Genomic DNA, 55,870 nt, shown 5'->3' on the forward strand with positions numbered 1-55,870 from the left:
ACCGGGCGGTCCGAGCCCGTGGGTGGTCGGCGTCCCCAAGCGGCGACCGGGCGGTCCGAGCCCGTGGGTGGTCGGCGTCCCCAAGCGGCGACCGGGCGGTCCGAGCCCGTGGGTGGTCGGCGTCCCCGCTTCGGCCTCCGCCGGGGCCGTACGACCTCGCTGACCGGTGCGGATGCGCGGGTGGCACCGTCGGCTGGTGAGCCGTTCGGTTAGTCTGGCCCTTTCCCGGATTTAGTGGGAGAGGACGCGTCATGTCCGTTCTCCAGCCGCACAAGAGTCCACGCGCCGCCGCGCTGAGCGCCGCCGCGCTCACCGTCCTGACCTTCTCGGCGTGCTCCAGTGAGCCGAACGGCGCGGCCCCGCCCAGAGCCGCGGGCACCCCCGCACCCGCGGTCACGCCGGCCCCGTCGCCGTCGGCTCAGCCGGTCCACCCCTTCACCGGCCGCCCGGGCGCGCGGAACGGCCCCGTCCTGGCCGTCAAGATCGACAACACCCGGTCGGCGAAGCCCCAGCGCGGCCTGCGCTCGGCGGACATCGTCTACGTCGAACAGGTCGAAGGCGGCCTGTCCCGCATCATGGCGGTCTACTCCTCGACGCTCCCGCCGCAGGTCGGACCGGTCCGCAGCGCCCGAATCTCGGACCTGCACATCCTGCCGCAGTTCGGCCGGCCCGCTTTCGCCTACTCCGGCGTGCAGAGCAAGATGAAGCCCTACCTCGCGCAGGCCCCGCTGATCGACGTCTCCCCGGACAAGGCGGCCGGCGCCTACACCCGCGGCGGGCCCCACCCGGCCCCGTACAACCTGTACGCGTCGCCGCAGGAACTGCTCGCCAAGGCGCCCGGCGCGACGACGGCCCGGGACATCGGCTTCCGGTTCGGCGCCGCGCCGCCCGGTGGCACGGCGACGACGTCCTACACCGCGCGTTACCCGTCGTCGACGCTCGTCTTCCACTGGTCGGCCGGGGAACACCGCTGGCTCGTGTCCCAGGACGGCCGTCCGGACCAGGCCGCCGAAGGCGGGCGGCTCGGCGGGCAGACGGTCGTGGTCCAGCGGGTACGGACGACCCGGTCGCAGTTCCACGACTTCCTCGGCAACTACACGCCGCTGATGCAGACGGTGGGCACCGGGACGGCGACGGTGCTGCGCGACGGCAAGGCGTACGACGCCCGCTGGTCCCGCGCGTCCGAGGACCAGGGCACGACCTACACCACCCCGTCGGGACGGCCGATGACCTTCGCGCCCGGCCAGGTCTGGATCGTCCTCGTCAACGCGGGCCGTCCCGTCACCCCGTGAACACCGCCGCGACCGGGCGTCGCCGGAGCCGGGCGCCGACCCCTCCCACCTCGAACTACCATGGAGAGCGACAAGCGTGATCGATTTCTCCTAAGAGGTAGCCCGTGTCCACTGCCACCCCCGCCCAGCCCACCGCCACTCCGGAGACCGGCACCGCCCGAGTCAAGCGGGGGATGGCGGAGATGCTCAAGGGCGGCGTGATCATGGATGTCGTCACCCCGGAACAGGCCAAGATCGCCGAAGACGCCGGCGCCGTCGCGGTCATGGCGCTCGAGCGCGTGCCCGCCGACATCCGGGCCGAGGGCGGCGTCTCCCGGATGAGCGACCCGGACATGATCGAGGGCATCATCAACGCGGTGTCGATTCCGGTCATGGCCAAGGCGCGCATCGGGCACTTCGTCGAGGCTCAGGTCCTGCAGGCGCTCGGTGTCGACTACATCGACGAGTCCGAGGTCCTGACCCCGGCCGACTACGAGAACCACATCGACAAGTGGGCCTTCACCGTGCCCTTCGTCTGCGGCGCCACCAACCTCGGCGAGGCGCTCCGCCGCATCACCGAGGGCGCGGCCATGATCCGCTCCAAGGGCGAGGCCGGCACCGGCGACGTCTCCAACGCCACGACGCACATGCGCCGCCTGCGCCAGGACATCCGGCGCCTCACCGCCCTGCCCGAGGACGAGCTGTTCGTCGCGGCCAAGGAGCTGCAGGCCCCGTACGAGCTGGTCAAGGAGGTCGCCACGGCCGGCAAGCTCCCCGTCGTGCTGTTCACCGCGGGCGGCATCGCCACCCCGGCGGACGCCGCGATGATGATGCAGCTGGGCGCCGAGGGCGTGTTCGTGGGCTCGGGCATCTTCAAGTCCGGCGACCCGGCCAAGCGCGCCGAGGCGATCGTGAAGGCCACCACCTTCTACGACGACCCCGACGTCATCGCGAAGGTCTCCCGCGGGCTCGGCGAGGCGATGGTCGGCATCAACGTCTCGACGCTGCAGGACTCCGACCGGCTCGCCGGACGCGGTTGGTAAGGGACCGTCCTCGTCGTCCCGGCCCGATGATCGAGCACACCGGAGAGGGGCCCCCGGCCAGGGGGCCCGGCGGGCTCGCCGGCCGAGGCACGGAGATCATCGAGCGAGGCATGGAGATCGCCGGGCGACCGGGCCCTCCCCAGCACGGCGCGGGCGGGCTAACCTGTCCTGGGCCCGGCGGCGGGACGCTTCCGCGGGACCGGTGCAGTGGCCGCAGGAGGGACGAGACCCATGGCGTGGTCCATCGCGCTGGCGTGCGCGAGCGTTGACGATCCGGTCCGGGCGTTCCGGCAGGGCCTGATCCCGGACCCGGACGCCGCCGCCGATCTGGCGCGGCGCCTCTACCCGGATTCGGCGATCGTCGAGAGCGGCGACACGGTCCTGGACTTCGCGTTGTGGCCGTACGAGGACGAACTGTTCGTCGGCGCGTACGGCGACGCGCTGGTCGTCTGTGACCGGCGGCTCTACGACGTCGACGACCGGGCCCGTACGCTCGCCGACCACATCGCGGCGGCCCTGCCGGGGTCCACCTGCGGGGTGCTCGTCCTGCACAGCATGGTGTCGGGGTGCTGGTTCCGGTGGTACGCCGGCGACCGTCCGCGACGGGACGTGTTCGTCACGGCCGAGGACGGCGTCGTCGTCGACCTGGGGGAGCGGCTCCCGGTGGAGGCGCCCTTCTGGAGGGCGATCGACGAGGGCGCGCCCGACGTGCCCCTGCCGTTCGACTATGAGGAGTTCGGCCTGGCGCTGGCCCGCGAGCACCTGTTCGGCCGTGGCCTCACGGAGCGCGGCGACGACGGCTTCCTGCCCCTGGAGCTCTCGCTCCGCCGGTTCAAGATCCGTTCGCCGGCCAAGCTGGGCCGCGTCTCGCGCTGACCGGCGGGTGCCTCCGTCTACCGAGCGGCGGGTGCCTCCGTCTACCGAGCGGCGGGTGCCTCCGTCTACCGACCGGCGGGCCCTTCGTCTCGGCCTCTCCGATAACCCCCTTTTCGGGCTGGCCGCTGGGGATGAATCGGTCGTAGCCTGAATGCAGCGCCTTGAGCGCAGTGCTTGGAGCGCAGGCGGCACCAGGGGGTGCAGAACAGTGTCCGAGCCCGACAACATCGGTGACCGGCTCAGATCGCTCCGCGACGAGCGCTCCATGACCCGGCGGGAACTGGCGGACGACTCCGGTGTGGACGTCGCCCTGATCGAGAAGCTCGAGCACGGCCGGCGGGGGACGGCGCGCCTCACCTGGCTCACCAGGCTCGCGGACGCGCTGAACGTCGAGGTCTCGCGGCTGCTCGGCGGGCGCCGGTCCGAGGAACGCGGCGCGGAACGCGCTCCGGGCCCGCCCGGTGACGTCCAGGACCTCGGCGACGTCGTGGCGTCGGTGGACTCGATGCCCGGGATGGACACCGACGACGCCGGGGAGGCCCCCGACCTCGCCGAGCTGAACGCCGCGGTCGACGCCGCCTGGCACGCCTACCGGATGGGGAACATGACACGCCTCGCCGGACTGCTGCCGGGCCTGATCGGCGAGGCCCGCCTCGCGTCGAGCGAGCTCGGGGCGAGCGCGGCCGGGCCGCTCGCCGAGGCGCACCAGCTCGCCGCGCGCCTGTTCGTGCACTACGGCAGGTGCGACCTCGCCGAGGTCGCCGCCGAATGCGCGATCCGGGCCGCCGAGGGCGGCGGCGACGAGCTGGAGTGGGAGACGCTCCACGGCACCTACTCCTGGACCCTGCTGTGCGAGGGCCGCCCCCGGGCGTCCGAGGAGCACGCCGTCTCGATCGCCGCGAGCACCGAGCCGTCGATGGACGAGGCCGCCCTCCGCGACCTGACGGTGTGGGGCGGCCTGCTGCTGGCCGCCATGGCCGCGGCCAGCGCCGCGGACCGCACCGCGTCGACGACGGAGTACCTGGGACTCGCCGGATCGGCCGCGCGCCGGTTCTCCCGCGACCGCCTCGACTATCACGTGGGGTTCGGCCCGGCCCGGGTGGCGACGGAGGCCACCCACGCCTACGCGATGCTCCACGAACCCGGCCTGGCGCTGCGGTCGGCCGGGGACGTGCACGCCGGCGAGCTGTCGCCGCGGTCCTACGGCCGCCATCTGATCGACGTCGCGCGAGCGCAGACGGAGATCCGTGATCTGCGGGCCGCGGAGGAGACGCTCTGCGAGGCCGAGAGCCTGTGCGCCACGTCGTTCTCACCCGCGGGGCCGGCCCACGCCGTCGTGAGCGACGTCGTCGTCGACGTCGGGCACCTGACCCCGGAGCTGCGCCGCATGGCGCGGGCCGTCCAGGTCCACGCGTAGGCACCGAACGCGGCACGCGAGCCGCGCGGTGCGCGCGGGGCGCACCGCGGCACACGGGCCGGGCGCGCTGAGCGCGGAGCCGGCGCGCGAGCGGGGAGGACCGCTCCCTGCCGTGCGAGCGGGGAAGATCACTCCCTGCTGCCGTTGTTATGACAGGCACTAGGCTCATTGTCCGTACATCTCATTTCTGAAGGGCTGATTCGTGGCTGCTGTCCCGACGATCGGCGTGCTCGCACTGCAGGGCGACGTCCGCGAGCACCGGCGCGCGCTGGAGTCCTGCGGCGCCTCGACGGAGTCCGTACGCCGTCCGGAGGAGCTCGATCGCGTCGACGCCATCGTCATCCCCGGCGGGGAGTCCACCACGATGTGGCGGCTCGCGCGCACCTTCGAGCTGCTGGAGCCGCTGCGCAAACGGATCGAGCAGGGCATGCCGGCCTACGGCTCCTGCGCCGGCATGATCATGCTGGCCGACCGGATCGCCGACGGCGCCGAGGGTCAGGAGACCATCGGCGGCATCGACATGCTCGTGCGCCGCAACGCGTTCGGCCGCCAGGTCGACTCGTTCGAGGAGGACATCCACGTGACGGGGCTCGACGCGCCGTACCACGCGGTGTTCATCCGGGCGCCGTGGGTGGAGTCGGCCGGCGACGACGCCGAGGTCCTCGGGCGTGCGGAGTCCGGCGACGCCGCCGGTAGGATCGTTGCGGTCCGGCAGGGACACTTGCTCGCGACGTCATTCCATCCGGAGCTCACCGGCGACGCGCGGATCCACCGGCTCTTCCTCGACATGGTGAAGGGAACCCAATGAGCGGCCACTCCAAGTGGGCGACGACGAAGCACAAGAAGGCCGCCCTCGACGCCAAGCGGGGCAAGCTTTTCGCCAAGCTCATCAAGAACATCGAGGTGGCCGCCCGGACCGGCGGAGGCGACCCGGACGGCAACCCGACGCTCTACGACGCCATCCAGAAGGCCCGCAAGAACTCGGTGCCCCTCGACAACATCGAGCGGGCCCGCAAGCGCGGCGCGGGCGAGGAGGCGGGCGGCGCCGACTGGCAGACGATCATGTACGAGGGTTACGCCCCCGGCGGCGTTGCCGTGCTGATCGAGTGCCTCACCGACAACCGCAACCGCGCGGCCTCCGACGTACGCACGGCGCTCACCCGCAACGGCGGCTCGCTGGCCGACCCGGGCTCCGTGTCGTACCTGTTCAACCGCAAGGGCGTCATCATCGTGCCCAAGGAGGGCACCTCCGAGGACGACGTCATGCTGGCGGTCCTCGACGCGGGCGCCGAGGAGGTCAACGACCTCGGCGAGTCGTTCGAGGTGATCTGCGAGTCCGGCGACCTCCTGGCGGTCCGCAAGGCCCTGCAGGACGCCGGTGTCGACTACGAGTCCGCCGAGGCCAACTTCCTGCCGAGCGTCAGCGTCCCCGTCGACGAGGACAACGCCAAGAAGGTCTTCCGCCTCCTGGAGGCGCTGGAGGACAGCGACGACGTGCAGAACGTCTTCGCCAACTTCGACGTCTCCGACGAGATCATGGAGAAGATCGAAGCCTGATCCGCCGGCCGCCGGAGCACCTTCCGGCGGCCGCGGGGCCGCCCCGGGCGATGCCGTAGCGTACCCACGTGGACATTCGTGCGCTCGCCCCTGAGGACCTTGCCGCCGCCTACGACGTCAATCTCCGGGCGTTCGGGCCGACCGACCAGGCGGGGTGGCTGCGCCGCACCCGCACGGCCGTACGTGAGGGCCGGGTGCTCGGGATCTATGACGGCGGCCGGCTGGTCGCCTCCGGCCGGTACCACCGCTTCGAGCAGTGGTGGCACGGCCGGCCGGTGCCGATGGGCGGCGTGGCCGGCGTCGTCGTGGCCCCCGAGGAACGCGGCCGTGGGATCGGGCGCCGCCTGGCCCGGGGCCTGCTGGATTCCATGGACGGCCTGCCGCTCACGGCGCTGTACCCGGCGACCGCGCCGGTGTACCGCTCCGTCGGATACGAGCACGCGGGCGCGCAGCACTTCGTCACCGTCCCGACCGAGGCACTGCGCACGCTGGCCGCCGGTCCGGTGAAGGTACGGCGCGCCGGGCCGGAGGACGCTCCCGAGATCGTCGGCGTGCTGCGTCGCCTGCACGCCGAGGCGCGGGACGACGGGCCGATCGACCGGGGTGAGGACTGGTTCCGCGACCGGCTGGACCGCGACGACGTCTTCGCCTACCTCGCCGAGGACGGCTTCCTCGCCTACGGCTGGAGCACGGACGCCCGGGGCCTGGTCGTGCATCGCTGCGTGGCCGGGTCCGCCGACACCGCGCGGGCCCTGTGGGCGCTGGTCGGGTCCGGCTCGTCGGTCGCCCGCAGCGTGTACGCGTGCGTCGCCCCGGACGATCCCCTGTTCTGGCTTTTGCGCGACCGTTCTCACGAGGAGGTCAAGCGGGTCTCGTGGATGCTGCGGGTGCTCGACGCTCCGGCGGCCGTCGCCGCCCGCGGCTTCCCCGGCGGGGTGTCGGCGGAGATCCCTCTGGAGATCACCGACGAGGCCCGTCCGGGCAACGCCGGCACGTGGCGGCTGACCCTCGACGGCGGCCGTGGAGCCCTGACGCCCGCCGGCGACGGCAGGGACGCCGTCCGCCTGTCCGCCCGCGGCCTGGCCGCGCTCTACGCGGGCGCCCCGATGAGCCGCCTGCGCCGCTCCGGCCTCGCGGAGGGCGACGCCTCCGCCGACGCGATCCTCGACGTCGCGTTCGGCGGGACGCCGTACATGCTGGACTACTTCTGACGATTCCGGTGCGACACGCCGGGGCCGGGGCGGCCCGGGCGTCGTATGTGGCGAGTAGCCTCGCTGCGAACACCTGTTCGGAGCGGAAGGAGCGGTCGTGCGGGTACTCGGCGTCGACCCCGGCTTGACCCGGTGCGGCGTGGGCGTGGTCGACGGCGCGCCGGGCGCGCCGCTGCGGCTCGTCACCGTCGACGTGATCCGCACCAGCCCCGACGACGACATCGGAACCCGGCTGGTCGGCCTGGAGCGCGGTCTGGAGAGGCTCCTGGACGACTTCCGCCCGGACGCGGTGGCCGTCGAGCGGGTGTTCAGCCAGCACAACGTCTCCACCGTCATGGGCACCGCTCAGGCCGGCGCCGTCGCGATCGTCTGCGGGGCGCGGCGGGGGCTGCCCGTCGCGCTGCACACCCCGAGCGAGGCCAAGGCCGCCGTCACCGGCAACGGCCGGGCGGACAAGGCCCAGGTGACCAGCATGGTGACCCGGCTGCTGCGGCTGGACACCCCGCCGCGGCCGGCCGACGCCGCCGACGCGCTGGCCCTCGCCATCTGCCACGTGTGGCGCGGCGGCGCCCAGGCGCGCATTCAGGCGGCGAGGATGAGAAGGTACGGAGTCGAGAAGTGAGCGGAGACGACCACTCGCGGGCGGTTCGGGCCGCCCGCGGTGAGCACGGAGGCCCGGCCGGTCGGCCCGCGGCACACGGAGGGACGGCGTAGTGATCGCTTTCGTCAGCGGCAAGGTCGCCGGCGCCGGACCGGACGGCGCCGTGATCGACGTCGGCGGCGTCGGCCTGGCCGTCCAGTGCACCCCCGCCACGCTGGCCGGACTGCGCGTCGGCGACGAGGCGCATGTCCCCACCTCGCTGATCGTTCGCGAGGACTCCCTCACGCTGTACGGCTTCGCGGACGACGACGAGCGCACGATCTTCGAGCTGCTGCAGACCGCGAGCGGCGTCGGCCCCCGGCTCGCGCTGGCCATGCTCGCCGTCCACCCGCCGAACGCCCTGCGCCGCGCCGTCGCCACCGAGGACGTGAACGCCCTCACCAAGGTGCCGGGGATCGGCAAGAAGGGCGCCCAGCGCATCGTCCTGGAGCTGAAGGACCGCCTCGGCATGCCCACCGACGACCTGGACGCGCCCGTCCCCGTGGCCCGTGCCGTGCCGTGGCGCGACCAGGTGCACGCCGGGCTCACGAACCTCGGCTGGTCCGGCAAGGAGGCGGACGCCGCCGTCGACGCGGTGGCCGCCGAGGTCGACGGCCAGGAGACGCCCGACCTCGCCACCCTGCTCAAGCTGGCCATGCGGAGGCTGAGCCGATGACCCCGGCGGCCGTCGTCCCGACCGAGGGCGCCGCGCGCCTCGCCGCTGAGGACGCGGGAGGGCCCGCCGTACGGGCTGAGGGAGGGCACGCCGTACGAGGTGAGGATGGGCCCGTTATAAGGGCTGAGGACGGGTCCGCTAGACGGGCCGGGGGCTGGTACGCCGTACGGGCCGGGGGCGACCCGCGCGACGGCAGGGGAGCGGGCGCATGAACGACGAGCGCTTCGTTTCGCCGATCGCCGACGGCGACGAGAAGGTCATCGAGGCGGCGCTGCGGCCCAAGCGCCTCGACGAGTTCATCGGTCAGGCGCGGGTCCGCGAGCAGCTGTCGCTCGTGCTGCACAGCGCGCTGCGGCGCGGCCGGGCGCCGGACCACCTGCTGATGTCCGGGCCGCCCGGTCTGGGCAAGACCACGCTCGCGATGATCATCGCGGGCGAGCTCGGCGTTCCGCTGCGGATCTCCTCCGGCCCGGCGATCGAGCGCGCCGGTGACCTCGCCGCGGTCCTGTCCACCCTGTCCGAGGGAGAGGTGCTCTTCCTCGACGAGATCCATCGGATGGCCCGCCCGGCCGAGGAGATGCTGTACGTCGCGATGGAGGACTTCCGGGTCGACGTCATGGTCGGCAAGGGACCGGGTGCCACCGCCATCCCGCTGGACATCCCCCCGTTCACCCTGGTGGGCGCCACGACCCGTGCCGGGCTGCTGCCGGCGCCGCTGCGCGACCGGTTCGGGTTCGTCGCGCACATGGACTTCTACGAGCCGGCCGACCTGGAAAAGATCATTCACCGGTCGGCCCGGCTCCTCGACGTGCGGATGGACGACGCGGGCGCCGCCGAGATCGCCCGGCGCGCCCGTGGCACGCCCCGGATCGCCAACCGGCTGCTGCGGCGGGTCCGCGACTACGCCGAGGTGCGCGCCGACGGCGTGATCAACGAGGAGATCGCGCGGCAGGCGCTCACGCTGTACGAGGTCGACGCCGACGGCCTGGACCGGCTCGACCGGTCGGTGCTGGAGGCGCTGCTGACCAAGTTCGGCGGCGGCCCCGTCGGCCTGTCGACGCTCGCCGTCGCCGTGGGGGAGGAGCCGGAGACCGTCGAGGTGGTGGCCGAGCCGTTCCTGGTGCGCAAGGGGCTCATCGCCCGTACCCCGCGGGGCCGGATCGCGACGCCGGCCGCCTGGCGGCATCTCGGTCTCGCCCCACCGCCCACGGCGGCGGGTACGCTTTTCGAGGTAGCGGAGGAGTGACGCGGAACTTCTCGGTGCGCGGGTTCGTCCCGTCATTGCCGGGGTTTCAGATACTCCTTTACACTCCGGAGCTTGGTCGCCGTCTGCAGATGGCACGCCTTTCGCGGCGCGAATAAGTCGACGGCGGGCTCAACACTCACATCGGAAGGATGCCCCGGTGCAGGGCAACACAACAATCACAGCGCTCACTCACGTCGTCGCAGCGAAGAGCGGCGGCAACCCGCTGATGTCGCTGCTTCCCCTGATCCTCATCGTCGTGGTCTTCTATTTCCTGCTGATCCGCCCGCAGCGCAGGCGGCAGCAGCAGCAGGCCCAGCTGCAGAACCAGCTGGTGCCCGGCCAGCGGGTCATGACGACCGCCGGCATGCTCGCCACGGTCGCGGCCGTGGAGGACGACGCGCTCGTCCTGGAGATCGCGCCGGGGGTCGAGGCCCGCTTCGTCAAGCAGGCCATCGGCCAGGTCCTGGACGACTCCTCCGATGAGGAAGAGGATGAGGAGGTCGACGAGGCCGAGGAGCCCGGTCAGGAGCACGCCGCCGACGAGGCGGCGGCCGATGACGAGCCCGAGGTCGCGCAGGACGACATCGAGCCGAAGACCGACGCGAAGACGGTCGCGGAGGACAAGGCATCAGCGGAAACGTTGAAGGACGGCGAGCAGAGGGCCGGCAAGAAGCCCTCGGCCTGACCACCTGACCGTAGACGAAGGACGAAAGACGACCGTGGCTCCGCCAAGCAGAAACACTGCAAAACCAGGGCGCGTTCTCCTCGCGCTGTTCGCGATAGTCGTAGCCCTGGTGGGCCTGATGTTCTGGCAGGGCCAGAAGAAGCCCAAACTGGCCCTAGATCTGGCGGGCGGCACCACCGTGACGCTCACCGCGGAGCCCACGAAGCCCGGTGCCAAGATCGGTGACTCCGAGATGGGCCAGGCCATCAAGATCATGCGCGAGCGCGTGAACGGCCTGGGCGTCTCCGAGGCCGAGGTGACCAAGCAGGGCAACAACGTCATCGTCGTCCAGGTGCCCGGACAGGGCCAGGAGCGGGTCGTCAAGACCATCGGGACCACGGCGAAGCTGGAGTTCCGCCAGGTCCTGGTCGCCGCGCCGGTGGGCGTTCAGCAGGCGCCGACCCCGGCTCCCAGCCCGACGAGCACGGGCAAGACCAAGGGGGCGAGCCCCTCCGCCAGCCCGAAGCCATCGGGCAGTGCGAAGCCGTCGGGCAGCGCGAAGCCGTCGGCGTCGGCGAGCGCGACGCCGAAGGGCCGCGCGCTGGCGGAGGCCCTCACCAAGGCGTCGTCCACGCCGAAGCCGTCCACGTCCGCGAAGCCCTCGGCCCGCCCCAGCGCTTCGCAGTCGCTCACCCCGCAGCAGCTCCAGCAGTTGCAGCAGCAGCTCCAGCAGCAACAGCAGCAGTCGACCGGTGAGGACTTCTCCGGCGTCGACCCGGCCGTCAAGGCGCAGTTCGACAAGCTCACCTGCACCGGCAACGACGTGGGCCAGGGCAGGACGCTCGACCCGGCCAAGCAGGCCGCGGTGTGCGCGAAGCCCGATCCCAAGACCCACAAGGTCGACTACAAGTTCATCCTGAGCCCGGCGAAGATCTCCGGTGAGCAGGTCACCAAGGCGCAGGCCATGCCGCCGGACCCGCAGAACGGCCGGGTGCAGTGGGTCGTCAGCCTCGACCTGAACGGCACCGCGACCAAGTCGTTCGCCACCTTCACCCAGCAGGCGGCCGCGCTCGGCGAGAACAACACGCGCAACCACTTCGCGATCGTCCTCGACGGCACGGTCTACTCCTGGCCGGGCGTCAAGGAGGCGATCACGTCGGGCAACGCGCAGATCGAGGGTCAGTTCAACCAGCAGGACGCCACCGACCTGGCCAACGTTCTGAAGTACGGCGCGCTGCCGCTGAAGTTCAACCAGAGCTCGATCGAGTCGGTCTCGGCCACCCTCGGCAAGGACCAGCTCACCGCGGGCCTGCTCGCCGGCGCGATCGGCCTCGGCCTGGTCGTGCTCTACTGCCTCTTCTACTACCGCGGCCTCGGCTTCGTCGCGATCTCCAGCCTGGCGGTCGCCGGGATCCTCACGTACGAGGCGGTCGTGCTGCTCGGGAAGTTCATCAACTTCCGGATGTCCCTGGCGGGCATCGCCGGTGCGATCGTGGCGATCGGCATCACCGCCGACTCCTTCGTCGTCTTCTTCGAACGGCTGCGGGACGAGGTCCGTGAGGGCCGCACGCTCCGCACCGCCGTCGAACGCGGCTGGGTCCGCGCCCGGCGCACGATCATCGTGGCGGACGCGGTGTCGTTCATCGCCGCCCTGCTGCTCTACTGGTTCGCCATCGGCGGCGTGAAGGGCTTCGCCTTCACCCTCGGGCTCACCACGCTGATCGACGTGGTCGTGGTGTTCTTCTTCACCAAGCCGATGGTCACGCTGCTCGCCCGTACGAAGTTCTTCGGCCGGGGCCACCGGTTCTCCGGCCTCGACCCGACGACGCTGGGCGTGACCAAACGCGTTCCCACCCGTCCCGTCGGCACGAAGGAGGCCTGAGCCTGATGTCACGCCTGGGCAACATCGGCGGTCGCCTGCACCGCGGCGAGATCTCGCTCGACTTCGTAGGGCGGCAGAAGACCTGGTACGCCATCTCCGGGCTGATTCTGGTCATCAGTGTCGTGTCGCTGCTCACCCTCGGCCTGAACTTCGGCGTCGAGTTCAAGGGCGGCACGGTCTTCCAGTTCCCGACGAAGCCGGGGGTGACGACCTCCGACGCCCGCGACGCGGTGAAGAGCTCCGGGGTCGTCAAAGAGGACCCCATCGTCCAGAAGACCGGCACGGGCTGGCGGGTCCAGACCGAGAGCCTGAGCTCCACGGACGTCACCAAGGTCCAGGACTCGGTGCAGCAGAGGCTGCACCTGGCCAAGCCCGATGACGTCAGCCCGCAGAGCGTCGGCGCGAGCTGGGGTAAGGACATCTCGCAGAAGGCCCTCGAGGGTCTGCTCGTCTTCCTGGTCGCGATCATCATCTACCTGTCGATCGCGTTCGAATGGCGGATGGCGGTCGCGGCGATCATCGCGCTGGCGCACGACATCCTGATCACGGTCGGCGTCTACTCGCTCGTGCAGTTCGAGGTGACGCCGTCCTCGGTGGTCGGCCTGCTGACCATCCTCGGCTACTCGCTGTACGACACGGTCGTCGTGTTCGACAAGGTCCGGGAGAACACCCGGTCGCTGACCACCTCGAACACCATGACCTACAGCCAGGCGGCGAACCTCGCGGTCAACCAGACCCTGGTCCGGTCGATCAACACGTCGATCATCGCGCTGCTGCCCGTCGCGGGCCTGCTGTTCATCGGCGCCGGCGTGCTCGGCGCCGGCACCCTGAAGGACCTGGCCCTGGTCCTGTTCGTCGGCATGCTGGCCGGCGCGTACTCCTCGATCTGCATCGCCACGCCGATCGTGGCCGACCTGCAGGAACGGCAGGAGAAGTACAAGACGCTGGCCAAGCGGGTCGCGGCCAAGGCCAACAGCGCCAAGCGCAAGGCCAAGCCCGAGGTCGAGGTCGCCGAACTGCCGCAGGAGGACGTCCCGGACGACGAGGCCGAGGCATCCTCTGTCGGGGCCGGTGTCCGGGTCGTGCAGAATGGTCCGCGGCAACAGCCGCGCCGGGGCGGCTCCAAGGGACGGCCCAGCGGCAAGAAGAAGCGCTGAGCCGACACCGGAGCCGCCGTCAACGCCCCGTCGGAGGGCCGGCGCGGCACCGGAGAACAAGCACTGAGCCCATCTCGCGGCGGATCGCCTGATCCGCCGCGAGATGGCGTCCTTGAGGAGAAACGTGACCTCGCGACCGGTCGACCTGACGAAGCTGATCAACGAGCGGATCCGCGAGGTCCCCGACTATCCCAAGCCCGGTGTGGTCTTCAAGGACATCACTCCGCTGCTGGCGGACCACACCGCGTTCGCGGCCGTCGTCGACGCCGTCGTGGCCTACTACGGCCGGGGGACGATCGACAAGGTCGTCGGGATCGAGGCCCGCGGCTTCATCCTGGCGGCTCCCGTCGCCTACCACTTCGGCGCCGGGTTCGTGCCGGTCCGCAAGAAGGGCAAGCTCCCGGCGGCGACGTACTCCGAGAGCTACGACCTGGAGTACGGCAGCGAGACCATCGAGGTGCACCAGGACGCTCTCGCGCCCGGCGAGCAGGTGCTCATCGTCGACGACGTGCTGGCCACGGGCGGCACGGCCGCCGCGGCCGCCGACCTCGTCCGCCGCTCGGGCGCCGAGGTCGCGGGCCTGTCCGTCCTCATCGAGCTCGGCTTCCTCAAAGGCCGGGACCGGCTGCCCGAGCTGGACGTCCACGCCCTCATCCAGGGCTGAGTAGCCCCCTTCCCGGGGACCCCGCCGCGAGTCCGTGCGCACAGCCCTGCGGGTGCGTACGGGCCCGTCCCGTGTCAGGCGTGTCCGCAGGGGCGTACGAGCCTGGACCGGCCCGTCCGGGTCCGCGGAGGCGTACGGGTCCTTCCGTGGCGCTGGGCGCTAGTGCACGCCCAGCGCCTGGACCATGCGGTCGACGATCGGGCCGGCGGCGTCCGCGCCGAAGCCGCTGCCCTCGGTGACCACAGCGAAGGCGATCTGCGGATTATCGGCCGGGGCGAATCCGGCGAACCACCGCTCGTTGTACGACAGGCCCGTCTCGGCGGTGCCCGTCTTCCCGGCGATATCGCTGGACACCCTGCCGGCTCCCGTGCCGCTCGCCACGACCTCCCGCATCATGTCCCGCAGCTGGCTCGCGGTCTGCGCGCTGGTGGCGTGGAAGAGCTCCTTCGGCGAGGCCGCCTCGATCTCGGACTGGTCCGGGGCGGTGATGCGCTGGATGAGGTACGGCTTCATCACCACGCCGCCATGGGCGACCGCGGCGGCGGCGAGGGCCATCTGCAGCGGCGTCGCGGAGACGCTGCCCTGGCCGATGCCGCTGCGCCCGACGTCGTCGCCGCCCATGTTCTTCGGATAGACGCTGGCGGCGCTGCGCAGGTCGCTCTCGATCGGGATGTGCTGCCCGAACCCGAATCCGGACGCCTCGGCGCCCAGGGCCTTCTGGCCCATGTCCAGTGCCAGTTTGCCGAAGGTGCTGTTGCAGGACTGCGCGAACGCCGTGATGAGCGGCAACTGCCCGCCGTTGCACGGCCCGGAGTCGGCGTCGTTGTGCAGGGGGTTCCCGGAGGGCAGGGTCAGCACCCCGGGAGTGTCGACGGGGCTGTTCTCGTTCAGCCCCTGCTTGTCCATCCCGGCGGCGGCAGTGATGATCTTGAAGGTCGATCCGGGGGCGAAGCTCTCGTCGATCGCCTTGTCGATGAGCGGGCTGCCGGACGCCTTGAGCAGCCGGTCGTACGCCTTCGTCGACGCGGTCGTGTCGTGCACCGCGATGCTGTTGGCGTCGAAGGACGGATAGGACGCCATCACCTTGATCGCGCCGGTCTTCACATCGATGGCGACGGCGGCGGCCCGGCGGGAAGTGCTCGTGCGCAGGGCGTCGTACGTCGCGCGCTGGGCGGCCGGGTCGATCGTCGTGTGCACCGTGGCGCCCTGGTTCGTACGGCCGACGATCGCGTCGAACCAGTGCTGGACGGTCAGCCTCGGGTCCGTGCCGGACAGCAGGCTGTCGGCGGCGGCCTCCACGCCCGTCACGCCGCCGCTCGGCGCGAAGTAGCCGGTGATGGGCGCGAACACCTCGGATTCGGGGTACTCGCGCTGGTACCGGAAATCCTTCTGCCCGGTGTCGCGCGACCTGGCGATCACCGTGCCGCCCGCCATGATCGGCCCGCGGTTCCGGTTGAACTGCTCGAGGAAGTGCCGGGCGTTGAGAGGGTCGTCACGCAGCTTCTGCTCCTGCGCGCCCTGGATGTAGGTGACGTTCACCATGAGCGCCAGGACCAGGAGCAGCGAAAAGATCGTCATCCTTCTGAGTGTCTTGTTCATGCGTCAAGTTCCTCCGGTGCCGTCCCAGCATCTCGCTAGATCGTCCGGACGTCCCCCCACCCCCGGCTCGGGAGATTCCCCGGTCATCCCCCCGGGCCGATGACCGGAATGGGAGATGGGCGCCGACTGGAAAACGACAACGGATAAACTGTGGTTCCGACGCATGATTTGGGAGGCTGAGTGCCCGGTGAGGTGGTCTCGTCCGACGCGGTGGCCGATGCCGCGCTGACCTCGCGGGCCCAGGCAGAGCCCCCATCGCCGGCGGCGCCTGCCGATCCCCCCGAGCCGAAGCCGGACGACGGCGACGCGACGCCATCCAGCGCGGCCGCGCCGTCCGCCGCCCGCGTACGCAGACGGCTCGCACGGCTCGGCGCCCAGCGTGGTCCAATGATGAATCCCGTACTCGAACCTTTGATCAAGACGCTCCGGAACACCCATCCGAAGGCGGATGTGCGTACCGTCGAGCGCGCCTACGACGTCGCCGCCCACCACCATCGCCACCAGAAGCGCAAGAGTGGCGATCCCTACATCACCCATCCCCTCGCCGTCGCGACGATCCTGGCCGAGCTGGGGATGAACACCGAGGTGCTGTGCGCCGCGCTGCTGCACGACACCGTCGAGGACACGCCCTACACCCTGGACCAGCTCCGGGACGACTTCGGCGACGTGATCGCCGCCCTGGTCGACGGCGTCACCAAGCTCGACAAGGTCAAGTACGGTGAGGCGGCCGAGGCCGAGACCGTCCGGAAGATGGTCGTGGCGATGTCCCGCGACATCCGGGTGCTGGTCATCAAGCTGTCGGACCGGCTGCACAACATGCGCACCCTGCGCTACCTGCCCCGGCCGAAGCAGGAGCGCAAGGCCCGCGAGACCCTGGAGATCTTCGCGCCGCTCGCGCATCGCCTGGGCATGAACACCCTGAAATGGGAGCTGGAGGACCTGGCCTTCCAGACGCTGTATCCCAAGCGGTTCGACGAGATCGCCCGGCTGGTGTCCGAGCGCGCCCCCCGGCGCGACGTCTACCTCCAGGACGTGATCGCGAACGTCTCGGCCGACCTTCGCGAGGCCAAGATCAAGGCGACCGTCAAGGGCCGGCCGAAGCACTATTACTCGATCTACCAGAAGATGATCGCCCGCGAGGTCGGCTTCGAGGAGATCTACGACCTCGTCGGCATCCGCGTGCTCGTTGACACCGTCCGCGACTGCTACGCCACACTCGGCACGATCCACGCGCGATGGAATCCGGTCCCCGGCCGGTTCAAGGACTACATCGCGATGCCGAAGTTCAACATGTACCAGTCGCTGCACACGACGGTGATCGGCCCGGAGGGCAAGCCCGTCGAGCTGCAGATCCGCACCCGTGCCATGCACAACCGCGCGGAGTACGGCATCGCGGCCCACTGGAAGTACAAGGAGGAGACGGTCGGCGGCGGGTCGCCCGCCAAGACGGGCGACATGGCCTGGCTCCGGCAGCTCCTCGACTGGCAGAAGGAGACCACCGACCCGGCGGAGTTCCTGGAGTCGCTGCGCTTCGACCTGTCGGTCTCGGAGGTCTTCGTCTTCACCCCGAAGGGGCAGGTCCTCGCCCTTCCGCAGGGCGCGACGCCGGTCGACTTCGCGTACGCCATCCACACCGAGGTCGGGCACCGTACGATCGGCGCCCGGGTCAACGGCCGGCTCGTGCCGCTGGAGTCGACCCTCGACAACGGCGACACGGTGGAGATCTTCACCTCCAAGTCGCCCGACGCCGGGCCCAGCCGCGACTGGCTCAACTTCGTCAAGAGCGCCCGCGCCCGCAACAAGATCAAGCACTGGTTCTCCAAGGAGCGCCGCGAGACCGCGATCGAGCAGGGCAAGGACGCCCTCGCCCGGGCGATGCGCAAGCAGAACCTCCCGCTGCAGCGCCTGCTGTCCGGGGAGGCGCTGGTGGCGCTGGCGCACGACCTGCGTTACTCCGACGTCTCGGCGCTGTACGCCGCGATCGGCGAGAGCCACCTGTCCGCGCAGAGCGTGGTGAGCAAGCTCGTCGACTCCCTCGGCGGGGTGGAGAGCGCCGCCGAGGACCTTGACGAGACCGTCATCCCGACCAAAAAGCGGCGGTCCAGGCCCGCGGGTGACCCGGGCGTGGTCGTCGCCGGTGACCCGGACGTGTGGGTCCGCCTGTCGCGGTGCTGCACGCCGGTTCCGGGCGATGAGATCGTCGGGTTCGTCACCCGCGGCAACGGGGTCTCGGTGCACCGGGAGGACTGCGTCAACGTCGCGAACCTCCGCACTCAGCCCGACCGCATGGTCGACGTCAAGTGGTCGCCGGGGGAGGACTCGGTCTTCCTGGTGGCCATCCAGGTCGAGGCGCTGGACCGCACCCGCCTGCTGTCCGACATCACGCGGGTGCTGTCGGACCAGCACGTGAACATCCTGTCGGCCTCCGTCGCCACCAACCGCGACCGGGTCGCGATCAGCAGGTTCAGCTTCGAGATGGGCGATCCGAAGCACCTGGGCCACGTCCTGAAGGCCGTCCGCAACGTCGACGGCGTCTACGACGTCTACCGCGTCACCAACTGAGGCGAAGGCGGTCGACCGCGCGGCGCCCGAGGCGAGAGCGACCCCGCCGAGGCGCTCGAACCGTCCGCCGCATCGTCGGTCGAGGCGAGAGCGCGCCTGCCGGGTCACCGGTCGTGGCGAGAACGACGGAAAGGGCCCGGTCTCCAGGGGAGACCGGGCCCTTTCGGCGTGATCGCGTGCTCAGGAGAACTCGGCGAGGGTGCGCTCGGCCTCCTGCAGCCAGGCGCGGCGTGCCGTCAGGGCCTCCTCGGCGTCCCTGACGTCCTTGTCGCGCCCGCCGCTGCGCGCCTTGTCCAGGCGTGCCTCCAGCTGCTCTATGGAGGACCGCAGCTGCGAGACGGTCGCCTCGGCGCGTGCCCGGGCCTCCGGGTTGGTGCGCCGCCACTCCGACTCCTCGGCGGAGCGTACGGCCTCCTCGATCCGGCGCAGCCGGCCCTCGAGCTGGTCACGGGAGTCGCGCGGCACCATCCCGATGGACTCCCAGCGCTCCTGGACCGTGCGCAGCATCTGGCGGGCGGTGCGCACGTCCCGTACGGGCAGGATGCGCTCGGCGTCCTCCAGGACCTTCTCCTTGGCCTCGGCGTTCTGCCGGAACTCGGCGTCGCGCTCGGCGAAGGCGGCGGAGCGGGCGGCGAAGAAGACGTCCTGGGCGCCCTTGAACCGCGCCCACAGCTCGTCCTCGACCTCGCGGGACGCACGGCCGGCCATCTTCCAGCGGCGCATCAGGTCGCGGTAGGCGGCGGCGGTCGGGCCCCAGTCGTTGGAGTCGCTCAGCGCCTCGGCCTCGGCGACCAGCTGCTCCTTCTCCTGGCGGGCGCTCTCCCGCTCCTCCTCCAGGTTGGAGAAGTACGCCTTGCGGCGCTTGGTGAAGGAGTTGCGCGCGGTCGACAGGCGCTTCCACAGCGCCGTCTCGGTCGGCCGGTCGACGCGCTCGGCGGCCTTCCACTCCTCGACGAGCTGGCGGAGGCGCTCACCACCGTTCTTCCAGTGCGTCTCCTCGGCGGCGATCCGCTCGGCCTCGGCGACGATGCGCTCCTTGACCTCGCGGGCGTGACCGCGGGCCTGGTCCCGGGCGACCTTGATCTCCTCGCGGCGGCGGCCGAGCAGCCCGGTGAGGCCGTCCAGCCGCCGTGCCAGGCTGTCGAGATCACCCACCGCGTGGGCCTCGGTCACCGACTCGCGGAGCCGGGCGATGCTGTGCTCGGCCTGCGCGGGCGCCAGGTCCGTCGTCTTGATCCGCTGCTCGAGCAGGTCGATCTCGGTGACCAGCGCGTCGTACTTGCGCCGGAAGTACGCGAGGGCCTCTTCGGGCGCGCCGGCCTGCCAGGAGCCGACGGTGCGCTCGCCCTCGGCGGTCTTGACGTAGACGGTGCCGTTCTCATCGACACGGCCCCAGGGATCAGCGGTCACCGTGGCCCTCCCGGTCGTGGAGCGTGCCCGCCATGAGCGGCCGGGCGGTCCGGGCGGAGCCGTCTCCGCCTCCCCGGCGCCGGATTCCCCAAGGATCGGTGGCGCTGCACACCGTTGCCTCCTGTATCAAGGCCCGGGCCGTTCGTCGGGCGCCGGACCCACCGTGACGACCTCGGGAGCCGTACTCCCGCAGGCCACCCTAACCTTCCCCATTACCCCATCTTCGCGACGGTGAGGTGTTTTATTTCAATTTTCTTCTTTGGGGCGGTCATCCCGGACTGCGGGTCGGGAGCGGTCGCTCCGGCCTTGGCGACCGAGTCGACGACGTCCAGCCCCTGCGTGATCTCTCCGAAGACGGTGTAGTCGGCGGGCAGCTGGGCGTCGCCGTACATGATGAAGAACTGGCTGCCGTTGCTGTTCGGCTGGCTGCTGTGCGCCATGGCGATCATGCCGCGCTTGTAGGTCGCCTGCCCGGACGACCCGGCCTTGGGGACGTTCTCGTTGCCGAAGCCGTACTTCGGGCCGCCGCTGCCGGTGCCGGTCGGGTCGCCGCACTGCAGCACCTTGATGCCGGTGTCCAGACGGTGGCACTTGGTGTTGTCGAAGAAGTTCTTGGACGCGAGGTACTTGAACGAGTTGACGGTGCAGGAGGCCTTGGTGCCGTCCAGCTTCGCGACGATCTTGCCCTGGTCGGTGTCGATCGTCATGTCGTACGTGCCCTTGACCGGCTTGACCGGCGGCGTGCCGACGTCCTTGGCGTTCGGGGAGTCCGTCAGCGGCTGGTAGGCGCATTCGCCGGGCTTCGCCGAGACGGTCGGCTGCGCGCTGGCCGATTTCGACGCGGACGCGGCGGCCGTCGGAGTGGTCTTCTTGTCCGACTTGTTCATCGCGAACGCGATGGCACCGCTTCCACCGGCGATCACTGCCACGGCGGCGACCGTGCCGATGATCTTTATCCTGCGTGCTCGCGCCCGCCGGGCCGCACGGCGCTGCATCTGGCGCTCGTAGCGCTGCCGGGCCAGCTGCTTCTTGCGGTCTTTACCCGCCACCGGTGTCGCACCTCATCGAATCGCGTCATGAACAGGGAAACGTGCTGCGCATCGTAGCGGTCCTGGCCGGTATTTTCCTGAGTGGCCCACAGAGGCCAGGCAAATCGGTCCAAGACCGGACACCTCGCGGCGCTCCCGCAGGTCCTTCGCGGACGCCCTTCGACGCTGCCGCGTATGTCGTTCGCGGTCGGCCGCGTGCCGCCGGTACGCTCAAGCTGCCGGAAGCAGGCGCCTTAAGAGAGGACGATCGTGCTCATCGCCGGGTTCCCCGCCGGGTCCTTCGCCACGAACTGCTATGTCGTGGCACCCGCGGCGGGGGAGGAATGCGTGATCATCGACCCTGGCCAGGACGCCGAGTCCGGGGTCGAGGACCTCCTCCGCGAGCACCGGCTCAAGCCGGTCGCCGTGATGCTCACGCACGGTCACATCGACCATATCTGGTCGGTCGCACCGGTCTGCGGCGCGCGCGACGTCCCCGCGTACATCCACCCGGACGACCGGGAGTTGCTGGCCGACCCGGCCAAGGGCTTCCCGCTCGGCGTCGGGCAGCAGCTGCTGGGCGGGCTCACGTTCAGCGAGCCCGACGACGTACGGGAGCTCGCCGACGGCGCGACGCTGACGCTGGCGGGGCTGGAGCTGATCGTCGAGCACGCCCCGGGCCATACGCCCGGGTCGGTGACCTTCCGGCTCGCGGACCAGCAGGTGATCTTCTCCGGTGACCTGCTGTTCGCGGGCTCGATCGGCCGCACCGACCTGCCGGGCGGCGACTACCCGGCGATTCTGGAGAGCCTGGCGCGCGTGTGCCTGCCGCTCCCGGACGAGACCACCGTGCTGCCCGGCCACGGCACGCAGACCACGATCGGCCACGAGCGGGCGACCAATCCGTTCCTGAAGGACATCGCCCCGATCGACGGCCCGCACAGGGGACTTTGACACCACCACCATGAGCTCGAACTTCCAGGCCCCCCGAGGGGTCAGCGAATATTTCCCGCCGCGCTCGGCGACCTTCCTCGCCGCCCGCGACGCGTTCGCCGCGGCCGCGACGCGCGCCGGCTACTCCTATCTCGAACTCCCGGTCTTCGAGGAGACCCGCCTGTTCGCGCGGGGCGTCGGCGAGTCGACCGACGTCGTCACCAAGGAGATGTACACCTTCGAGGACCGCGGCGGCCGGTCGCTCACGCTGCGCCCGGAGTTCACCGTCGGCGTGCTCCGGTCGGTGCTCCAGCACGGCCTCAACAAGGGCGAGCTGCCGGTCAAGGTCTGGGCCGTCGGCCCGGCGTTCCGCTACGAGCGGGCGCAGAAGGGCCGCTACCGCCAGTTCTACCAGGTCGACCTGGAGGCGATCGGGTCGGAGGACCCGGCCGTCGACGTCGAGACGATCGCCCTCGCCTGGGACTTCTACCGCGACCTCGGACTCACCCGCCTGTCCCTGCACCTGAACTCCCTGGGCTGCCGGGAGTGCCGCCCGGTCTACCGCGCGGCGCTGCAGGAGTTCCTGCGCGGACTCGACCTGGACGAGGACACCCGCAACCGGGTCGAGATCAACCCGCTGCGGGTGCTGGACGACAAGCGGCCGGAGGTGCGCGCCCAGCTCGAGGGCGCCCCGCTCGTCACCGATCACCTGTGCGGGGCCTGCAAGGCGCACCACGACCGGGTCCGCGAGCTGCTCGCCGACCTGTCCATCCCGTGGGTCGACGACCCGCGCCTCGTGCGCGGCCTCGACTACTACACCCGCACGACGTACGAGTTCGACCACCCGCTGCTCGGCGCGCAGTCCGGCATCGGCGGCGGCGGCCGCTACGACGGCCTGTCCGAGGACATCGGCGGCCCGCCGCTGCCCGGCATCGGCTTCGGCCTCGGCCTCGACCGTACGGTCCTGGCCATGGAGGCCGAAGAGGTCGCCGCGGTCACCGCCCCGACGGTCGACGTGTACGGCGTGCCGCTGGGCGAGGAGGCCGAGCGTAAGATCTTCGGTCTGATCGCCGAGCTGCGCCGTTCGGGTGTCGCCGCCGACATGTCCTACGACGGCAAGAAGCTCAAGGGCGCGATGCGAGGGGCCGGCCGGTCCGGGGCGGCGTACGCCGTCATCCTCGGCGAGCGAGATCTCGCCGCCGGATCCGCCCAGGTCAAGGACCTGGCCAGCGGCGACCAGGTCGCCGTGCCGCTCGCCGAGCTCGTGACGACGTTGAAAGAAAGGCTTGCTGAGAGATGATCCGCACACACGAGGCGGGCTCGCTGCGCCGGGACCACGCCGGGCAGCAGGTCGTGCTGGCCGGCTGGGTGGCGCGCCGCCGCGACCACGGAGGCGTCACCTTCATCGACCTGCGCGACGCCTCCGGCGTCGCCCAGGTCGTGTTCCGCGAGGAGGACACGGCGCACGACCTGCGCTCGGAGTTCTGCGTCAAGATCACCGGTGAGGTCCGCGTACGCCCCGAGGGCAACGAGAACCCCGACCTGCCGACCGGCGAGATCGAGGTCGTCGCCTCCGACATCGAGGTGCTCAGCGAGGCCGCGCCGCTGCCGTTCCCGATCGAGACGGACGCCAACGTCAACGAGGAGGTGCGCCTCAAGCACCGCTACCTCGACATCCGCCGCGAGGCCCTCTCGCGCTCGCTGCGCATCCGCTCCCAGGGCTCCTACATCGTCCACGACGTCATGCGGCAGCACGGGTTCGTCAACGTCGAGACGCCGACGTTCACCAGCTCCACGCCGGAGGGCGCCCGCGACTTCCTCGTCCCCGTACGCCTCAAGCCGGGCCACTGGTACGCCCTGCCGCAGTCGCCGCAGCTGTACAAGCAGCTGCTGATGGTCGCGGGCATGGAGCGCTACTACCAGCTCGCCCGCTGCTACCGCGACGAGGACTTCCGCGCCGACCGGCAGCCGGAGTTCACCCAGATCGACATCGAGATGAGCTTCGTCGAGCAGGAGGACGTCCTCCAGGTCGCCGAGGACCTCGTCGGACGGCTCTGGAAGGACATCGTCGGCTACGAGATCCCGCGCCCGATCCCGCGGATGACCTACGCCGACGCCCTCAGCAAGTACGGTTCGGACAAGCCGGACCTGCGGTTCGGCAACGAGCTCGTCGACATGACCGAGTACTTCGCCGGCACGTCGTTCCGCGTGTTCCAGGCGCCGTACGTCGGCGCGGTCGTCATGCCGGGCGGCGCCTCCCAGACCCGCAAGGAGCTGGACGGCTGGCAGGACTGGGCCAAGTCGCGCGGCGCGAAGGGCCTGGCGTACGTCCTCGTGCAGGAGGACGGCACCCTGGGCGGCCCCGTCGCCAAGAACATCTCCGAGGAGGAGCGGGCCGGCCTGGCCGCCGAGGTCGGCGCCAAGCCCGGCGACGCGGTCTTCTTCGGCGCGGGCAAGCCGCACGCCACCCGCGAGTTGCTCGGCGCGGCCCGCCTGGAGATCGGCCGCCGTTGCGGCCTGATCGACGAGTCCGCGTGGGCGTTCACGTGGGTCGTCGACGCGCCCATGTTCGAGGAGACCGACGAGGGCGGCTGGACCTCCGTCCACCACCCGTTCACCTCGCCGAAGCCCGAATGGGTCGACTCCTTCCACGACAAGCCGGGCGAGGCGCTCGCCAACGCGTACGACATCGTCTGCAACGGCAACGAGATCGGCGGCGGCTCGATCCGTATCCACCGCGGCGACGTGCAGCAGCGGGTCTTCGAGACGCTCGGCCTCGAGCGCGAGGAGGCCCAGGAGAAGTTCGGCTACCTGCTCGAGGCGTTCAAGTACGGCGCGCCGCCGCACGGCGGCATCGCCTTCGGCTGGGACCGCGTCGTCATGCTGCTGGCCGGCCGCGACACGATCCGCGACGTGATCGCCTTCCCGAAGGCCGCGTCCGGCTTCGACCCGCTGACCGGCGCGCCCACGCCGATCACCGAGGAGCAGCGCAAGGAGGCGGGCATCGACGTCCGCCCGGAGGACGAGAAGCCCGCCGAGCCGAACGAGCCCGGCCACATCGTCCGCCCCTCCACCGAGAAGTACTGAGGGCCGGGACGGCGGGGATCCCCGAATGGGATCCCCGCCGTCGTCAGTCCCACCAGAAGCTCCACCGGGGCGCGGTGACGAGCTTCTCGGCGTACGTCGCGAAGACGACGAAGAAGTCCTGCTCGATGTTGTCCGGGCAGACGAGGTAGTGCTCCAGCGCGAGCCGGTCCGCCTCCTCCGGGCACGGGGGAGCGGCGACCGACACATGGACGGTGCCCCCGTCGACGGCGATCAGCCGGGTGCCGAAGCGCTCCTCCAGGACCGGATCACCGCCCAGAGGTGATCCACGTCCACGTGGTTGTTGCATCCGCAGAAGCCGATGGTCAGCAGGACGTCCGCGCTCCGTTCCACGGGGACGAGAGCAAGACGGCGCGGCTGTCCGTCCTGCGCGAGCTCGGCCGCCATGGCGGCGGCATGGTCGCCCACGTCGCGGGTCGGTGTCGACCCGGCGGCCAGACCCGGCCAGGTAGCGAACGGCGGCCCCGGATCATCGGGCCAGGGCTCCACGTCCTCGGGGATCTCGAGCGGGGGAGCGGCATCCCACTCCGCCTTCTGCCGTACGTAGCGCTCCCACTCCTGCCGGAAGTAGGCCGTCACGTCGAACGCCGAGTCGTCCAAGGGGCCTTCGCCCGGGTACCAGATGTCCTCGTAGAACATCAGGAACACCGGAAACAGCCCGGTCTCGGCCCGCTGCGCTTCGAGACGGCGCCACCACGCGGCCGCGTGCTCCAGGGGTTCGTCACTGACCCAGAGCGCGGGTGCGTCGCTGTGCTTGTCGGACGAGTAGCAGTCGGCCGCGGAGACGAGGCGCCCCGCGGGCAGGTCGGCGGGCAGCCGGGCGAAGGCGTCCGTAGAGGATCTTTCAGTCACGCGGCCGACTGTAGGAACCGCCGCCGACAAGATCGGCCGTACCGAACGCTCGGCAAAGGCCCCACGGGCGCGGAGTTCAAAGGGCAGGCGACGTGTCCGCGCGGCGTTCACCGAGCGTTTGTCTCAGCGCAGCGGCTCCCACCCCGCGCTGATGACCAGGGCGACTTCCACGCACGCGCCATCACCGCTGCTGCGGGCGCTTTTACGCCAGAGAGTGGGGGGCAGGTCGGCAAAGTCCATGAGCCCGAGTTCCTTTCGTCTATCCGCCCTCCGCGAGCTTCGTGATCAGGCGGACCGAGTCTTCCGGACTGAGTGCGATCGCACGGAGGTACTCGAAAATCACGGTATACCGGTCGATATCGGCGGGCCCGTCCAAGAAGAGATCGCCGGCCATCGAATCGATGTAGACGACATCCGGGAGTTCCACCTGACCGAAATTGAGGACATGGAACGACCCGAGCATGCCCGGGTGGGCTCCTGCCTCGAATGGGAGAACCTGGAGAGTGATGTTGGGCTTGTTCGCCACTTCGGTCAGGCGAAGCATCTGCTCCCGCATGACCTCATTACCACCGACGCGGTGCCGGAGGGCGCCTTCGCCCACGATGGCCCAGAGACGTATCGGGGTCTCTCTGGTGAGGACCTCCTGGCGGCGCAGCCGTACCTCGACGCGGCTGTCGACCTCGGCGAGGGTCGCCTCCGGCAGGACTCCACGGATGATGGCGCGCGCGTAGCCCTCGGTCTGGAGAAGTCCCGGCACGAATGACGATTCGTAGTTCAGGACGGAGCGGGCCTCGTCTTCCAGTTCGACGTACGTCGTGAGGCGTTCGGGGAGGTCGGCGTCGATGGTCTCCAGCCAGCCGCGCTGGTCGGACTCGCGGAGCAGCGTGAGCAGGTAGGCGGCGCGCTCGCTGTTCACGCCGTAGAGATCGAGCAGGGCCCGCAGCGTCCGGACCTGGGGACGGCTGAGCGCGTTCTCCACGCGGTAGAGCGTCGCCTGGTTGATCGACGTGCGTTCGAAGACCTCGTCCTGGGTCAGTCCCGACTCTTCTCGTCTGCGCCGCATCTCGGCGGCGAGACGGCGCAACCGAAGCGTGGGGCGTCGGCGGTTATGCATCGATCGTCCTCTTTCTCCACCCAGCGAAAGTGAAATCGCTGGTCAAGGCGGACATCTGGCGCTGTACGGAATTTGCGGGGCATGCGTTCGCACGCCTTGCGCTTTAAACGGCGGCGAGCGCATCCTTGCGGAGAGTTTTCCATCAACTGCGATCTGTAGCGAGTCGATCCAGAGAAGGAGAGCCCGATGACAGAGGCCCGCACCGAGCGGCGCTCATGACCAGGCGGCTGGTGGGGCCGGCGGCGGACCGGCTCGAGGCGGCGCCCCGATGAGGCGCGCCCTCGGGCGTACGAATCTTCGCAGCGCGCCGGAATCCGTGGCCGAGGCGCGGTGCTGGCTCGCCGGCCTGCTCGGCCGCGATCACCGGGCCTTTCGTGACATCGAGCTCATGACCAGCGAGCTCGTCACCAACGCCATCAAGTACGCCGACTCGGCGGGCGTCTTCCTCATCGTGGACGAGGTCGACGAGAATCGAATCCGGGTGGAGGTCGTCGACGGCGGCCATCCGGTGAACAAGCCCCATTTCGGGGACGGAACATCGGACTTCGCCGAGGGCGGGCGCGGCCTGCACATCGTCCGGATGCTCGCCGCCGACTCCGGGACAGGCGGTGACGCATGCGGGAGGACGGTCTGGTTCGAGGTGACCTTCTGAGCGGCGGACGCCCGGCCGGCCGCTCGAAAATCGGTTGATCCTGGTTAGCGCGTTGGAGATCGTGAGATCTCATGCGCACGTATGAGATCAGGGCCGATCACGATCAGGCGTCGATCGTCGTCTACCAGGCGTACCGGCCGGAGATCGGGCGGCCGGCGGCCGAGCAGGGGCGGTTCGTGCCGCCGTTCTCGCGGACGCGCATGACCTGGATCAAGCCGTCGTTCCTGTGGATGATGGCGCGCAGTGACTGGGGGCGCAAGCCGGGCCAGGAGGTCATCCTGGCCGTCCGCATCAGCCGGAAGGGCTGGGAGGAGGCGCTGTCGCAGGCGGTGCTGACCCACGCCGACCGGCGGCTCTACCGCGACAGCGCCGAATGGCGCGCGGCGTTCAAGCACGCCCGTGTCCGCGTCCAGTGGGATCCAGAGCGGACGCTGCGCGGGCAGCAGCTCGATGTTCGCAGCATCCAGGTCGGCCTCAGCCGGCACGTGATCGACCGGTACGCGGACGAGTGGATCCGCGACATCCAGGACGTGACTCCGCTCGTGCGGAAGATCCAGCGGCTGGTCCACGATGGCGAGACGACGAAGGCCAAGGCCCTCCTCCCGGCCGAGCGCGTCTATCCCCTCGACCCGGACCTCGCCCGGCGCATCGGCGCGGATGTCTGAGACTCCCGTCTATTGCGTCGGCTCGCCGGATGAGACAACGTCTGAAGGACGGACGCTACCCAGGCAGACCGGCGATGCGAGGTTGCGATGCCCGCGAGCACGACGCCCGCCACGTACGATCCGTTCGACGAGGCGTTCCAGATCGATCCGTACCCGGCGTACCGGGAGCTGCGCGACCACGATCCGGTGCACCGGCACTCCGAGCCGCCTTTCTGGGCGCTGTCCCGCTTCGACGACATCTGGAACGCCGTACGGGACAACGAGCGCTTCTCCTCGGCGCAAGGGTTGACCTTCCACCCGGACGAGATCGGCACCCTGGGCCTGGCGCCGACGATCGTGATGCTCGACCCGCCCCGGCACGGGCGCCTGCGCGCACTGATCGGCAAAGGCTTCACACCACGTCGCGTCGCCGCGCTGGAGGACCTGATCCGGGCGTTCGCGCGGACGCGCATCGCCGAGCTGGAGCGCAAGGCGGCCGACGGTGAGCCGATCGACCTGCACCGGGACTTCTCCTCGCCGATCCCGACCTTCGTCGTGGCGCACCTGCTCGGCGTGCCGGAACGGGACCGCGCCCGCTTCGACCCGTGGGTCTCCGCGCTGACCGGGCTGCAGGACGGCGGGTTCCGGCTGGAGGAGTCCGCCGCGGTCAGTGCCGTGGCCGAGATGTTCGAGTACTTCTCCGAGGTGATCAGTGCCCGCCGCCGCGACCCCGGCGACGACCTCGTCAGCGCGCTCATCAGGGCCGAGGTGGACGAGGAGCGCCTGACCGACTGGGACATCCTCGGCTTCTGCTTCGTCATGGTCGCCGGCGGCAACGACACCACCGGCAACCTCATCTCCCACGGCGTCATGCTGCTCGACGTCCATCGCGACCAGCGCGAACGCCTGGTCGCCGACCCCGCGCTGATCCCGAACGCGCTGCTGGAGTTCCTCCGTCTGGAGGGCTCGGTGCAGGGGCTGGCGCGCACCACGCTTTGCCCGGTGACGCTGCACGGGGTGGAGATCCCGGCGGGGGAGAAGGTCATGATGCTGTACGGCGCGGCCAACCGCGACGAGCGCGAGTTCGGGCCCACCGCCGACCGGCTGGACATCACCCGCGAGATACCCCGGCACCTCGGCTTCTCCAGCGGCGTGCACTTCTGCATCGGCTCGCACCTGGCGCAGCTGCAGGCGCGGGTGGCCTTCGAGGAGCTCCTCGCCCGCCAGCCCACGGTCGGAGTCGACCTCGCCGGGGCACGCCGGTTGCGCTCGGCCTTCACCCGTGGCTGGGTGAGCCTGCCGGCCACGGGCGTACGCCCACACCGGCAGGGCCGCTGACGCGCATCTCGACCGAAAGGCCGGAGCCCCGGCCAGAGGCCGCCGCCACCGGGTCCGGCCACCCGAAGTCCCGACCGGCCGCCTGGCCGCGGGTCACGGACGTCAGGACGCCGCGCGGCCGGATTCCTCGGTGAAGCGCTCGAGCCGGTAGGGCTCCAGCTCCGGCAGCCGAACGTCCTCCAGCAGCTCCCGGCTCACGAGCTCGGCGAGGCGCGCCGCGAGGGTGACGCCGCTGTGCGTCACCACGACGTACAGGCCGGGGACGGCGCCGACCGCTCCGGCCACCGGCATGCCGTCGGCCGGCATCGGCCGCACGCACACCCGGTACTCCTGCACACGGGCCTCGCGCAGGCTCGGCACGACGAGCCGGGCCCGCTCCAGGAGCGTGTCCGCGAGGTCCCGCAGGACGGGCTCGGGAGTGTGCAGGTCCGCCGTGACGTCCCCGGCCTCCAGGTGCACCGTGTGCGGGCCGTGCGGGCGCAGGTGCACGCCGGGCGTGTGCAGGACCCGGGTCGGCGGGACGTCGACCGGGCCGACCCGCACCACGAACCCCGGCGCGGTCGAGCCCGGCGGCTCCGGATCGACGATCGGGACGCGGATCCCCGCCATCGCGGCGACCGCGGGAGTCCAGCGCCCGGCGCAGCAGACGACGACGTCGGCGGGGATGAGGTCGCCCGCGGCGGTGCGCACCCCGGTGATCCGGTCACCGGGGCCCTCCGCTCCGGTGACCTGCCCCGCCTCGCCTGCGCGCTCGGTCTGACCGCCCCGCGCGGCATCGCCGGCGCGCTGGAGTCCGGTGACCCGCCCGGCGTCGCCGGTGCGCACCCGCGCCCCGCGCCGGCGGGCCCGCGCCACCAGCCGCTCCACCAGAGGCTCGGTCAGCAGGTAGCCCTCCTCCGGGAACCAGGCGAAGGACAGGTCCCGCGCCGGCGTGTCCGGCAGGCGCAGGGCGGGTTCGATCCCGGCCGCCTCATCCCGGTCGACCAGGCGCGCCGCGTACCCCCACGCTCGCGCCCGGGTCACCGTGGCCTCCAGCCGGTCCCGTCGCCCGGCGTCGGCGACCTCCAGGTTGCCGACCGGCCGGTACCAGGCGGGGCCGGCCAGCTCGGCGGCAAGGCGAGCCCAGGCGCGCATGCCGTCCGCGTTGAGCCGGTGATAGCCCTCCGGTGTCTTGGCGGCGGCGTTGAGCCAGGCGAGGCTCCACCTGCTGGTCGCCCGGCCGGGCCGGTCCTGCTCCAGGAGGGTCACCGACGCGCCTTCTCCGGCGAGCCGGTCCGCCAGGGCCGCTCCCACGATCCCGCCGCCGATCACCGCGTACCGAAGCATGCTCCACCCGTTTCCTTCCGCTCGACGCCTCTGGTCTCCGGCGGCCATGAGCCGCCCGCCAGACGCCTCTGGTCTCCGGCCGTCATGCGCCGCCCGCCAGACGCCTCCGGTGCCCGGCCGTCACGCGCCACTCGCCAGACGCCTCCGGTGCCCGGCCGTCACGCGCCACTCGCCGGGGCGGGCGCGGTCGAGGCCCTGCGCACCAGCTTCGCCTGGAGCCGCAGGTGCACGGCCTCGTCATCCGCCGGGCCGCCGCCCTCGCGTTGTGCCTGCACGCGCGCGAGCAACTGCTTCGCGGCGGCGGCTCCGAGCTCGCGATGGGGCTGCCGGACCACCGTGAGCTGGGGACGTACCAGAGTCGTCCACTCCTGGTCGTCGAAGCCGACCAGGGAGATCTCCTCGGGGCAGGCGCGGCCGCTGCGCTGCACCGCCGCGAGGGCGCCCGAGGTGAGGATGTTGTCGGTGCAGAAGAGGGCGGTGACGGACGGGTTGCGGCGCAGCAGCCGGGCGGTGGCCCGTTCGGCGGCGGCCCGGTCGTACGGGGCCTGCACCACGAGGTCGGGATCCGGCCGGATACCGGCGCGCTGGAGAGCGGAGAGGTAGCCGGCGAGCCGGGCGGCGCTGGGCCGCTCCCCGTCGCCGTCCACGGAGGGGTCGAGCAGCCGGGAGAAGTCGCGTGACGCCTCGCTGACCACCGCGATGCGGCGGTGGCCCAGGCGGATCAGGTGGTCGACGGCCCTGCGGGCGCAGGCGGTGTTGTTGACGAGCACCTGGTCGACCTGGGGGAGGGCCGGCAGCGGGCGGTCCAGGAGGACGACCGGGAGGCCGCCGTCGACCAGGGTGCGCAGCCGCCCGGCGCTGTCCGGCCCCTCGGGCGCGATGATCAGGCCGTCGACCCGCTTCTCCCACATGACCTGGATGGCGCGCTGCTCGGCCTCGGGGTCGGAGTCGGTGTTGGCGAGGAGGATCTCGAAGCCGCCGGCCCGCACCACGTCGGCGATGCCCCGTACGGCCTGGGCGAAGAAGGAGTTGCCGACGTCGGTGACGATGACGCCGATCGTCTCGGTCGAGCCCTGGATGAGGCTTCGGGCGAGCCCGTTGGGCCGGTATCCGAGCCGCTGGGCGGCCTCTTCCACCTTCTTCCGGGAGGCCGCGCTGGCCTGGCCGTATCCGCCGAGGACCCGGCCGGCCGTGGCGGTGGAGACCCCTGCGGCCCGTGCGACCTCGACGATGCTCGGCGGCCCGCCGGTCTGCCCCTTGCTGTGCACGTGGCTGCCCCTGCTCTCCAGACGTCGTTCCCCGGGAGACGCCGCCCACTGGGCGTGACTCCCGAGGGTCTCCGCGGCCGCGGACCCTTGACACCAGTCTAGATCCGCTGAGAAGGTTCTCAGCACTGCGACTGAGAACCTTCTCAGTCCGTACTGAGAACCTTCTCACCCGTTAACCGCGAAGCCACACCGGCCCCGTACGGCGTTCGCCGTCCCGGGCCGTACGTGAACCCGTTCGTACGAGGAGATCCCCCGAAATGCTGGACGTCGCCGTCGACCCGATCCCGCTGTCCGACGACCTGACCCCCACCCTCGAGCACACCGTCGCCCAGGCCGGCAAGGCGCGCGACCTGGCCGCCCGCCTGGTGGGGGAGGGGCTGAAGACGGCGTACTTCATCGGCTGCGGCGGTTCCTACTACTCGACCTTCCCCGCCCAGGACCTCATGGAGAGCGTCACCGGCGCGGTCGTGTCGCACCGGATGACCGCCGCGGAACTGATCCACCGCCCCCTCGCCGGGCTCGACCGGACCTCTCTCGTCGTCGCCTCCTCCCACTCCGGCGCCACCCCCGAGACGCTGGAGGCCGTGCGGGTGGCGAAGAAGGCGGGCGCGACCGTGGCCGGCATCGCCCGGGCCGGCGACTCACCGCTCGCCGACGAGGCCGACGTGCTCTTCGACTACCCGAGCGACGTCACCGTCACCGAGCCCAAGGCCATCCACTTCACGCAGGTGGCCCTCGCCCTCCTGGAGGCGACCGGATCCCTGCGGGACGCCGAACAGGCCTGGCGGGCCGTCGCCGCCGTACCGGAGGCGCTCACGGACGCCAAGCGGGAGGTCGCCTCCCTCGGGGCACGGGTCGGCGCCCAGTGGCGCGACGCCGAACTGGTGTACGTGCTCGCCGCCGGCCCGAACTTCGGCGCCGCGAACGCCCTGGCCGCCTGCTACCTGCAGGAGATGAACTGGCTGCACGCGTCGGCGGTCCACGCCGGGGACTTCTTCCACGGCCCGTTCGAGATCGTCGGCGACCACCCCGTGCTGGTGCTGGTGGGCGAGGACGCCACCCGGCCGATGGGCGAGCGGGCGGTGGCCTTCGCCGAGCGCTACTACCGCACCTGGTCCGTGCTGGATTCGAAGGACTTCGCCCTGCCGGGCGTGCCGCAGGAGCAGCGCGGTCTGATCAGTCCGCTCGCCGTGGCGAGCGCCTCCCGCCGGCTGCTCGACTTCTGCGCCGCCGAGCGCGGCCACAACACCGCCCAGCGCCGGTACATGTACCGGGTCGAGTACTGATGCGGCTGATCGGCATCGGCGACAACGTGGTCGACCGTTATCCTGACCTGGGAACGATGTTCCCCGGCGGCAACGCGGTCAACGTCGCGGTCTACGCTCGGCGCGCCGGTGCCCGCGCCGCCTATCTGGGGGTGACCGGAGACGACGCCGCCGGCCGGGCCGTGCGCGCGGCGCTGCGCGCGGAGGACGTCGACACCGGCGAGGTGCGGACCGCGTCCGGTCCGAACGCCTGGGCCCAGATCGGCCTGGTCGACGGCGACCGGGTCTTCGAGGGCGCGTCCGACGGCGTCTCCCGCTTCCGGCTGACGGACGCGGAGATCGCCGGCCTGGCCGCCCATGACATCGTGCATACCGCCTACAGCGGCTCGCTGATCGAGCAGGTTCCGCGGATCGCCCGGCGGACCCGGGTGTCGTTCGACTTCTCCCAGCAGCGTGACGCGCCCTGGGCCCCGGACCTGGTGCCCCACCTGTACCTCGCCGCGTTCTCCGGAGCGGGCCTGGACGACGGGGAGGTGCGCGGGCTGCTGGCCGAGGCCGTGGCCCGCGGCGCGGGCTGGGCCCTGGTCACCCGGGGCCGCGACGGGGCGTGGCTGAGCGACGGCGCCACCGTGTGGCGGCAGCCGGCGCGGCCGGTGGAGGTCGTGGACAGTCTCGGCGCGGGAGACGCGTTCATCGGCACGCTGCTGGTGGCGCTCGCCGGCGGCGGGGATCCGACGCCGGGCCTGGCCGCCGCGGCGGCGGCGGCGGCGCGCGCCTGCGAGGAGCACGGCGGGTTCGGTCACGGCGTCCCCCTGGAACCGCCCGAGCCGCCCGGTCCCGTCCGCCCGCCGCGCCCGGCCGCGCGGACGCCCGGGATCGGGCCGGCCCCGGACGACCGCACCCCCCACGCGAGCACCATCGGAGGAACGACATGACACTGCGCATCGGCGTCGACACCGGAGGCACCTTCACCGACGTCGTCGCCTATGACGAGGTGACGGGGACCGTGCACGTGCGGAAGGTCTCCAGCACTCCGCAGGACCCCGGGCTGGCCATCGTCGAGGGCGTACGCCAGATCCTGGAGCAGGCCGGCGACCGGTCCATGGCCGAGGTGTCGTACTTCGCGCACGGCACGACCGTGGGCACCAACGCGCTGCTCACCGGCCACGGCGTGCGGACCGCCGTGATCACCACTCGTGGCTTCCGCGACCTGCTGGAACTGGGCCGCGGCCGCCGCCCGCGCCTGTACGACCTGCAGGCCGACAAGCCCGCCCCGTTCGCGCCGCGCGACCTGCGGCTGGAGGTCACCGAGCGGGTCCGGCACGACGGCCGGGTGGAGACGCCGCTGGACGAGCAGGACGTACGGGCCGCCGCCAAGGTGCTGCGCGAACGGGACGTCCGGGCCGTGGCGGTCTGCCTGCTCTACAGTTTCCTTCACCCCGAGCACGAGGAGCGGATCGGGGAGATCCTCGCCGAGGAACTGCCCGGCGCGTACGTGTCGCTGTCCAGCCGGGTGCTGCCGGAGTTCCGCGAGTACGAGCGGCTGTCCACCGTGGCCACCAACGCCTACGTCGGCCCGATCGTCGCCGACTACCTGGCCGGCCTGCGCCGGCGGCTGGCGGAGCAGGGCCTGGCCGTGGTCCCGCACGTCACCCAGTCCAACGGCGGCATCATCCCGTTCGAGGCGGCCGAGGCACTGCCGGTGCGCATGGTCCTGTCCGGCCCGAGCACCGGCGTGGTCGGAGCGGCCGGCATCTGCGCCGCCGCCGGGCACCCCGACATCATCACCTTCGACATGGGCGGCACGTCCTCCGACGTGTCCCTGGTGCAGGGTGGCGAGCCGAAGGTCACCACCGGCATGGAGCTGGACGGCCGGCCGATCCGCAGCCCGATGCTCGACATTCACACGGTCGGCGCCGGTGGCGGCTCCCTGGCCTGGGTGGACGCCGGCGGTCACCTCAAGGTCGGCCCGGCCAGCGCGGGCGCCGACCCGGGCCCCGCCTGCTACGGCAGGGGCGCCGAGGCGTCGGTGACCGACGCCAACGTGGTGCTGCACGTCCTCAACCCCGAGTACCTCCTGGACGGCCGGAAACGGATCGACGAGGGCGCCGCCCGTGCGGCCGTCGAGCGGATCGCGGCCCGCGTCGGCCTGGGCACCGAGGAGACCGCCCAGGGCATCCTGCGCGTGGTCACCGCGAACATGGCCCGCGCGATCCGCGTCATCTCGGTGCAGCGCGGCTACGACCCCCGTGACTACACCCTGGTGCCCTTCGGTGGCGCGGGACCGCTGCACGCCTCCCGGCTCGCCCGCGAGCTGGGGATGCGCACCGTGCTGATCCCGCCGACGCCGGGCGCGCAGTCCGCCCTCGGCCTGCTCATGACCGACGTGCGCGCGGACTTCTCACGTACGCGCATCCAGCCGCTGGACGAGGACTCCGCCGGGCGGCTCGGCGCGGTGTACGCCGAGCTCGCCGCCGAGGCGCGCGCCTGGTTCGACGACGAGCGCATCCCCGCGGCGGACCGTACCCTGCAGCGCGCCGCCGAGCTGCGCTACGTCGGACAGAACTACGAGATCGCAGTGCCCGTGCCCGACGGCGAGCTGGACGCGGCCGCCGTACGCGGCGTGCTCGACGCCTTCGCCGCCGAGCACGAGCGCATGTACGGCTACTCCTCCGCCGAGGAGCCCGTCCAGATCGTCACCTTCCGGGTCCAGGGCGTGGGCGCGGTCCCGAAGGCCGCGCCGGCCCGGCAGGAGCCGGCCGGTGCGGACGCCTCCGCCGCGGTCGCCGGCAGCCGTGAGGTGTACCTGCCGGAGCTGGGCGGCTTCACGCCCGTCCCCATCTACCGGCGCGACCGGCTGCGCCCCGGCAACCGCGTCACGGGACCGGCCGTGGTCGAGCAGATGGACACCACGACCCTCCTGCTGCCCGGCGACACCCTCACGGTCGACGAGCACTCCAACCTCGTCGTCGCCATCGCCGAGCCCGTCGCCGCCACGGCCTGACCCGACCCGCCTTCCGGCCCGCCCCGAGGAACGCAATGAACGCCAACGCCAAGAGCACAGCCGCACCGGACCCCGTGCTGGTCGAGGTCATGGGCTCGGCCCTGTCCTCCATCGTCGAGGAGATGGGCGAGACCCTGGTGCGCGCCGCCTACTCCAGCAACATCAAGGAGCGCCGGGACTGCACCGCCGGCCTGTTCGGCGCCGACGGCCACATGCTGGCGCAGTCCGAGCAGGCCTCGCCGATCCACCTCGGCTCACTGATCGGCGTCGTCTCCGCCGTCCTGGAGCGTTTCCCCGTCGAGGAGATCCTCCCCGGCGACACCTTCATCAGCAACGACCCGTACTCCGGCGGCGGCTCCCACCTGCCCGACATGGTGCTGGTCACGCCGGTGTTCGTGGACGGCCTGCTGACCGCCTGGGCCGCCAACCTGGCCCATCACGCCGACTTCGGGGACCGGGGCCACGCCCACATCTTCCAGGAGGGCCTGCGCATCCCGCCGGTGCGGTTCGCCCGCGACGGCAGGATCCAGGAGGACGTCTTCCGGCTGATCCTCACCAACTGCCAGGTCCCGGCCGAGCGGCGCGCCGACTTCCGCGCCCAGCTCGCCGCCAACCGGCTCGCGACCGCCCGGTACACCGAGCTGGCCGGGCGCTACGGCCGCGACACCATGATCGCCACGGCGGCGGCGCTGCTCGACTACACCGAGCGCCGCACCCGCGCCGCGATCGCGGAGGTACCGGACGGCACCTATACCTTCCGCGACCGGTTCGACTGCCCCGAGCTGGACGATGAGCTCGAGTTGCGGCTGACGGTCACGGTGACCGGCGACGAGCTGCACTTCGACTTCGCCGGCAATCCGGATCAGGTCCGGGCCTCGGTGAACATGGTGTGGACGGCCCTGTACGCCACCGTCTACTACGCGGTGAAGACCCTGGTCGACCCGGACATCCCGTCGAACGCGGGCCTGCACCGCCCGATCCGCATCGACGCGCCGCTCGGCTCCATCGTCAACTGTGTCGAGCCCGCCGCCGTCAACGGCCGTACCGAGACCTGCCAGCGCGTCGTCGACCTGGTGCACGGGGCCCTGGCACCGGCGGTGCCCGAGCGGGTGACCGCCGCCGCCAACGGCGCGAACACCGGAGTGCACTTCTCCGGGCTGGACTCCCGCACCGGCCGGTACTTCGTCTATCTGGAGACCATCGGCGGCGGCTCAGGCGCTCGTGCGACCAAGGACGGGCTGGACGGCGTGCAGGTGCACGTCACCAACACCTCCAACCTCCCGGTGGAGTCGCTGGAGACCGAGTATCCGCTGGTCGTCGAGGCATACGAGCTCGTCGAGGACTCCGGCGGCGCGGGGCGGCACCGCGGGGGCATGGGCATCCGCCGCACCGTGCGCGTCGAGGACTCCGACGTGCAGTTCTGGCTGGACACCAGCCGGCGGGCCTCCCGGCCCTGGGGCCTGTTCGGCGGACGGCCCGGCGCCAGTGCCCGCGTCGAGCTCAGCGACGGAGCCCGGCCCGTGGTGCACGGCCACACCGTGCTGCAGCCCGGCGATCGGGTGAGCATCGTGACGGCCGGCGCCGGCGGCTACGGCGACCCGGCCGAACGCTCGCCCGAACAGGTGCGGCGCGACATCCGCGAGCAGGTGATCTCCCCCGAGCAGGCGCGCGAGCACTACGGCGAGATCGCTCTCCCCACCGAGGAGTCCTGACCCGGCACCGCCGCACGCCATCCCCGACCGCACCGCACCGCACCGCATCGCCCGTCCCGGCCACACCGCACTCCCGTCCCGGCCCACCGGCCCGCCACTGCGGGCCGGCGTCTCCCCCCACCCCCCAGAAAGGAGAGGTCCGGTGAGCCACACCGCAGCGCCGTCCAACGGCGACTCCGCCGGCACTCCCGCCTCCGGTCCCGCCCGCGACCACACCGGAGCCCCGCCGACCGCCATCTCATGGCGCCGGATCCTCTTGTCCGCCGTCCTCGGCAACACCGTCGAGTGGTACGACAACGCCCTCTACGGCATCCTGGCGGTGATCATCGCCCGGCGGTTCTTCGCCGGCGGCGACTCCACCGCGGGCCTGATCTCGACCTACCTCGCCCTGATCCTCTCGTACGCGGTCCGCCCGATCGGCGGCACCCTCATGGGCCGCATCGGCGACGTCAAAGGACGCAAGTACGTCCTGACGCTGACGATCATGCTGATGTCGGTCGGGACCGTGGCCATCGGGCTGCTGCCCTCCTACGCGGCCATCGGCGTCGCCGCGCCCGCCCTGCTCGCCGTGTGCCGGGTCGTCCAGGGCGTCGGCGCCAGCGGCGAGTACACCGCGGCCGCCGACTTCCTGCTGGAGCACGGCGACCGGCGCCGCAACTACCTGTCCGGGCTGTGCGTCGGCTCGACCTCGCTCGGCCCGCTGCTCGCCTCGGTCGTCGCGTACGTCATGATCCTGGCCGTCCCGGAGCACGCCTTCGACTCCTGGGGCTGGCGGGTGCTGTTCCTCCTGGCGGCGCCGCTGTCGCTGGTGACCATCTACATCCGCAGACACGTCACCGAGACCCCGGAATTCCAGCGGGTGATGGCGCAGGCGAAGGCGGAGACCGTCAAGCAGACGCCGTTCCGGGAGGCGGTGCGCGAACACTGGCTCGACATGCTCCGCGCGATCGGTCTGGGGGCCGGTCAGCGGATCGGTTCCTTCGTGATCCAGAGCTACTTCGTCACCGCGCTCGTCCAGAACGGTTTCGGCGAGGACCAGGCACTGCTGGCCGCCATCCTCACGTACGTCGTCGGAGCACCGGCGGCGATCTGGGGCGGCCGCATGGCCGACCGGCACGGTGGACGGCGCCTGCTGGTGGCGGGCTACTCGGTGTTCGTCATCTTCACCGTGCCGACCTTCCTCGCCATCGAGTCGGGCTCGGTGGTCCTCGCGTTCATCGCCGTGGTCGTCTTCACCGTGATCAACAACATCATCGGCGGGCCGCTCACCACCGCGTACGTCATGAGCTACCCGGCGCACGTGCGCGGCACGGCCTCGGCCCTCAACTACAACGTCGGAACGACGCTCCTCGGCGGCACCGCGCCGCTGCTCGCCGCCTGGCTGCACGGGCTCACCGGCACGGACGTGTCCTTCGGCTGGTACATGACGTTCTTCTGCCTGGTCTCCGCGCTCGTCGCCGGCTTCGCGCTGCCGAAGGCCATCGACGAGGCGCGAGGGCTCCCGGCCGCCGCGTAGCGGCCTCCCCGGTGGCGGCCGGGTCCGGGCGGCGGGGGCGCCCGGACCCGGCCCGCCCGGCCGCGTACCCCCGTGTCGAACATCGGAAGGAAATACATGGACACCGCGCTCCCGGCCCGTTATGGGCGTAAACCCCTGGTCACCGGCACGTCGGGGATGGTGGTGACCTCGCATCCGATCGCGGCCCGTGCCGCGCGCGACGTGCTGCGCGAGGGCGGCAACGCCTGCGACGCGGCGCTCACCGCCGCCGCCGCGCAGTTGGTCGTGGAGCCGCACATGACGTCGCTCACCGGCGGACTCAGCATGCTGCACCGCCGGGCGGCCGACGGCGCGACCGTGTACCTCAACGGCAACGTCAACGCGCCGCTGGCACCGCTGCCCGACTTCACCGGGGCGGACCTGACACGGGGGAGGGGTGTTCCCGTGCCCGGCTGGTGGCCCGCCTTCGACGAGGCGCGGCGCCGGTTCGGCAGTCTGCCGGTCACCCGCCTGCTCGCCCCCGCGATCGCGGTCGCGCGGGAGGGCTTCGAGGTCAACCCGTTCCTCTTCGGGCTCATGTACGGAGCGCAGGCCGACCTGGGCGCGTCCGAGCAGATGCGCGAGGTATTCTTCCCCGACGGGCACCTGGCGATGCCCGGGCAGGTCATCCGGCAGGAGCGGGCCGCCCGCACCCTGGAGCGGCTGCGCGACGAGGGCATGGACTACTACCTCGGCGACTTCGCCCGTGCCTTCTGCGAGACCGTGCGCTCCGACGGCGGGGTCATCGGGCCGGCGGACTTCGAGCAGTACCGCGTGCTCCTGCAGGAACCGGTACGGGGCACGTACCGCGGGGCCGAGGTCGTCGCCTCCCCGCCGCCGGACGACGGGGGCGCCCAGCTCGTCGAGGCCCTCAACATGCTGGAGACCGTGGACGTGGCGCGGCTCGGCCCGCCGTCCGCGTCACCGGAGTGCCTGAAACTGCTGGTCCAGGTGCACAACACCGTGTACTACGCGCCGCCCCGGCAGCACGGCCCGGAGCAGGACGGAGAGCGGCTCGCGCTGCTGCTGTCCAAGGAGTACGCCCGCACCAGGATGGCGCTGTTGTCGTCCCGGCCTCCGCTCGGCGCCGCGCCGCCGACCCCCGGCACCATCCACGTCTCCGTGGTGGACCGCAACGGCGACATCGCCTCGGTCACCCACTCCCACATGGCGTCCGGTTGGGTGAACGGGCTGTTCTGCGAGGGTTTCCAGCTGTCCGGAGGCGGCTCCTTCTTCCAGCGGGTGATGCCGCAGCCGGGCGAGCGGGCCTGCGTCTACCTCGCGCCCAACATCGTCCTCCGGAACGGCAGGCCGGTACTCGTCTCCGGGTCGCCGTCGGTGTCCCTGGTGGCCTGTGTGCTGCAGAACGTCGTGAACCTGCTGGACTTCGGCATGACGATCGAGGAGTCCGTGCAGGCGCCGCGGTTCGGCGCCCGTCCGCACTCGCCCGAGCGGGGCTGGGAGCCCGGCAACCTGCTGGAGGCCGGCCTCGCGCCGGAGGTGCTGCGGGAGTTCCGCGCCTGGGCCGGGCGGGAACGCCTGTGGACGCGCGTGACCAACCCCTGGTACGCGCTCACCGGGAACTTCGAGGGCATCACCCTGGACCCGGCCACCGGTGTCATGGCGGCGTGCGCGGACCCACGCCGGGTCGGTGCGGCCGAGGCCGCGTGACCGATGGGCGGCTGGCCGGCGGGGGCGTATCGTCAGCAGTCACTGTTCGGCCACGGGGCGGCGCAGTACGCGCCGGGAGACTAAGCCGGGAGGCGCCCGCTGGTGCGGGCCTCGTCGTCGAAGCCGAGCCGGTCGTACAGCCGCATGGCCGCCGTGTTGTCCCCGTAGACCCCCAGGCCCACCCCGTCGCAGCCCTCCGCGAGCAGCCGGCGCATCGCCCAGGTCGTGATCGACGCGCCCAGCGCCCGGCGTCGGGCCTCCGGGCGCACCGCGATCGCCGCCACCTGGCCGATCTCCGGGGAGGTCGTCGTGTCGGCGAGACAGGCCAGGAGCCCACCGTCCTCACCCCTCACGGCCGCCCAGCGGCGGGCCCTGCCGTTACGAGGCCAGACCGACCAGTCCGGACCGGTGCGCTTCAGCAGCTCCGTGATCGCGTCGGTGTCGCCGTGCCAGTCGACCAGGTCCTCGCCGGGCCGGCGCGGCGGCGCCTCGTACGCGACCCGCCACTGCCAGTCGACCGGGTCCGCCAGCGGCAGCGGGGTGCCGCGCGGCACGTTGACGTACACGTTCGCGGGCAGCTCACCGCGCAGCCCGGTCAGCAGGCCGGCCACCGCCTCGGGCGTGCCCAGCCCCACGACCCGCCGGACCGTGGCACGGTCGGGATTCAGGTGCAGGAACGCGACCGCTCCATCCGCGCGCCAGGCCCTGCCGCGTCGCTCGGGGTGCACACTGCGGATCAGAGGGTGGCCTCCGGTGATCGCCAGGAGGTCGTCGATCGAGGAGGGGGTCACGCCGCCAAGGCTAACGCCGCCCCCACCCGACCGGCTCACGACCCCGCCGCCGGTGAGCCCCGGACCGTGACGGTCCGTTCGCGCCCCACCGGTCCTCGATCCGGGCGGAGATCAGCCGTCCGACGTGCGGGCCTGGCCCTCCGGCCGGGCCGGCCGCGTCCGGTCGGTGGTGGCGGCCCAGGCGGCGAGCAGGCTGAGCGCGTCGTGGGCCGGGGTGCCGGGTTCGGCGCTGAAGGCGGTGAGGGTCAGACCGGGGTCGGCGGGCAGGGGCATCGCCTCGAAGGGGAGGGCGAGGTCGCCGACGACGGGGTGGTGGAAGTTCTTGACGCCGGTGTGGTGCAGACGGACGTCGTGCGCGGCCCACAGGGTGCGGAATTCCTCGCTGCGGGTGGCGAGCTCGCCGACGAGGTCGGTCAGGGGGCGGTCGTACGGATCCCGGCCGGCCTCGGTGCGCAGCAGGGCCACGGTGGTGTGGGCGGACTCCTCCCAGTCGGGGTAGAAGTCGCCGGCGCGGGGGTTGAGGAAGCGGAACCGGGCGAGGTTGACGGGCCGGACCGGGTCGTCGACGACCGGTGAGTACAGGGCGCGGCCGAGCCGGTTGGACGCGACGATGTCCAGCCGCCCGTTGCGGACGTACGCGGCCGTGTCGGTCATCGAGTCCAGCAGGTGCCGGATGCCGGGCCGGATCTGCTGCTGCGCGGGGCGGCGGCGGGTGCGGGGCGTGGCGTTGGCGGTCCGGGCGAGGTCGAACAGGTGGGCGTGCTCGGCCTCGTCCAGCTGAAGGGCGCGGGCGAGGGCCTCCAAGACGCTCTCGGAGACCCCGCCGAGGTTGCCCCGCTCCAGGCGGGCGTAGTACTCGGCGCTGACCCCGGCGAGCATGGCGACCTCCTCGCGGCGCAGGCCGGGAACGCGCCGGTGACCGCCGTAGGCGGGCAGCCCGGCCTGCTGCGGGGTGATCTTGGCTCGCCGCGAGGCCAGGAACTCGCGGACCTCCCGGCGGTTGTCCATGTCTTCCGAGGTTAGGCGGGTTCCGAAGGTCCTGGGGTGTTCTGTCAGTACACCGAACGGCAGGAACTCCCTCACCGGCCCGGCCGGCGGTTTCCTGGTCGATGCCCGGGGTGCGCGGCCCGCCTCCCCGGCCCCTATGACCGGCCACATCGAAAGGCATGACGATGACAGAGAGCACGCAGCCCTCGGGCGCCCGTACGCTGCTCGGCGAATTCGCGCCCAAGCTGGTGGAACTGACCGATGAGGTCCTGTTCGGGGACGTGTGGGAGCGTCCGGGGCTGTCCCCGCGCGACCGGAGCCTGGTCACCGTCACCACGCTGGCGGCGCTGTACCGCACCGAACAGCTGGACTTCCACCTGCGCACGGCGCTGAACAACGGCCTGAGCAAGGACGAACTGGTCGAGGCCCTCACCCACCTGGCCTTCTACGCCGGCTGGCCGAACGCCATGAGCGCGGTGACCCGGCTGAAGAGCATCGTCGAGGAAACCGGCCCGGCCGCCTGACCACCCCGCCCGTACCCGGCCGCGCGGCCTGCGCGGCGGTGCACCGAACAAGGAGATTCGATGGAGATCCTGAAGCAGCCCCCGACGATGAAGCTGCCCGAGCAGTGGTTCACCGGCGACGCCTGGGCGGACGTGATCTACCGGGGCGAGGAGCCCTCCCGCGCGCGGGCGAACATGGTCCGCTTCGCGCCCGGACCGCCTGGCACTCCCACGGCCTGGGCCAGACCCTCTACATCGTGGAGGGAACCGCCCTGATCCAGTCCCGCGGCGGCGAGATCATCGAAGCCCGCCCCGGGGAGGTGATCTGGACGCCGCCGGGCGAGGAGCACTGGCACGGTGCCGCCCCCGACCGGTTCATGGTCCACCTGGCGCTGTGGGAGACCGACGACGTCGACTGGCTGGAGCACGTCACCGACGACGAGTACGCCGGCCCCCGCATCAGCGCGCGTACCCGTCCCTGACCGAGGCGACGACCGAGGGGTGAGGCGGTAGCCGTCATCGTGCCGGGCGGCCAGACGGGCGGCGGTCGGTGCGCCGAACCGGGTGCTGAGCACCCTGGAGCACACGCGCTCGCAGCGGCTGGAGTTCGTCGAAGCATCATGGTGATTCGGAACTCGAAGCAGGAGGGCTCGAATGTCGGGCATCGAACCACTCAATCCGGCTCATCCCGCCTCCGCCGGCCGGGCGCTCCGCCGGTGGACGTCCACGGGCGTCCCGTACGCGCCGCTCACGCTGTTCCGTGTCCCGCACCGCAAGGTCGCCCTGGTCCCCGGATCGCCGGAACCGCCTCGGCGGGCCGGAGCCGAGCGGTCCGGCGAGAAGGACCTGTGATGAGCGGGGACGGGTCGCGAATCACGATCGTCCACGCGTGCCTGCGTGACGGGCGAGGCGGCAGTCCGACCGCGGTGATGGAGGAGGCGCCGTTGACCGACGGCGAACGCCGCCGCGTGCCGGTCCTGATGGGCACCTCGCACGCGGTCTTCGTCTCCGCGCACGACGGACCCGATGGGCCCGTGGCGGCCCTGCGATTCTTCACCGCCGAAGGGGAACTGCCCGCGTGCGGTCACGGAACGGTCGCGGCCCTGGCCTTCCTCGCCGAACGCGCCGGGGGCGGGGACCACCGCACGACGCTGCACACGTCGGGACGCGCCTTCACCGGCCGGGCCGTACCGCAGAACGGGAAGATCACGGCCTCCTTCGACACCGGCCCCGTCGACCTGCGTGAGCCCACGGCGATCGAGCGTGACCTCGTCCTGCCGACCCTCGGCGTCGCTCCGGACATCCTCATGCCCGGTACGCGGATCGCCGCGGTGGGAAGGCCGCGGTTGCTGGTTCCCGTCGCCACGCGCTCGGCACTCGCCACGCTCGACCCGGATCAAGAACGACTCCGCGCCGCCTGTGACAGGCTCGGCCTCCTGGGCTGCTACGTCTACTCCATGCCCGAGGCCACCGGCCGGGCCGCGGCCCGCATGTTCGCCCCCTCGATCGGCGTCCCCGAGGACGTCGCCAACGCCAACAGCACCGCCTGCCTCGCCGCCGACCTGGCCGACCGGGGCGTCACCGGCGTCACCGTGGACATGGGGGACCGCCTCGGCACTCCTGCGACGATCACCGCCACCACGCGGCCCGGCCCGCCGGGCCCCCTGGTCCGCCTGAGCGGTGCCGCGCGGATCACGCGCGTCCTCCGCCTGCCCTGACCGACCGAGGGCGTGGCCGTCGATCGCACCGGACCACGACCCTGCTGCGGGCGGGACCGGAGACGTACGAGAGCCTCTTGCCGATCACGAGGGAGATCCGCCGTCGTGCGGGTACTCCCCGGACGGCGAAAGGGGGAGCAGCCGTCGTGGTGATCGCCTCCGTCGCGCTGAGCGGCCTCGGCGAACGGATAGTGTCGAGGCGTGGTGCGCAGGGAACCTGAACAGGCCGACAGCCTCTTCGACACGCCCGCCGAAGAGGCGCAGCAGGCCAACGCGCCGCTGGCGGTACGGATGCGCCCGCGCGGCCTCGACGAGGTCGTCGGCCAGGAGCACCTCCTGGGCCCCGGCACCCCGCTGCGCCAGCTGGTCGAGCGGGACGTCCCCATGTCCCTGGTGCTGTGGGGGCCGCCCGGCACCGGCAAGACCACCCTCGCGTACGTCGTCAGCCAGGCGACCGAACGCCGGTTCGTGGAGATCTCCGCGGTCTCCGACGGCGTCAAGCAGGTCCGCGCCGCCATCGACGTGGCAAAGCGCGAGCTGGGCATGGGCGGCCGGCAGACCGTGCTGTTCGTCGACGAGGTGCACCGGTTCAACAAGGCCCAGCAGGACGCCCTGCTGCCCGCCGTCGAGAACCGCTGGGTGTCCTTCATCGGCGCGACCACCGAGAACCCCTTCTTCTCCGTCATCAGCCCGCTGCTGTCCCGCTCCCTCCTGCTGACGCTCCAGCCGCTCGGCGACGACCAGCTCCGCGAGGTGATCCGCCGGGCCCTGACCGACGAGCGCGGCCTCGGCGGCGCGGTGAAGCTCGCCGAGCCCGCCGAGGACCACCTCGTACGCCTGGCGGGCGGGGACGCGCGCCGGGCGCTGACGTACCTGGAGGCCGCCTCGTACGTCGCCCCGAACGGCGCGGCCATCGACGTCGACGTCCTGGAGAAGGCGGTCGACCGGGCGGCGGTCCGCTACGACCGCGAGGGCGACCAGCACTACGACGTGGTCAGCGCGTTCATCAAGAGCATCCGCGGGTCCGACGTCGACGCGGCGCTGCACTACCTCGCCCGCATGATCGAGGCCGGTGAGGACCCGCGCTTCATCGCCCGGCGGCTGATCGTCCACGCGAGCGAGGACATCGGCATGGCCGACCCCACGGCCCTGCAGACGGCGACGGCCGCCGCGCACGCCGTGGAGTTCGTCGGCCTGCCGGAGGCCCGCATCAACCTCGCCCAGGCGGTGATCCACCTGTCCCTGGCGCCCAAGTCCAACGCCGTGATCACGGCGATCACCGAGGCGAGCGCCGACGTACGGCGAGGGCTGGTCGGCCCGGTGCCGCCGCACCTGCGCGACGCGCACTACAAGGGCGCGGCCAAGCTCGACCACGGGAAGGGCTACCGCTACGCCCACGACTTCCCCGGCGGGGTGGTCGAACAGCAGTACGCGCCGGACGCCGTGGCGGGCCGGGAGTACTACCATCCGACCAGGCACGGCATGGAGGCGCGCTTCTCCGACGTGGTGGAGCGGCTCCGCGCCGTGCTGCGCGGCAGGCGCGCCGACTGAGACCGCGCCGTCGGCGGGTGCGGCATGGTCGCCTGGGCGCGTTTTCGCAAGCCCGGGACGGTAAGGTCGGTCCGACCGAGTTCTCCGCGACCACAGGAGGAGGAAGCCGCATGCTGACGGGCGAACAGCTGGCCGGGCTGATCGTGGCCATGTTCTGGGCGATACTCGTCTCCTTCCTCGCCTACGTGCTCTTGAAACTCGCCCGGTTGCTGACCGAGGCGACCAAGACGGTGGCGGAGCTCGGCGACCGGACCGCCCCGCTGCTGGACGACATGGCCGGCACGGTGGAGCGGGCCAACGAGCAACTGGACCGGGTCGACGTGATCACCAAGAACATGGGCAGCGTCAGCCAGAACGCCGCCGCGGTCAGCACCACCGTCACCTCGATCGTCGGCGGCCCTCTCGTGAAGGCCGCGGCGTTCTCCTATGGTGTCCGTAAGGCCATCGGCTCCCGTGGCCACGGCAACCAGGACGGCAAGCGATGATCCGGCGACTCTTCTGGCTGTCGCTGGGCACCGCGTTCGGCGCCTGGTCGGCGTTCCGGCTCAAGCGGGCGGTGCGCGCCGTCCTGCCGGGCAGCCTCGCCCACCAGGCCACCGGGCTCGGCCGGACCGTACGAGGGTTCGCCGGCGACGTCCGCGTCGCGATGAACCACCGCGAGGAAGAACTGCGCGACGCCCTGCGCCTCGACGCACACTCCGATACTGACAAGGACCTGCACTGATGGAGTCGGCAGAGATCGCCCGCCGTTTTCTCCGCTTCTTCGAGGAGCGCGGCCACACCGTGGTGCCCTCGGCCAGCCTGATCGCCGAGGACCCCACGCTGTTGCTGGTCAACGCGGGCATGGTGCCCTTCAAGCCGTTTTTCCTCGGCCAGCGGACCCCGCCGTACCCTCGGGCCACCAGCGTCCAGAAGTGCATCCGGACCCCGGACATCGACGAGGTCGGCAAGACCACCCGGCACGGCACGTTCTTCCAGATGCTGGGCAACTTCTCCTTCGGGGACTATTTCAAGGAGGGGGCGATCCCCTTCGCGTGGGACCTGCTGACCCGGTCGGAGGCCGACGGCGGGTTCGGGTTCCCGGAGGACCGGCTCTGGGCCACCGTCTACCACGACGACGACGAGGCCTTCGAGATCTGGCACAAGAAGGTCGGCCTGCCCGAGGAGCGCATCCAGCGCCGCGGCATGGCCGACAACTTCTGGTCGATGGGCGTGCCCGGCCCCTGCGGTCCCTGCTCGGAGATCTACTACGACCGCGGCCCCGAGTACGGCCGTGAGGGCGGCCCGGTCGCCGACGAGGACCGCTACCTCGAGGTCTGGAACCTCGTCTTCATGCAGTTCGAGCGGGGCCCCGGCGCGGGCAAGGAGGGCTGGCCGATCCTCGGCGAGCTCCCCGCCAAGAACATCGACACCGGCATGGGCCTGGAGCGCATGGCGGCGATCCTCCAGGGCGTCGACAACATCTACGAGATCGACACCATGTGGCGGATCCTCGACCGCGCCGCCGACCTCACCAAGACCAAGTACGGCCGCGACGCACGGGCCGACGTGTCCCTGCGCGTGATCACCGACCACGTCCGCAGCGGCACGATGATGGTCGCCGACGGCGTTGTGCCCTCCAACGAGGGCCGCGGCTACGTCCTGCGCCGCATCCTGCGCCGCAGCATCCGGCACCTGCGGCTGCTCGGCGCCGGCGACGACCGCTACCTGCACGAGCTCACCGCCGCCGCGATCGACGGAATGGGTGAGACCTACCCGGAGCTGCGCTCCGACGCCGCCCACATCCACACGGTCATCGACGCCGAGGAGCAGTCGTTCCTCGCCACGCTCCGCACCGGCACCGCCATCTTCGACGCCTCGGTGGAGGAGAGCAAGCGCCGCAAGGAGTCGACGCTGTCGGGCAGGCAGGCGTTCACGCTGCACGACACCTACGGCTTCCCGATCGACCTCACCCTCGAGATGGCGGCCGAGCAGGGCCTGTCCGTCGACGAGAACGAGTTCCGCCGCCTGATGGACGAACAGCGGCAGCGCGCCAAGGCCGACGCCGCCGCGAAGAAGACCGGCAACCTCGACGTGTCCGTGCTGGGCGGCCTCCTGGAGCAGACCGGCTCGGTGCGGTTCACCGGGTACGACGCGGTCGCCGGCGAGGCTCGGGTGGTCGGCCTGATCGTCGGCGGCGCCAGCGTGCCGTCGGCGGGCCAGGGCAGCGAGGTCGAGGTCGTGCTCGACCGCACCCCGTTCTACGCCGAAGGCGGCGGCCAGCTCGCCGACCAGGGCGTCATCCGGTTCGGCAACGGCGCCGAGGTCGAGGTCCTCGACGTCCAGACGCCGCTGTCCGGCCTGATCGTGCACCGCGGCCGCGTCCGCAGCGGCGAGGCGCAGACGGGCGACACGGCGTACGCCGAGATCGACGTGGAGCGGCGCCGGGCGATCTCCCGCTCGCACACCGCCACGCACATGGTCCACCGCGGGTTCCGTAACGCGCTCGGCGAGTCGGCCGCCCAGGCCGGTTCGGAGAACGCCCCGGGCCGGTTCCGGTTCGACTTCACCGCCTCGGGCGCCGTTCCGCTCAGCGTCCTGCGCGACGTCGAGGACGAGGTCAACGCCATCCTCATCGACGACCTCGGCGTGCACGCCTCGGTCCACCCGATCGACGAGGCGCGCAAGATGGGCGCGCTCGCCCTGTTCGGCGAGAAGTACGGCGACGAGGTGCGCGTCGTCGAGATCGGCGAGTACTCCCGCGAGCTCTGCGGCGGCACCCACGTCGCGCGCTCCGGCCAGCTCGGGCTGATCAAGGTGCTCGGCGAGCAGTCGATCGGCGCCGGCGTGCGCCGCGTCGAGGCGCTCGTCGGCATCGACGCCTTCCGGTACCTCGCCAAGGAGAGCGTGCTCGTCGCTCAGCTGTCCGAGCAGCTGAAGACCCGGCGCGAGGAGCTCCCGGAGCGGATCTCCGGAGTGGTCACGCGGCTGCGCGAGGCCGAGAAGGAGCTGGAGAAGATCCGCTCCCAGCAGGTCCTGCAGATCGCCGGTGAGCTGGCGGGCGGAGCCGAGGACGTCGGCGGCGTCGCCTTCGTCGCCCACCGGGTGCCCGACGGCACGAGCGCCGACGACCTGCGGCGGCTCGCCATGGACGTGCGGGGCCGCCTGTCGGGCCGGCCGGCCGTCGTCATCATCGCGGGCGTCCCCAAGGACCGTCCCGTGATCGTCGTCGCGACCAGCGACGAGGCCCGCGCTCGCGGCCTCCGCGCGGGCGCGCTCGTCGGCGTCGCCGCCAAGGTCCTCGGCGGCGGCGGTGGCGGCAAGGACGACCTGGCGCAGGGCGGTGGCGCGAACCCCGGCGCCATCGACGAGGCCCTGGGCGCCGTCCGCCGAGCTGTGGCGACCACGTGAGACAAGGCGTGCGCATCGGCGTCGATGCGGGCAGCGTCCGCATCGGCGTCGCGCGCAGCGACCCCGGCGGCATCCTGGCCTCGCCCCTGGAGACCGTACGGGCGGGTAAAGGCGACATCGACCGGATCGTTCAGATCGTCGCTGAGAACGACGCGATCGAGGTGGTCGTCGGGCTGCCGACCTCTCTCTCCGGGCGAGAGGGACCGGCGGCCGCGACGGCCCGCCGGTTCGCGGAGAAGATCGCACAACGCCTGGATCCCGAGACGGTACGGCTGTTCGATGAGAGACTCACCACCGTGACAGCCGAAAGTGGCCTCCGGGACAAGGGAGTGCGCGGACAGGCGCGGCGCAAGGTCGTCGACCAGGCGGCGGCCGCGGTGCTGCTGCAGGCGGCGCTCGAGGCCGAGCGCTTGACGGGCCGCCCCCCTGGGGAGACTGTCCAGGGGGACTCATGAGCGACGCAGACCTTGATTTCTTGCGCCAACTCTCCGAGCGCCAGCAGCGCCCGGAGCCTCCCGGCGATGCGCCACAGGCCCCTCGGTCCGGCCGGGGACGGCGCCGTAAGAAGACCCGCAAGGGGCGCAGGCTCGCGCCTCTCATCGCGATCGCCTTCCTGCTCGCGATCGTGTGCGGCGGTGGCTACATCGGCCTGACCACGATCAACGGCATGCTCAACCCGCCCGACTACAAGGGTGAGGGCACCGGCAGCGTCACCGTCTGGATCCATGAGGGCGACTCGGTCGCCCTCATGGCGAACCGGCTCAAGGACGCGGGCGTCGTCAAGTCGGTCGACGCGTTCATCAAGCTCGCGTCCAAGGACACCAGGGCGACGAGCATCCAGCCGGGCTACTACCACCTGCGCCGGCAGATGTCGGTGAAGTCGGCGCTCGACCTCCTGCTCAGCGACGCGTCCCGCGCGGGCCGCCTCACGATCCCCGAGGGCAAGCGGGTCGCCCAGATCCTGCCGTTCCTGGCCAAGAAGACCCACATCCCGCTGAAGGACTTCCAGAAGGCCGCGAACCACCCGGAGAAACTCGGCCTGCCCTCGTACGCCAAGGGCAAGCTCGAGGGCTATTTGTACCCCTTCACGTACGACCCGGACCCGAAGGCCACGGCGACGCAGGTCCTGCGCTCGATGGTCGACCAGTTCAAGAAGGTCGCCGTCGACGTCGACCTGGAGGCGAAGGCGCGCGACCTGGGCATGTCACCCGGTGACGTCGTCACGATCGCCAGCCTCGTCCAGGCCGAGAGCGGCCGGCCGGAGGACATGCCGAAGGTCGCCCGGGTCATCGACAACCGGCTCCACAGCTCGCAGCCGTGGATGAGGAAGCTCCAGCTCGACAGCACCGTGATGTACGCCCTGGGCAAGTACAACACCGTCGCCACCTACGCGGAGACGAAGACGAACAGCCCGTACAACACCTACATGGTCTCCGGCCTGCCGCCCGGCCCGATCGACAACCCGGGTGAGGTGGCGCTGAAGGCCGCGCTCGAGCCCGCGCCGGGCAACTGGCTGTACTTCGTGGCCACCGACCCGAAGAACCGGGTCACCAAGTTCACCTCGAGCTATGCCGAGTTCCAGAAGCTCAAGCAGGAGCTCGCCCGCAACACGGGGCACGGATGACGCGCGCCGCCGTCCTCGGATCGCCGATCGCGCACTCGCTGTCGCCGGCGCTGCACCGCGCCGCGTACGCCGAGCTCGGCCTCGACTGGACCTACGAGGCCGTCGAGTGCCGTGAGGAGGACCTCCCCGGCCTGCTGGAGCGGCCGTGGGCGGGCCTGTCGCTCACGATGCCGCTGAAGCGGGCGGTGCTGCCGCTTCTCGACGAGGTGTCCGGGCTGGCCCGCGCGGTGGGCGGCGCCAACACGGTGGTCTTCCAGGAGGGCCGCCGGCTCGGTTACAACACCGACGTGCACGGGATGGTGACCGCGCTGACCGAGGCCGGCGTGCGAGCGCCCGGGTCGGCCGCCGTGCTCGGCGGCGGCGCGACCGCGTGCTCGGCCCTCGCGGCCCTGCGCGATCTCGGCCTGCCGAAGGCCGTGATCGTCGTACGGAGTCCGGGGCGCGCCGCCGAGGCGGTGTCGGCGGCCGACCGGCTGGGCGTCTCGGTGTCGGTGCAGACGTTCGCCGACGCGATGCCGCACGCGGACCTGATCATCTCGACCCTGCCGGCTCACGCCGCCGACCCGTACGCCGAGGCGATCGCCGGGGCGACGGACGCCCTCTTCGACGTCGTCTACGCGCCGTGGCCGACCGCCGCCGCCGAGGCCGTCGGCGGGCGCGGCGGCATCGTCGTGGGCGGGCTGCCGATGCTGGTGCACCAGGCCGCCCGCCAGGTCGAGCTCATGACGGGGCGCACACCCGCTCCCGTGGAGGCGATGCGCGCCGCCGTGTCATGACGTGCTGCGGCGTCGTCCGCGAAGGCGCGCGGCGAAGGCGCCGGCCATGATCGCCAGCAGTACCGGAAAAGCGGCGATGAGCAGCGCGCCGGCCGCCGAACCGAGCGTTCCGAAGCTTGTGAACCACAGGACGAGTGTGCACAGCAGCGGCGACAAGGCGAGCAGGACAACGGCGATCGACCGGCGGCCGTACGCCGATCGCGGGCGGGCGCAGGCGACGAGCATCAACGCGAGCGCGCCGGCCGCCGGCAGCCAGATCGGATCGGAGATCGTCGCAGACCGCACCAGGACGACGCCGTGCCCCTCCGGTAGAGAGTCTTCCACTGCGGGAAGCCCCAGCAACGCGTAGGCGAACATGGCGGCGCCCACCAGGAGGGCGGCGCCGCGCCACCGGCCGAGCAGCGCGAGGGCGTGGCGGAGACCATCGGACAGGGACAGCGCCGAGGCGGCCAGGACCGCCACGCCGAACCACATGAGGTTGCCCTCCACGTCACCGGTCTGCAGGGCGTAGTGCCCCTGCGCCACTGCCAGCCACGGCAGTTGCGACAAGGCCGCGGCCCATGCGAGACCGACGGCCGAGTGACGCAGCCGCAGCAGGCTCAGCGCGCCGACGAGCGGCCATGGTGCCCACATCGTCCACACCTGGGCGGGTTCCGGGAACAGGTCCGCGTAAGAGCGGCCCGAGTCGACGTCGAACGTGATGAAGCCCTTGGGCATCAGCATCGTCTCGTCCCGGAAGTAGGCGATCAGGGCGGTACACGCCAGCGCGGCCGTCACCAGGGCGAGCACGGCGAACGCGTCGCGCCAGACCGGGCCGCCGAGAGACCGGATCTCGCGCCGCAGGCGGATGCGGACGGCTCCTCCGACGAGGTCGGCGGCCTCCCGGACGGTCGGACGTTCCTGGCCGGGGCCGGCGGTGGCGAGAAGGACGCCGAGCATCTCCTCGCGCCGGTCGGCCGGGTACAGCCGCAGCCAGCGGCTCAGGCGGTGTTCGAGGGGGCTCATGCGGATCCTCCGGCGAGGCGCAGGCGTGCGGTGGCGGTCTCGGCGTTGTGGCGCAGGCGTTCGGCCTCCGCGGCGAGACGCGCCGCGCCGGTCTCGGTGAGGCGGTAGTAGCGGCGCAGCCGGCCCTCGACGACGTCCTCCCGGTCGATCTCCGCGAGACCGTCGGCGGTCAGCCGGTCGAGGGCCGCGTAGAGGGTCCCGGCCCGGAGGCGCACCCGCCCGTCGGAGATCCGCTCGACGTCGCCGATGATCCCGTAGCCGTGCTGCGGCCCGGCCGCCAGCGCCGTGAGGATCAGGAACGTCGGTTCCTGGAGCGGCCTGTGTTTCATACCGTCGTTATATACCGATGGTCGATACATCGACAAGTGGCGGGACGTACCGCCCGGTCGGCTGCCCCATCATGGGAGGGTGCTCGCCGACGTCGTTCCGTACCTCCAGTGCCCGCTCTGCGCGGGTGACCTCGCCGTCGCGGGGACGGCCCTGCGCTGTTCCGCCGGGCACGGTTTCGACATCGCCCGGCAGGGCTACGCCAACCTGCTGACCGGCAAGGCGAATCTGGGCACCGCCGACACCCCGGAGATGGTCGCGGCGCGCGCCGACTTCCTCGGCGGCGGCCACTTCGCGCCGCTCGCCGAGCTGATCGCCGAACGCGCGGCCGCACTGGACCCGGGAGAGGGGTGCGTGCTGGACGCCGGCGCGGGCACGGGCCACTACCTCGCGGCCGTCCTGGACCGGCTGCCCGGTCGCCCCGGCGTCGCCCTCGACATCTCCAAGCACGCCCTGCGCCGCGCCGCGCGGGCGCATCCCCGGATCGGCGCCCTGGCATGGGACGTGTGGCGGCCGCTGCCCGTGCGCACGGGTGCGGTGTCGGTCCTCATCGACGTCTTCGCCCCGCGGAGCGGTGCGGAGTTCCATCGGGTGCTGCGGCCCGACGGCGCACTGATCGTCGCGACGCCGGCCGCCCACCACCTGGGTGAGCTGGTCGGGCGGCTGGGGTTGATCTCCGTGGACGAGCGGAAGGCCGACCGTGTGGCAGACTCGGTGGGGGAGCGCTTCGCCGCTGCCGGCACCTGGTCGCTGGAGGTTCCGCTGTCCCTCACGCACGCCGAGGTCCTGTCGCTCGTGGGGATGGGACCGAGCGCCCGCCACACCGAACCGGCGGTCCTGCGGGCGCGGGTCACGGAGCTCACCGAGCCGGTCCAGGTGACCGCGGCCTTCGAGGTGCGCGCCTTCGAAGCGCGGGAGGCTCGTGCCTTCGACGTACGGCCGGAAAGCTGATACCCTTGACTTTTGACTGGCCCGGCGTTCACGCGTCGGGCGCGCAAGCGGAGGTTACCTCCCACCTGATCGGCCGCGCTCCCTCGGGGAACGAGAGGCTGATGGGTTCCGGTCCGGCACGCTGTTGGCGTGCCCGCCTCGTCGGCTCCGGCCGTCGAGGCGTCCGGTGGTGGCCCTGCATGCGAGTCGTGCGGGGCTTTTTCGTTTGAAAGGGCCAGGGGCATGGCCGGTCAGGACAGCTCGAAAGCCCCAAGGAGGTCCCATCAGCGCCGAACCGCGTATCAACGAGCGCATTCGCGTGCCCGAGGTCCGGCTCGTCGGTCCGAACGGCGAACAGGTCGGCATCGTGCCGATCGCCAAGGCACTCGACCTTGCCCGGGAGTCCGACCTTGACCTCGTCGAGGTCGCCCCGACCGCGAGGCCGCCCGTGGCCAAGCTCATGGACTACGGAAAGTTCAAGTACGAGTCCGCGATGAAGGCCCGCGATGCGCGACGTAACCAGGCGCACACGGTCATCAAGGAGATCAAACTCCGGCCGAAGATCGATCCGCACGACTACGGCACCAAGAAGGGCCACGTCGAGCGGTTCCTCAAGGCAGGTGACAAGGTCAAGGTCACGATCATGTTCCGTGGCCGCGAGCAGTCCCGCCCGGAGCTGGGCTTCCGGCTGCTGCAGCGGTTGGCGGAGGACGTCGAGGAGCTCGGCTTCGTCGAGTCGCGGCCCAAGCAGGACGGCCGCAACATGATCATGGTCCTCGGGCCGCACAAGAAGAAGAGCGAGGCAAAGGCCGAAGGCCCGCGGGCGACCGGTAGTCGGCTGCGGCGGCAGGAGGAGCACGGTTCCCCGGCCTGACCGGGCACTGCTCCGCCACGACCCTGCTCCCTGAGCGGGGTCGTCTCGCGATGAGGTATGCACACCCGCGCCT

General features: G+C 71.6%; 54 protein-coding genes. 41 read left to right on the forward strand and 13 right to left on the reverse strand.

The genetic code is table 11. From position 1 onward, the window contains the following. Positions 1-251: 251 nt before the first annotated feature. The 14 genes from NDW01_RS38085 (at position 252) to NDW01_RS38150 (ending at position 14,304) form a co-directional block, all read left to right on the forward strand. Positions 252-1,292 (forward strand): DUF3048 domain-containing protein, encoded by a 1,041-nt coding sequence (locus NDW01_RS38085; protein ID WP_252829260.1) that lies wholly within the window; start codon positions 252-254, stop codon positions 1,290-1,292. A 104-nt stretch (positions 1,293-1,396) separates the two neighbouring features. Beyond that, positions 1,397-2,314, forward strand: coding sequence for a pyridoxal 5'-phosphate synthase lyase subunit PdxS (pdxS, locus tag NDW01_RS38090; RefSeq protein WP_308211865.1), 918 nt, complete (start codon positions 1,397-1,399; stop codon positions 2,312-2,314). Positions 2,315-2,545: 231 nt separating this feature from the next. Beyond that, positions 2,546-3,190: a DUF6928 family protein gene (locus NDW01_RS38095; protein ID WP_252829261.1), complete on the forward strand. Its 645-nt coding sequence runs from the start codon at positions 2,546-2,548 to the stop codon at positions 3,188-3,190. Between the two features lie 208 nt (positions 3,191-3,398). Next, positions 3,399-4,607 (forward strand): helix-turn-helix domain-containing protein, encoded by a 1,209-nt coding sequence (locus NDW01_RS38100; protein ID WP_252829262.1) that lies wholly within the window; start codon positions 3,399-3,401, stop codon positions 4,605-4,607. Between the two features lie 202 nt (positions 4,608-4,809). Further along, entirely contained in the window at positions 4,810-5,415 is a 606-nt protein-coding gene (gene pdxT / locus NDW01_RS38105) for a pyridoxal 5'-phosphate synthase glutaminase subunit PdxT (RefSeq protein ID WP_252783293.1), read from the forward strand. Then, the gene (locus NDW01_RS38110) at positions 5,412-6,164 is read left to right on the forward strand and encodes a YebC/PmpR family DNA-binding transcriptional regulator (RefSeq protein ID WP_252800010.1); all 753 of its coding nucleotides are present in this window, start codon (positions 5,412-5,414) and stop codon (positions 6,162-6,164) included. Before pdxT ends, NDW01_RS38110 begins: the two co-directional genes overlap by 4 nt. 68 nt (positions 6,165-6,232) lie before the next feature. After that, complete coding sequence (locus NDW01_RS38115) at positions 6,233-7,375, forward strand: GNAT family N-acetyltransferase (protein WP_252829263.1); 1,143 nt, start codon at positions 6,233-6,235, stop codon at positions 7,373-7,375. 97 nt (positions 7,376-7,472) lie between these two features. Further along, entirely contained in the window at positions 7,473-7,997 is a 525-nt protein-coding gene (gene ruvC, locus NDW01_RS38120; RefSeq protein ID WP_252783296.1) for a crossover junction endodeoxyribonuclease RuvC, read from the forward strand. Between the two features lie 91 nt (positions 7,998-8,088). Next, a complete protein-coding gene (ruvA, locus tag NDW01_RS38125) occupies positions 8,089-8,691 on the forward strand; it encodes a Holliday junction branch migration protein RuvA (RefSeq protein WP_252829264.1) in 603 nt (200 codons plus the stop codon). A gap of 208 nt (positions 8,692-8,899) precedes the next feature. Beyond that, positions 8,900-9,937 carry a Holliday junction branch migration DNA helicase RuvB gene (gene ruvB / locus NDW01_RS38130; protein ID WP_252829265.1) on the forward strand — a complete coding sequence of 346 codons (1,038 nt, stop codon included), beginning with the start codon at positions 8,900-8,902 and terminating at the stop codon, positions 9,935-9,937. A gap of 157 nt (positions 9,938-10,094) precedes the next feature. Further along, positions 10,095-10,622 carry a preprotein translocase subunit YajC gene (gene yajC / locus NDW01_RS38135; protein WP_252829266.1) on the forward strand — a complete coding sequence of 176 codons (528 nt, stop codon included), beginning with the start codon at positions 10,095-10,097 and terminating at the stop codon, positions 10,620-10,622. Positions 10,623-10,740: 118 nt separating this feature from the next. After that, entirely contained in the window at positions 10,741-12,483 is a 1,743-nt protein-coding gene (secD, locus tag NDW01_RS38140; RefSeq protein ID WP_252829348.1) for a protein translocase subunit SecD, read from the forward strand. Between the two features lie 5 nt (positions 12,484-12,488). After that, positions 12,489-13,640 (forward strand): protein translocase subunit SecF, encoded by a 1,152-nt coding sequence (gene secF, locus NDW01_RS38145; protein WP_252829267.1) that lies wholly within the window; start codon positions 12,489-12,491, stop codon positions 13,638-13,640. A 103-nt stretch (positions 13,641-13,743) separates the two neighbouring features. Further along, on the forward strand, positions 13,744-14,304 hold the full coding sequence (locus tag NDW01_RS38150; RefSeq protein ID WP_252829268.1) for an adenine phosphoribosyltransferase: 561 nt from the start codon (positions 13,744-13,746) through the stop codon (positions 14,302-14,304). A gap of 159 nt (positions 14,305-14,463) precedes the next feature. Here NDW01_RS38150 and NDW01_RS38155 read toward each other — a convergent pair whose 3' ends face one another. Beyond that, complete coding sequence (locus NDW01_RS38155; protein WP_252829269.1) at positions 14,464-15,882, reverse strand: peptidoglycan D,D-transpeptidase FtsI family protein; 1,419 nt, start codon at positions 15,880-15,882, stop codon at positions 14,464-14,466. 201 nt (positions 15,883-16,083) lie between these two features. On the opposite strand from NDW01_RS38155, the gene NDW01_RS38160 reads away from it, so the two are divergent. Continuing rightward, the gene (locus NDW01_RS38160; protein WP_406567798.1) at positions 16,084-18,465 is read left to right on the forward strand and encodes a RelA/SpoT family protein; all 2,382 of its coding nucleotides are present in this window, start codon (positions 16,084-16,086) and stop codon (positions 18,463-18,465) included. Positions 18,466-18,645: 180 nt separating this feature from the next. Here NDW01_RS38160 and NDW01_RS38165 read toward each other — a convergent pair whose 3' ends face one another. Together NDW01_RS38165 and NDW01_RS38170 are read right to left on the reverse strand one after the other, a co-directional pair. After that, entirely contained in the window at positions 18,646-19,875 is a 1,230-nt protein-coding gene (locus tag NDW01_RS38165; protein ID WP_252829270.1) for a DUF349 domain-containing protein, read from the reverse strand. A 212-nt stretch (positions 19,876-20,087) separates the two neighbouring features. Next, positions 20,088-20,924, reverse strand: coding sequence for a peptidylprolyl isomerase (locus tag NDW01_RS38170; RefSeq protein ID WP_252783304.1), 837 nt, complete (start codon positions 20,922-20,924; stop codon positions 20,088-20,090). Positions 20,925-21,173: 249 nt separating this feature from the next. Between NDW01_RS38170 and NDW01_RS38175 the strand changes: the two genes are divergently transcribed. From NDW01_RS38175 to aspS, 3 genes are read left to right on the forward strand one after another with little or no spacing between them, the layout of a single operon-like run. After that, positions 21,174-21,857, forward strand: coding sequence for an MBL fold metallo-hydrolase (locus NDW01_RS38175; RefSeq protein ID WP_252829271.1), 684 nt, complete (start codon positions 21,174-21,176; stop codon positions 21,855-21,857). Positions 21,858-21,867: 10 nt separating this feature from the next. Beyond that, the gene (gene hisS, locus NDW01_RS38180; protein WP_252829272.1) at positions 21,868-23,136 is read left to right on the forward strand and encodes a histidine--tRNA ligase; all 1,269 of its coding nucleotides are present in this window, start codon (positions 21,868-21,870) and stop codon (positions 23,134-23,136) included. After that, on the forward strand, positions 23,133-24,923 hold the full coding sequence (aspS, locus tag NDW01_RS38185) for an aspartate--tRNA ligase (protein WP_252829273.1): 1,791 nt from the start codon (positions 23,133-23,135) through the stop codon (positions 24,921-24,923). The genes hisS and aspS overlap by 4 nt, the downstream gene beginning before the upstream one ends. A gap of 43 nt (positions 24,924-24,966) precedes the next feature. Here aspS and NDW01_RS38190 read toward each other — a convergent pair whose 3' ends face one another. The 4 genes from NDW01_RS38190 to NDW01_RS38200 all read right to left on the reverse strand — a co-directional run bounded on the left by NDW01_RS38190 (position 24,967) and on the right by NDW01_RS38200 (position 26,907). Next, complete coding sequence (locus NDW01_RS38190; protein ID WP_252829274.1) at positions 24,967-25,230, reverse strand: DUF4253 domain-containing protein; 264 nt, start codon at positions 25,228-25,230, stop codon at positions 24,967-24,969. Next, positions 25,155-25,793 (reverse strand): DUF4253 domain-containing protein, encoded by a 639-nt coding sequence (locus NDW01_RS38195; RefSeq protein WP_252829275.1) that lies wholly within the window; start codon positions 25,791-25,793, stop codon positions 25,155-25,157. The genes NDW01_RS38190 and NDW01_RS38195 overlap by 76 nt, the downstream gene beginning before the upstream one ends. A gap of 123 nt (positions 25,794-25,916) precedes the next feature. Then, complete coding sequence (locus tag NDW01_RS44565) at positions 25,917-26,033, reverse strand: DUF397 domain-containing protein (protein ID WP_406567799.1); 117 nt, start codon at positions 26,031-26,033, stop codon at positions 25,917-25,919. Between the two features lie 19 nt (positions 26,034-26,052). Beyond that, complete coding sequence (locus NDW01_RS38200) at positions 26,053-26,907, reverse strand: helix-turn-helix domain-containing protein (RefSeq protein ID WP_252829276.1); 855 nt, start codon at positions 26,905-26,907, stop codon at positions 26,053-26,055. 268 nt (positions 26,908-27,175) lie between these two features. Between NDW01_RS38200 and NDW01_RS38205 the strand changes: the two genes are divergently transcribed. The 3 genes from NDW01_RS38205 (at position 27,176) to NDW01_RS38215 (ending at position 29,541) form a co-directional block, all read left to right on the forward strand. Beyond that, entirely contained in the window at positions 27,176-27,559 is a 384-nt protein-coding gene (locus tag NDW01_RS38205; protein ID WP_252829277.1) for an ATP-binding protein, read from the forward strand. Positions 27,560-27,630: 71 nt separating this feature from the next. After that, on the forward strand, positions 27,631-28,224 hold the full coding sequence (locus NDW01_RS38210; RefSeq protein ID WP_252829278.1) for a DUF4291 domain-containing protein: 594 nt from the start codon (positions 27,631-27,633) through the stop codon (positions 28,222-28,224). 87 nt (positions 28,225-28,311) lie between these two features. Next, positions 28,312-29,541 carry a cytochrome P450 gene (locus NDW01_RS38215; protein ID WP_252829279.1) on the forward strand — a complete coding sequence of 410 codons (1,230 nt, stop codon included), beginning with the start codon at positions 28,312-28,314 and terminating at the stop codon, positions 29,539-29,541. A gap of 102 nt (positions 29,542-29,643) precedes the next feature. Here the strand turns inward: NDW01_RS38215 and NDW01_RS38220 are convergent, their stop codons facing one another. After that, complete coding sequence (locus NDW01_RS38220) at positions 29,644-30,867, reverse strand: NAD(P)/FAD-dependent oxidoreductase (protein ID WP_252829280.1); 1,224 nt, start codon at positions 30,865-30,867, stop codon at positions 29,644-29,646. Positions 30,868-31,025: 158 nt separating this feature from the next. After that, complete coding sequence (locus NDW01_RS38225; RefSeq protein WP_252829281.1) at positions 31,026-32,135, reverse strand: LacI family DNA-binding transcriptional regulator; 1,110 nt, start codon at positions 32,133-32,135, stop codon at positions 31,026-31,028. 257 nt (positions 32,136-32,392) lie between these two features. Between NDW01_RS38225 and NDW01_RS38230 the strand changes: the two genes are divergently transcribed. From NDW01_RS38230 to NDW01_RS38255, 6 genes are all read left to right on the forward strand, one after another. Next, entirely contained in the window at positions 32,393-33,421 is a 1,029-nt protein-coding gene (locus NDW01_RS38230; RefSeq protein WP_252829283.1) for an SIS domain-containing protein, read from the forward strand. Further along, the gene (locus tag NDW01_RS38235) at positions 33,421-34,335 is read left to right on the forward strand and encodes a PfkB family carbohydrate kinase (protein ID WP_252829285.1); all 915 of its coding nucleotides are present in this window, start codon (positions 33,421-33,423) and stop codon (positions 34,333-34,335) included. The genes NDW01_RS38230 and NDW01_RS38235 overlap by 1 nt, the downstream gene beginning before the upstream one ends. Then, positions 34,332-36,404 carry a hydantoinase/oxoprolinase family protein gene (locus NDW01_RS38240; RefSeq protein WP_252829287.1) on the forward strand — a complete coding sequence of 691 codons (2,073 nt, stop codon included), beginning with the start codon at positions 34,332-34,334 and terminating at the stop codon, positions 36,402-36,404. The genes NDW01_RS38235 and NDW01_RS38240 overlap by 4 nt, the downstream gene beginning before the upstream one ends. A 35-nt stretch (positions 36,405-36,439) precedes the next feature. After that, on the forward strand, positions 36,440-38,116 hold the full coding sequence (locus NDW01_RS38245) for a hydantoinase B/oxoprolinase family protein (RefSeq protein ID WP_252829288.1): 1,677 nt from the start codon (positions 36,440-36,442) through the stop codon (positions 38,114-38,116). A 142-nt stretch (positions 38,117-38,258) separates the two neighbouring features. Continuing rightward, the gene (locus NDW01_RS38250) at positions 38,259-39,632 is read left to right on the forward strand and encodes an MFS transporter (RefSeq protein ID WP_252829290.1); all 1,374 of its coding nucleotides are present in this window, start codon (positions 38,259-38,261) and stop codon (positions 39,630-39,632) included. Positions 39,633-39,728: 96 nt separating this feature from the next. Further along, complete coding sequence (locus NDW01_RS38255; protein WP_252829292.1) at positions 39,729-41,321, forward strand: gamma-glutamyltransferase; 1,593 nt, start codon at positions 39,729-39,731, stop codon at positions 41,319-41,321. Between the two features lie 80 nt (positions 41,322-41,401). Here the strand turns inward: NDW01_RS38255 and NDW01_RS44105 are convergent, their stop codons facing one another. Both NDW01_RS44105 and NDW01_RS38265 read right to left on the reverse strand, forming a co-directional pair. Beyond that, positions 41,402-42,112, reverse strand: coding sequence for a GNAT family N-acetyltransferase (locus NDW01_RS44105; RefSeq protein WP_252829294.1), 711 nt, complete (start codon positions 42,110-42,112; stop codon positions 41,402-41,404). A gap of 111 nt (positions 42,113-42,223) precedes the next feature. Continuing rightward, positions 42,224-43,120 (reverse strand): helix-turn-helix transcriptional regulator, encoded by an 897-nt coding sequence (locus NDW01_RS38265; RefSeq protein ID WP_252829296.1) that lies wholly within the window; start codon positions 43,118-43,120, stop codon positions 42,224-42,226. A 164-nt stretch (positions 43,121-43,284) separates the two neighbouring features. On the opposite strand from NDW01_RS38265, the gene NDW01_RS38270 reads away from it, so the two are divergent. The 12 genes from NDW01_RS38270 to NDW01_RS38325 all read left to right on the forward strand — a co-directional run bounded on the left by NDW01_RS38270 (position 43,285) and on the right by NDW01_RS38325 (position 52,661). After that, the gene (locus NDW01_RS38270; RefSeq protein ID WP_252829298.1) at positions 43,285-43,623 is read left to right on the forward strand and encodes a carboxymuconolactone decarboxylase family protein; all 339 of its coding nucleotides are present in this window, start codon (positions 43,285-43,287) and stop codon (positions 43,621-43,623) included. A gap of 60 nt (positions 43,624-43,683) precedes the next feature. Next, a complete protein-coding gene (locus tag NDW01_RS38275; RefSeq protein ID WP_252829299.1) occupies positions 43,684-43,878 on the forward strand; it encodes a cupin domain-containing protein in 195 nt (64 codons plus the stop codon). Beyond that, positions 43,860-44,084 (forward strand): cupin domain-containing protein, encoded by a 225-nt coding sequence (locus tag NDW01_RS38280; RefSeq protein ID WP_252829301.1) that lies wholly within the window; start codon positions 43,860-43,862, stop codon positions 44,082-44,084. The genes NDW01_RS38275 and NDW01_RS38280 overlap by 19 nt, the downstream gene beginning before the upstream one ends. 172 nt (positions 44,085-44,256) lie before the next feature. After that, on the forward strand, positions 44,257-44,454 hold the full coding sequence (locus tag NDW01_RS38285) for a hypothetical protein (RefSeq protein WP_252829303.1): 198 nt from the start codon (positions 44,257-44,259) through the stop codon (positions 44,452-44,454). Continuing rightward, complete coding sequence (locus NDW01_RS38290) at positions 44,454-45,320, forward strand: PhzF family phenazine biosynthesis protein (protein ID WP_252829305.1); 867 nt, start codon at positions 44,454-44,456, stop codon at positions 45,318-45,320. The genes NDW01_RS38285 and NDW01_RS38290 overlap by 1 nt, the downstream gene beginning before the upstream one ends. A gap of 201 nt (positions 45,321-45,521) precedes the next feature. Continuing rightward, positions 45,522-46,871, forward strand: coding sequence for a replication-associated recombination protein A (locus NDW01_RS38295; protein WP_252829306.1), 1,350 nt, complete (start codon positions 45,522-45,524; stop codon positions 46,869-46,871). A gap of 110 nt (positions 46,872-46,981) precedes the next feature. Further along, positions 46,982-47,356 carry a DUF948 domain-containing protein gene (locus tag NDW01_RS38300; protein ID WP_252799986.1) on the forward strand — a complete coding sequence of 125 codons (375 nt, stop codon included), beginning with the start codon at positions 46,982-46,984 and terminating at the stop codon, positions 47,354-47,356. Continuing rightward, positions 47,353-47,595 (forward strand): hypothetical protein, encoded by a 243-nt coding sequence (locus tag NDW01_RS38305; RefSeq protein WP_252783331.1) that lies wholly within the window; start codon positions 47,353-47,355, stop codon positions 47,593-47,595. The genes NDW01_RS38300 and NDW01_RS38305 overlap by 4 nt, the downstream gene beginning before the upstream one ends. Then, the gene (alaS, locus tag NDW01_RS38310; protein WP_252829308.1) at positions 47,595-50,261 is read left to right on the forward strand and encodes an alanine--tRNA ligase; all 2,667 of its coding nucleotides are present in this window, start codon (positions 47,595-47,597) and stop codon (positions 50,259-50,261) included. Before NDW01_RS38305 ends, alaS begins: the two co-directional genes overlap by 1 nt. After that, positions 50,258-50,716: a Holliday junction resolvase RuvX gene (gene ruvX / locus NDW01_RS38315; protein ID WP_252829310.1), complete on the forward strand. Its 459-nt coding sequence runs from the start codon at positions 50,258-50,260 to the stop codon at positions 50,714-50,716. Before alaS ends, ruvX begins: the two co-directional genes overlap by 4 nt. Next, positions 50,713-51,885: an endolytic transglycosylase MltG gene (gene mltG / locus NDW01_RS38320; protein WP_252829311.1), complete on the forward strand. Its 1,173-nt coding sequence runs from the start codon at positions 50,713-50,715 to the stop codon at positions 51,883-51,885. The genes ruvX and mltG overlap by 4 nt, the downstream gene beginning before the upstream one ends. Then, the gene (locus NDW01_RS38325; protein ID WP_252829313.1) at positions 51,882-52,661 is read left to right on the forward strand and encodes a shikimate dehydrogenase; all 780 of its coding nucleotides are present in this window, start codon (positions 51,882-51,884) and stop codon (positions 52,659-52,661) included. Before mltG ends, NDW01_RS38325 begins: the two co-directional genes overlap by 4 nt. On the opposite strand, the gene NDW01_RS38330 is transcribed toward NDW01_RS38325, so the two are convergent. Both NDW01_RS38330 and NDW01_RS38335 read right to left on the reverse strand, forming a co-directional pair. Next, entirely contained in the window at positions 52,656-53,666 is a 1,011-nt protein-coding gene (locus tag NDW01_RS38330) for a hypothetical protein (RefSeq protein ID WP_252829318.1), read from the reverse strand. The genes NDW01_RS38325 and NDW01_RS38330 overlap by 6 nt on opposite strands. Continuing rightward, complete coding sequence (locus NDW01_RS38335; RefSeq protein WP_252829320.1) at positions 53,663-53,995, reverse strand: PadR family transcriptional regulator; 333 nt, start codon at positions 53,993-53,995, stop codon at positions 53,663-53,665. The genes NDW01_RS38330 and NDW01_RS38335 overlap by 4 nt, the downstream gene beginning before the upstream one ends. A gap of 79 nt (positions 53,996-54,074) precedes the next feature. On the opposite strand from NDW01_RS38335, the gene NDW01_RS38340 reads away from it, so the two are divergent. Further along, positions 54,075-54,944 (forward strand): putative RNA methyltransferase, encoded by an 870-nt coding sequence (locus NDW01_RS38340; protein WP_252829322.1) that lies wholly within the window; start codon positions 54,075-54,077, stop codon positions 54,942-54,944. A 205-nt stretch (positions 54,945-55,149) separates the two neighbouring features. Beyond that, positions 55,150-55,797: a translation initiation factor IF-3 gene (gene infC, locus NDW01_RS38345; protein ID WP_256514162.1), complete on the forward strand. Its 648-nt coding sequence runs from the start codon at positions 55,150-55,152 to the stop codon at positions 55,795-55,797. The last annotated feature ends 73 nt before the right edge of the window (positions 55,798-55,870 follow it).

This window comes from Actinoallomurus soli (genome assembly GCF_024055715.1).
Classification (GTDB): Bacteria; Actinomycetota; Actinomycetes; order Streptosporangiales; family Streptosporangiaceae; genus Actinoallomurus; species Actinoallomurus soli.

Excerpts from the sequence above, each read along its gene's own strand:
- NDW01_RS38270 (WP_252829298.1), top strand. The coding sequence starts at position 43,285 with ATGACAGAGAGCACGCAGCCCTCGGGCGCCCGTACGCTGCTCGGCGAA.
- NDW01_RS38255 (WP_252829292.1), top strand. The coding sequence starts at position 39,729 with ATGGACACCGCGCTCCCGGCCCGTTATGGGCGTAAACCCCTGGTCACC.
- alaS (WP_252829308.1), top strand. The coding sequence starts at position 47,595 with ATGGAGTCGGCAGAGATCGCCCGCCGTTTTCTCCGCTTCTTCGAGGAG.
- mltG (WP_252829311.1), top strand. The coding sequence starts at position 50,713 with ATGAGCGACGCAGACCTTGATTTCTTGCGCCAACTCTCCGAGCGCCAG.
- NDW01_RS38230 (WP_252829283.1), top strand. The coding sequence starts at position 32,393 with ATGCTGGACGTCGCCGTCGACCCGATCCCGCTGTCCGACGACCTGACC.
- NDW01_RS38285 (WP_252829303.1), top strand. The coding sequence starts at position 44,257 with ATGTCGGGCATCGAACCACTCAATCCGGCTCATCCCGCCTCCGCCGGC.
- NDW01_RS38330 (WP_252829318.1), bottom strand. The coding sequence starts at position 53,666 with ATGAGCCCCCTCGAACACCGCCTGAGCCGCTGGCTGCGGCTGTACCCG.
- NDW01_RS38095 (WP_252829261.1), top strand. The coding sequence starts at position 2,546 with ATGGCGTGGTCCATCGCGCTGGCGTGCGCGAGCGTTGACGATCCGGTC.
- NDW01_RS38155 (WP_252829269.1), bottom strand. The coding sequence starts at position 15,882 with ATGACGATCTTTTCGCTGCTCCTGGTCCTGGCGCTCATGGTGAACGTC.
- hisS (WP_252829272.1), top strand. The coding sequence starts at position 21,868 with ATGAGCTCGAACTTCCAGGCCCCCCGAGGGGTCAGCGAATATTTCCCG.
- NDW01_RS38245 (WP_252829288.1), top strand. The coding sequence starts at position 36,440 with ATGAACGCCAACGCCAAGAGCACAGCCGCACCGGACCCCGTGCTGGTC.
- aspS (WP_252829273.1), top strand. The coding sequence starts at position 23,133 with ATGATCCGCACACACGAGGCGGGCTCGCTGCGCCGGGACCACGCCGGG.
- NDW01_RS38300 (WP_252799986.1), top strand. The coding sequence starts at position 46,982 with ATGCTGACGGGCGAACAGCTGGCCGGGCTGATCGTGGCCATGTTCTGG.
- NDW01_RS38305 (WP_252783331.1), top strand. The coding sequence starts at position 47,353 with ATGATCCGGCGACTCTTCTGGCTGTCGCTGGGCACCGCGTTCGGCGCC.
- NDW01_RS38085 (WP_252829260.1), top strand. The coding sequence starts at position 252 with ATGTCCGTTCTCCAGCCGCACAAGAGTCCACGCGCCGCCGCGCTGAGC.
- NDW01_RS38240 (WP_252829287.1), top strand. The coding sequence starts at position 34,332 with ATGACACTGCGCATCGGCGTCGACACCGGAGGCACCTTCACCGACGTC.
- ruvB (WP_252829265.1), top strand. The coding sequence starts at position 8,900 with ATGAACGACGAGCGCTTCGTTTCGCCGATCGCCGACGGCGACGAGAAG.
- NDW01_RS38235 (WP_252829285.1), top strand. The coding sequence starts at position 33,421 with ATGCGGCTGATCGGCATCGGCGACAACGTGGTCGACCGTTATCCTGAC.
- NDW01_RS38210 (WP_252829278.1), top strand. The coding sequence starts at position 27,631 with ATGCGCACGTATGAGATCAGGGCCGATCACGATCAGGCGTCGATCGTC.
- NDW01_RS38190 (WP_252829274.1), bottom strand. The coding sequence starts at position 25,230 with ATGCAACAACCACGTGGACGTGGATCACCTCTGGGCGGTGATCCGGTC.
- NDW01_RS38150 (WP_252829268.1), top strand. The coding sequence starts at position 13,744 with ATGGCGTCCTTGAGGAGAAACGTGACCTCGCGACCGGTCGACCTGACG.
- NDW01_RS38205 (WP_252829277.1), top strand. The coding sequence starts at position 27,176 with ATGAGGCGCGCCCTCGGGCGTACGAATCTTCGCAGCGCGCCGGAATCC.
- NDW01_RS44565 (WP_406567799.1), bottom strand. The coding sequence starts at position 26,033 with ATGGACTTTGCCGACCTGCCCCCCACTCTCTGGCGTAAAAGCGCCCGC.
- secF (WP_252829267.1), top strand. The coding sequence starts at position 12,489 with ATGTCACGCCTGGGCAACATCGGCGGTCGCCTGCACCGCGGCGAGATC.
- NDW01_RS38215 (WP_252829279.1), top strand. The coding sequence starts at position 28,312 with ATGCCCGCGAGCACGACGCCCGCCACGTACGATCCGTTCGACGAGGCG.
- NDW01_RS38325 (WP_252829313.1), top strand. The coding sequence starts at position 51,882 with ATGACGCGCGCCGCCGTCCTCGGATCGCCGATCGCGCACTCGCTGTCG.
- NDW01_RS38335 (WP_252829320.1), bottom strand. The coding sequence starts at position 53,995 with ATGAAACACAGGCCGCTCCAGGAACCGACGTTCCTGATCCTCACGGCG.
- NDW01_RS38220 (WP_252829280.1), bottom strand. The coding sequence starts at position 30,867 with ATGCTTCGGTACGCGGTGATCGGCGGCGGGATCGTGGGAGCGGCCCTG.
- NDW01_RS38290 (WP_252829305.1), top strand. The coding sequence starts at position 44,454 with ATGAGCGGGGACGGGTCGCGAATCACGATCGTCCACGCGTGCCTGCGT.
- NDW01_RS38110 (WP_252800010.1), top strand. The coding sequence starts at position 5,412 with ATGAGCGGCCACTCCAAGTGGGCGACGACGAAGCACAAGAAGGCCGCC.
- NDW01_RS38200 (WP_252829276.1), bottom strand. The coding sequence starts at position 26,907 with ATGCATAACCGCCGACGCCCCACGCTTCGGTTGCGCCGTCTCGCCGCC.
- NDW01_RS38265 (WP_252829296.1), bottom strand. The coding sequence starts at position 43,120 with ATGGACAACCGCCGGGAGGTCCGCGAGTTCCTGGCCTCGCGGCGAGCC.
- secD (WP_252829348.1), top strand. The coding sequence starts at position 10,741 with ATGTTCTGGCAGGGCCAGAAGAAGCCCAAACTGGCCCTAGATCTGGCG.
- NDW01_RS38275 (WP_252829299.1), top strand. The coding sequence starts at position 43,684 with ATGGAGATCCTGAAGCAGCCCCCGACGATGAAGCTGCCCGAGCAGTGG.